This window comes from uncultured Roseibium sp., assembly GCF_963675095.2.
In the GTDB taxonomy this organism is placed as follows: domain Bacteria; phylum Pseudomonadota; class Alphaproteobacteria; order Rhizobiales; family Stappiaceae; genus Roseibium.
Window position 1 is genome coordinate 1 of sequence record NZ_CAXXSJ010000069.1, and the last position, 56,857, is coordinate 56,857.

The following is a 56,857-nucleotide window of genomic DNA, read 5'->3' on the forward strand; positions in this document are numbered from 1 at the left end:
TACGGCATATGGATCGGCGAAAAGCTGAGCCTCGGAATGCGTCTGGGTAAACTCACCCATAGTTTCGCCCGCACTCCGCTCTGATGCTTCCGGTGCGACCCCTTTGCGTATGTCCACACCATCCTTGCGGCCGTTGCCAGCATTCAGATCGCCTTCCGGCAGATTGGCGCCGTCTTCATTGGTCGTGCCGGCGACATTCGGGTCGTTAAGACCCTTTTTGTTCGGTGCGGTTGAAGCGAGTTTAACCGGATTGAAATACTGGGCCACCCCGCTCTTGACGCTGTCATCGGTGACATTGATGAGCCACATGACCAGGAAAAAAGCCATCATGGCGGTCATGAAATCGGCATAGGCGATCTTCCACACGCCATGGCCGTGCGCTTCCCCTTCCCAGTCCGGCCTGCGCCGGACAATGACGATTTCGTTGGGCAAGGTATCCTGCATGATCACTCCGCCTCCATTGCCAGACGCAACTGCGCCATCCATTCGGCAAACCGCGTGTTCAAGGTCGTTTCGCCGATCACGGCTGTCAGCTCGGCTGTATCGGCAGCTTGAAATTCAATCCGTCCGTCCAACGCCCCCGGCTCGGACCGGAGCAGATCCAGTAGGACGTCAGGGCCGCTGACACGCACCAGACTTCCCTGATCGCCATCCAGAAAGCGGGTAAGCGTGTCGCGGAACGACATGACGATCCGGTTTGCCATCTGTTCTTCGACCAGAGGCTGAAGGACCTGAGCGACACCGTTGGCGATCCGGCATTCAAGGGCGCCGAACGCGGAGTCCAGACCTTCCTCCAGAAGGCTGGCCTGTTCGGCACGTAGAGTTTCGCGAATGGCTGCGACCTCTTCGTCATGGGCCCTGCGCTCATCCTCGAGCCGGATTTCGTAATGCTCAGCCGCCGATGCTTCTCCGGCGGCGCGGCCCCGTTCGTATTCCGCGGCAAGTTTTTCTTCCAACGTGGGCTCCGCCGGTTCCTGAACATGGACCGGCATGACTTCCGCCATTATGGCGTCAGATGAATTCAGCGTCTGGAACGGCCCGCTGTTCAGCGTCGGGATATAGGCGGCGATGTTGCTGCGCATCCTTATGCCCTCTCGTTTTCATAGAGCCACTGGCGCAGGATCGCGGCCGACTGTTCTTCGTTGTAGTCCAGAAGAGATTCCAGCTTTTTCAATGGCGACTGATTGAGCTTGGAATTCAGGTCGCTCAGCATCGCCGTATGATCCGGGGACGTGAGATAGGCCTGACCGGAATATTCCCCGGCCATGTCTCCGTCTTCCGGCATCATCGCCATTTCGGCGATTTCCGCGGCTACCGGTTCGGGTTTGGGAACCAGTGCGGCAACCGCCGGGCGAAGACCGAACCAGATCACCATGCCGGCGACGATCAGGATAGCCGCGGCGTTGATCATATTGCCGGACTGCCGGAGCAGGTATTCCGAGACACTCAAGGGCGGGATCGGTTCCAGGTCGCGGCCGCCGTCGATGAAGTCGACCACCGATACCTTGACCATGTCACCACGGGCCGCATCGACACCGGCCGAAGATGCCGCAAGCTGGCGGATTTCATCCAGCTGCGCATCGATCGCGGTCTGATCCGGCTCGCCGCCGAGAGACGCATTCAGCCGGGCACGATCGACAAGGACGGCGATCGACAGGCGCTCGACCTTGAAGCCGTCCTGGGACGTCTCGATCCGTTTGGAGGAGATCTCGTAATTGACAGTCTCTTCCCGCCGCTGATTTTCTTCGCTCGAGCGCTCGCCGTTGTTCGCGGGAACATTCTGCTCCGGAATGTTCTGCTCAACAGTTGTCGGGGACTCGGTGCTGGCGTTTTGGGAGTTCTCGTTTTCACGGATGGTGCGAACGGAACGCTCCGTCCGGGATTCCGGATCATAGATCGTTTCGGCGATCTTTCTCCGGTCGGTGTTCAGATCCGCGGCGACACTGACCTGGAAATTGTCGATGCCCAGATATGGAGTCAGGGTTTTACGAATGTTTTCCTGGATCCGGCTGGACACGACCGCTTCAAGAGAAGCGAGTTGGCCGGCGGAGGCCTTTGACGGATCATCGCCTGCCGCAAGCAGTTCGCCGGACGTATCCAGCACGGTCACCTTGTCCGGTGTCATACCGGGTACACCGGCCGCAACCAGATGGCGGATTGCGTCGGCGGTGCGAATGTCGTCGGATTTTTCCGAACGGATCACCACAGAGGCCGAAGGCGGCTGCTGGTCGCGCCGGAACGAGCCTTTTTCCGGCATCACGATATGGACCCGGGCGGCCCTGACACCCTGCATCAGCTGAATGGTTCGTGCGAGTTCGCCTTCAAGTGCGCGAACCCGGGTCACCTCCTGCATGAAGGATGTCAGGCCGAGCGATCCCAGGTCATCAAAGAGTTCGTAACCTGAGTTTGCTCCCCGCGGCAGTCCCTTTTCGGCGAGCAGCATGCGCGCCTTCGCGGTTGCAGCGTGATTGACCATGACGGCGGTGCCGTCGGAACTGACATCATAGGGAATGCCGGCATCTTGAAGGGCGGAGCCGATACGGGTGACGTCTTCGCCGTCCAGGCCGGTATAGAGCACCGTCTGCTCCGGCCGGGAAAGATAATAGGCACCCAGACCAACCGTCATGATGGTTGCCAGCCCGATCAGAGCCAACGCAATCAAGCGCCTGGCACCGAGTTCCTGGAGATTTGCCCAAAGTTTTTCTGCTTGCTCGCGGCCAGGCATAGATCACCCCTGTTGCATCGCCCGTTATCATTTCCGCCACTATCGAAGTCTGAGCTTGCGCGAAGGTTGCGCCCGATTTCGAAGGACCAAACCGACGGATGCGGGACGCTTATGCGGATCATGAAAAGTGCTAAAGAAAAGGCCGCGCCCTTCAGAAAGAAGAGCGCGGCCCGAGCCTTCCGGAAAACCGGATGGATTAACGGAACAGCGAGAGGATGTTCTGGCTGTTCGAGTTGGCAATCGACAGCGCCTGGATACCAAGCTGCTGCTGCACCTGCAGAGCCTGGAGACGGGTCGATTCCTCGTTCATGTCCGCATCGACAAGCTGGCCGACGCCACGATCAATGGCGTCCGTCAGAGCCGTCACGAAGTCCTTCTGCAGGTCAACGCGCTTTTTCACGGAACCCAGAAGGGTTGCGGAGTCCGTGATTTCACCAAGGGCTTCGTCCACGTCAGAGATCATGTTTTCCAGGGTTGTCAGGTCGGCTGCCGAGTCGGTCAGGGCCGAGATGTCAATCGTGGAAACGATGTTACCGTTGGTCTTGGCACCATCCAGGATACCGTCGGCGCCGGTGGCGTCGAACAGTTCGGTCTGGGTGATGTCAATGGCAATGGTATCGATCGTGATCGCACCGCCGGAGCGGGTGAAGGAACCCACAATGGTTTTGGTCGCGTTGTAGTCTGCAGCACCGGAGTCGACCGAGAGCCAGTTTTCCCCGTTGAAGACAGAGGAGTCGGCAATCGTCTGCAGCTGGCCCTGGAGCTCGGTGATGTCGGACTGGATCTTGGTGCGGTCGACACCCGGCTGGCGGGCGGCAACGAGCTTTGCCTTGATCTCGTTTACAACATCAACGGTGCTTTCGGTGGCCGTGTACATGACATCGACCGTTGCTGCACCGAGACCCAGAGCATCCTCAACGGCAGACAGAGCCATGTTATCGGAGCGCATGGTGGTCGCAATCGACCAGTAGGCCGCGTTGTCCGAGGCGGTGGACACGCGATAACCGGTCGAAATGCGGTTCTGCACTTCGGACATCTGCTTGTTGGTGGAGTTCAAGGTCTGCAGCGCGGTCATTGCCGACGCATTTGTCATAAGGCTAGACATGATATGTCCCTTTCAAAGATTGAAGTTAGAGCGGGACATGCCGGATTCTCACCGGCACGGCAGGAGCTGCATCATGCACTTGAACCTTGATATTGGAGGTTCAACCTGCCGTGGATTTCAGACTAGACGGGCAAGCTTACGCGAAGCTTGCGTGCTCAGAATGAGGATCGGACAATTTTGAGAATTCTTAGCCCAGCCTGAGTGTAAGAGCGCTCTTGGGCATCTTACAGGTAGGTTTTCAAAGAACGGCTGCTGATATAATCCCGTCCAGTCCGGCAACCGATCGCCTGGGTTTCCGGCCTCGGACCAAACTCACCGACGTACCGGCTCGAAAAAGCCGAGGACCGAGCGCTACGCTTTCCATTTGTTCCAGGAGAACAAAAGTCAGAAGGGGCGCAGCCGTCCAGGCCGCACCCCTCCAGAACTTGGATTGCCAATCTTCCCGGCGCCTGCGACTTCTATCCTCCGAAGTCGTCCAGCATGATGTCATCGCGGTCAACGCCCAGATCGAGCAGCATGTTGATCACCGACGAATTCATGATTGGAGGTCCGCACATGTAGAACTCGCAGTCCTCCGGCGCGGGATGGTTCTTGAGATACTCGTTATAAAGAACGTTGTGAATGAAGCCGGTATAGCCGGTCCAGTCGTCCTCCGGCAGCGCGTCGGACAAGGCGACATGCCATTCGAAATTCGGGTTTTCCGCGGCGAGCTGGTCGAAATCTTCAACGAAGAACATTTCCCGCTTGGAGCGCGCACCGTACCAGAAACTGATCTTGCGCTTGGATTTCAACCGCTTGAGCTGGTCGAAGATATGACTGCGCATCGGAGCCATGCCCGCGCCGCCGCCGATGAACACCATTTCCTTTTCGGTGTCGCGCGCAAAGAATTCGCCGAAGGGACCGGAAATCGTGACCTTGTCGCCCGGTTTCAGGTTGAAGATATAGCTGGACATCTTGCCCGGCGGGATGCCTTCCGTGCCCGGAGGCGGCGAGGCCACGCGAACATTGAGCATGATGATGCCTTTTTCCTCCGGATAGTTCGCCATCGAATAGGCGCGTTCAACCGGCTCGTTCACGATCGACTCGTATTGCCAGAGATTGAACTTGTCCCAGTCGCCGCGATACTCCTCCTCGATGTCGAATTCGGTGTATTTGAGCTTGTGCGCGGGCGCCTCGATCTGAATGTAGCCGCCGGCGCGGAAGTTCACGTTCTCGCCCTCGGGCAGCTCAAGCACCAGCGCCTTGATGAAGGTGGCCACGTTCTCGTTGGAACGAACCGTGCATTCCCATTTCTTGACGCCGAAGACCTCTTCGGGAACTTCGATCTCCATGTCCTGCTTGACGGCCACTTGACAGGACAGACGGTCGCCACAGGCGGCTTCGCGCTTGGTGATGTGGCTTTCTTCCGTCGGAAGGATCGAGCCGCCACCGGAGAATATCTTGACCCGGCACTGGGCGCAGGTACCACCGCCGCCGCAGGCCGACGGCACGAACAGTTTCTGTTCGGCGAGCGTCTGCAGCAACTTGCCACCCGCGGGTACCGAAATCGTCTTCTCGCCGTTGATCGTGATATCGACATTGCCGACTGAGACGAGCTTGGAACGGGCCGCAAGAATGATCGTGACGAGGCCCAGCACGATCAGGGTAAAGAGAAGTATGCCTAGTCCAAATGTGGCCACAGGGCTCTCCCGTTACAGTTTGACGCCGCTGAAGGACATAAAGGCCATAGCCATCAGTCCCGCGGTGATAAAGGTGACGCCCAGGCCCTGCAGGCCTTCCGGGATGTCGGAATATTTCAGTTTCTCGCGGACCCCCGCCATGGCGGCGATCGCAAGAGCCCAGCCAAATCCGGATGACACGCCGTAGGTGAGTGCTTCCGGGAAATTGTAATCCCGCTCCACCATGAAGAGAGAACCGCCGAGGATCGCACAGTTCACGGTGATCAGCGGCAGGAACACGCCAAGGGCGTTGTAGAGCGGCGGGAAGTACTTATCGAGCACCATCTCGAGGATCTGCACCAGTGCCGCAATCACGCCGATATAGGAAATCAGTCCGAGAAAGGTCAGATCCACATCCCCGAAACCAGCCCAGGACAAGGCCCCCGGCGCCAGCAAATAGGTGAGGATCAGATTGTTTGCAGGGACCGTGATGGCCTGCACGACCATCACGGAAATGCCGAGGCCAATGGCCGTGGAGATCTTCTTGGAAACGGCGATAAACGTACACATGCCCAAAAAGAAGGACAGCGCGAGGTTCTCGACGAAGACCGCTTTGACTGCGAGGGAAATCAGCTGTTCCATCAGTGCGCTTCCACCGTCTGGATCTTGTATTCGCGCTCCTCGACCTGTTCAGGCTTCCAGCTCCGGAAGGCCCAGATAAGCAGTCCGATCACGAAGAATGCGGAAGGCGGCAGCAGCAGCAGGCCGTTGGGAACATACCAACCGCCGTTGTTCACGGTCGGCAGGATCGTGATGCCGAAGAGGCTGCCGGAGCCGAACAATTCGCGAATGACACCCACCAGCATTAGGATCAGGCCGTAACCGAGGCCGTTGCCGATGCCGTCGATGAAGGAGGCTATTGGCGGGTTCTTCATGGCGAAGGCTTCCGCGCGGCCCATGACGATGCAGTTGGTGATGATCAGCCCCACGAACACCGACAGGGTTTTCGAGATCTCGAAGGCATAGGCCTTGAGGATCTGGTCCACGATAATCACCAGCGAGGCGATGATCACCATCTGCACGATGATCCGGATTGCGCCCGGGATCTGATTGCGCAGGATGGAGATGAACATCGAGGAGAACGCGGTCACCAGCGTCACTGCCAGGGCCATCACGAAGGCCACCTTGAGGGACGACGTGACAGCCAGTGCCGAACAGATGCCCAGGACCTGCAGCGTGATCGGGTTGTTGTCGACCAGCGGATCGATAAGCAATTCTCTTTTGGTCTGTGCCATCAGATTTCTCCCGCCTTGAGATTTTTAAGGAACGGCCCGTAGCCTTCCTCACCCATCCAGAAACGCACCAGATTGTCGACGCCGCGCGAGGTCAGTGTGGCCCCGGCCAGAGCATCGACATGATACTCTTCGCCCTGGGGCGGCGCAGACTTGGCGACAGTGATCAGCAGGTCGCCGCTGTCGTCCGCAAGTTTCTTGCCCTTCCAGAGCGCTTTCCAGCGCGGATTGTCGACCTCGGCGCCGAGACCGGGCGTTTCCGCGTGGCTGTAGAACTGCAGCCCGTAAATGTCGTTGCCGTTCGCTTCCAGGGCAATAAAGCCGTAGAGCGTCGACCAGAGGCCGTAGCCGTGAATCGGCAGGATCACCTTGTCGATGCTGCCGTCCTCTTTGCGCAGAAGATAGACGGTGACAAATTTCGACTTCCGCCCGATCGAGGCCGGATCGTCTTCCAGAGCGACCGAAGTGGCCGGATCGTCTGCAGCGGCCCGGTCGTCGAAGGTCGCCGGGTCGAATTCATCCGTAAATTTTCCCGTTTCAAGCTCCAGAACATGGGGCTCGAAGACTGAGAAGGCCTCGGTGACGTTGACCGACGGATCATAGCGGCCCGCGACCTGCAGAATGTTGATCTGCTTGTCGCGGAGCTTGTTGATCTCCTGGACCGGCCTTAGCGAAACCGCGGTCGCCGACACGATCATCGAGGCCACCAGGCACAACAACACGGCGACGAACACGGTTTTAGGCACGGAGTCCGGCGGCAAGTCGAGAAAACGCCGGATAAAGCCCTTGTCGCGATTGTTTTCTTTCTGACCGCTGTCTTCAGGCATTTCGTTTGGCCCTACGCTTGATGTTTGCCTGCACCACGAAATAGTCGATCAGAGGTGCGAAAACGTTACCGAACAGGATCGCGAGCATCATTCCTTCCGGAAAGGCCGGATTGATGACACGGATCATCACGACCATGAAACCGATCAGGGCCCCATAGACGTAGCGGCCGACTTGTGTGTGTGAGGCCGAAACCGGCTCCGTCACCATGAACGCCAGGCCGAAGGCGTACCCGCCAACCACGAGATGCCAGTACCAGGGCATAGCGAACATCGGGTTGGTATCCGATCCGATGACGTTCAGAAGCGTCGAAAAGCCGATCATCCCGACTAGGCAGCCGACAACGAGCCGCCAGTTGGCAATCTTGGTGAGCAGAAGGAACGCAAGCCCGATCAGGCACGCAAGGGTCGATGTCTCCCCGATACTCCCCTGGATCGTACCGAGGAAGGCGTCCATCCAGCTCACGCCGTTGGCGGCCAGTTGCGCATAACCGTCGGACGCGGAGACGGACAGCGCCGTGGCGCCGGAAAATCCGTCCACTGGTGTCCAGATCGTATCGCCCGACATCTGTGCGGGGTAAGCGAAATAGAGGAAGGCGCGACCTGTCAGGGCCGGATTGAGGAAGTTCTTGCCGGTGCCGCCAAAGACTTCCTTGCCGATGACCACACCAAAGGAAATTCCCAGTGCCACCTGCCAAAGGGGCGCGGAGGCAGGCATGATCAGTGCGTAAAGCATGGAGGTAACAAGGAAGCCCTCGTTGACCTCATGACCGCGCACGGTCGCAAAGATCACTTCCCAGATGCCGCCCACCACGAGAGTGGTGATGTAGATCGGCAGGAAGTAAAGCAGCCCGTGCAGGAAATTGGCGAATGGATTGGCCGGATCGAAACCGATTCCCATAGCCTCGATCAACCAGGCGCGCCAACCGGAGGCGCCGTGAACCGAGATCGCGGAGTTCACCTGGAAGCCGACATTATAAAGCCCGACGAGAATACAAGGGATCGTGGCGATGACCACATAGGTCATGATCCGCTTCATATCGACGTAGGAGCGGGCATGAGGCGCGGCCGTGGTTACCGACTTGGGCGTGTAGATGAAACTCTCTACCATCTCGTAGATGGGAAACAGCTTCTCGTATCTACCGCCCTTGGTGAAATTAGGCTCGATGCGGTCGAAGAAGTTGCGAAGGCCCAAGTCTAGCCCTCCTTCTCAATTTTGGTGAGGCAGTCGCGCAGCGCCATGCCATATTCGTATTTGGCGGGACAGGCAAAACCTACCAACCCCAGGTCTTCTTCGTCCAGTTCGAGCGCTCCCAGCGCCTGGGCCTGGTCCGTATCCATCACCAGCAGCGCGCGCAGCAATTGTGTCGGCAGGAAGTCCTGCGGCATCAATTCCTCGAACGTGCCAAGCGGCACCATGGCACGACGGCCGCCATTCAGGTTCGATGTCAGAGCGTAGAGCTTTTTTGAAAACGCAGAACCGAGCACGGGCTGAAAGGCGAATTTGGACACCATGGGGCGAATCCATCCCAGCGGGATCTGCTTGTGGTCCTCTTCGATCAAAGTCACCTGGCGGGCATAGCGGCCCAGGTAGGCGCTCGCCCCCTCCCCCAACCGGCCGCTCAGGATCGAACCGGAAATCAGGCGGACAGGTTCATTTCCCGCGATCTCGTTCCGGCTGAGTTCCTCCATCGACGCGCCCGTGACCGTGCGGATCAGTCGTGGCTTTGCGCAACGCGGACCGGACAACGCGATCACCCTGCGCGGATCATGGTGACCGCTGCGAAGCAGCCTTCCGATGGCGATAACGTCCTGGTATCCGATGGTCCAGACCGTCTTTGCAGCTCCCGGCGCTTCCAGAAAGTGAATATGTGTGCCGGAAAGACCGGCGGGATGCGGCCCAGAAAAGCCGGCAGGCTCGATCCCGGCGACTTCGCTTCCTGGAATCGCAGCACCGGTTTCATGGCACAAATAAGTTTTGCCCTCGCTCAGTGACGCGACCGCTTCCAGGCCCTTGGCAAAGTCATCGGCGCTTTCGGCGAGAACCACCAAGGGGTCCGGAGAAAGCGGTTCCGTATCCATGGCGTTGACGAAAATCGCCGCAGGGCGCGTGGCCGGATCGGGCACCTTGGAATAGGGACGCGTGCGAAAGGACGTCCAGAGACCGGCGGCGCACAGGCGTTGGGCAAGCCCTTCAGCCGTCGCCGAATCACCGATGCTGGAGAAATCCACAGGCGTGGCGTCAATGTCGCCGACTTCGATCTCAACGCTGATCAGGACGCGGCGCGCTCCGCGATTAATCGCCTTGACCCGGCCGGCGGCCGGAGAGACGACCATCACATCGGGCGTGTCCTTGTGGAAAAACAGCGGAGAGCCGATGGCAACGGCATCGCCTTCCTGGACCAGGAGCCGGGGCTTCAAACCCACATAGTCCGCGGCCAGAACCGCCACCGTTTCCGTCTCTTTGGTCTCTTCGATCTCCTGAACCGGTGCCCCGAGCACCGGAAGATCGAGACCTTTTTTAAGCTTAAAGCTTTGCACGCATCTGGCCTCCAGATTTCGACAAAACGCGGTATCCTACGTTTTTACTCCGGCAAAAAGTGCCAATTTACTAATTTGGTACATTTTTTTGTTGAAACGGGCTCCCGAACCAATGAAAAGCGCATTGAACGAGCGGCGCAAGCCGCAGGCGATCGATCGGAGGCTGATATCGTGCCAACCAACATTCGTTTCTCCCGGCGGAGTTTTATCCTGATGTCGCTCACTCTGGCTGCCTGCAAAGGCGGCTCGGACGTTATCGAGCTTTCAGGATCGACGATGGGAACGCGTTATTCGGTCACGGCTTTAGACCATGATCGGTCCGTCAACAAGGCCGCACTGCACAAAGCGATCGAAAATAGCCTTTTGAACGTCAACGCCCAGATGTCCAATTGGGATCCTTCATCGGAAGTGTCGCGTTTCAACGCCTTTGCCTCGACTGAGCCGATGACCGTCTCCGAGGACCTTGCCAAAGTCATCAGCGCCGCCAAGGATGTCCATCAGGCAAGCGATGGCCAGTTCGACATCACCCTCGGCCCTGTGATCGAAGCCTGGGGCTTCGGTGCAAAAGACACCCACGGCCACAAACAACCGGCAGCCGACCGGCTGGCAGCTGCTCTCAGCGCCTCTGGCCAGACGGACGGCTTGCGTGTGAACGGCAATCGCATCAGCAAGAGCCACGCTAACACGCAAATCTACCTGCCATCGATCGGCAAAGGGTATGGTATCGACCAGATGGCCCAGGCGGTCAAAGGGTTCGGGCTGAAGGATTTCATGGTCGAAGTCGGCGGCGACCTTTACGTGTCCGGTCGCAATGCCGACGGGTTGGACTGGCAGATCGGCATCGAATCCCCGGACGCCCGCAACCGGCAGGCTTACCGGATCGCCGGCGTCTCGAACCTCGGCATGGCAACCTCCGGCGACTACCGGAACTATTTCGAACAGGACGGTCATCGCTATTCGCACATCATCAATCCGAAGACCGGGCGGCCGGTGACGCATCGCACCGCTTCCGTGACGGTGCTGGCCGAAAACGCCATGCTCGCCGACGCCTGGGCGACGGCGCTGCTGGTGCATGGTACCGAACGGGGACTGGAGATCGCAAATCAGCGTGATCTTGCCGCGCTCTTCATTGACCGGCACGCCGATTCCAGCGAAAAGGGCTTCGTGACGACCTCCAGCAGCAGGTTTGCTGCCCTGCAGGCCTGATCTAAAGGCGGATCATCTCAAGGCGGATCGAACACGTGCTGACTTTTGTTCTGGCTTTTGCGCTCCTGCTGACCGTCATCGTCGGCATGGCGGTCGGCGTGATCTTTTCCGGCCGAACCATCAAGGGCAGCTGCGGCGGACTCAATGCGATTGCCGATGCGGATCACTGTCTGGTCTGCAATAAGGAAATCGATCCCAACAGTCCGCTGCGGGAACGCTTGGCCTGTCCGCGCGCGCGCAAGATGCTCGCGGAGATGGAAGCTCAGGAGAGCGGCGCAAGCTGACGCGGCCTTTCGCGTCAGTTGCCCCTTTGCATCAGTTGATGGCCGATGCCGGTATAAAGGCGACCAAAGCCAGGCACACAGCTGCCACCAGCCCGAACAGCCACAGTTTCCAGCGCGGCCCATCCTTCACCCAGACACGACGATACTGGTAGCCTGCCAGGCAGGCCAGTACGAACAATAACGTGGCTGTCACGGGCGTTAGAAATAAGTCCGCCAATTTCGAGAGTTCCTTTGGGTAACCTAATTGGGTTAAGCTTTTGCTTGCCGCCCAAGACGGTCATTCAGCAGGGAGGAATTTTCATGCCAAGCTCTTATCAGGCCCCAAGCCGAAAAGACAAGATGTCGGCGACGACGCGTAGCCAGTCTTCTGAGACCAATCTTCAACACGATACAGCCATTGTCCGGAACCTGCTCCAGTCGAAAGGCGCGGACGTGTTTGGCCTACGCCCGCAAAACACGCTGCATGAAGCAGTTGAAATGCTCCGGGACAAAAAGGTTGGTGCGCTGATCGTAAAGGATTCCGAAGGTAAGCTGCGAGGCATCCTGTCAGAGCGGGACATCGTGCGTAAACTCGCCGAAACGCCGGGGCAGACTTTGGCGCAGCGCGTTGAAGACGTGATGACCACCAACGTGGAAACCTGTGAGCTTGATGACCCTCTGATATTGGTGCTCCGCAAAATGACGGACGGACGTTTCCGCCACATGCCTGTTATCGAAGACGGCAACCTTGTCGGGATCGTCAGCATCGGTGACGTCGTGAACTACCGATTAAACGAGCTTGAATATGAAGCGCTGCAACTCAAGCAACTGATCGTCGGCTAGATTTCATGAGCTGAGCCGGTGTTCCCGCACCGGCAGTCCGACTGCGCAAAAAATGCCCGTGGGACTTGGGAACGGCCAGGCCACAGGTCCAGACCTATGGCCTAAGAGAGGCAGCACTTGCCGAAGCTGGGAGGATATCCGCTTAGGCAGAGGCTGCCGTGTCCGATTCTCTATAAAAACGATCTGACAAGGCTGCCGACCAGCAGGTTCCAGCCGTCGATCAGGATAAAGAACAAGGCCTTGAACGGCAACGAGATCACCGTCGGCGGCAACATCATCATGCCCATGGACATGGTGATCGTGGCGACGATCATGTCGATGACGAGGAACGGCAGGGCGATCAGGAAGCCGATCTCGAAACCGCGGCGCAATTCGGAGATCATGAAAGCCGGGATCAGCACCCGCATTTCGACGTCCTCGGGCGCTTTGGCCTCTTCCTCGGTCACACGTCCGACCGCCAGGTCGTCAAAAAGGACCAGGTCTTGTTCGCGCACCTGGGAGAGCATGAAGGCACGGAACGGCGAGGTGATCCGCGTATAGGCCTCTTCCTCGTTGATCTCGTTTTTCATCAGCGGTTGAACGCCGTTCTTCCAGGCCTGATCGAATGTCGGCGCCATGACGTAGAAGGTCATGAACAGCGACAGGGAGATCAGGATCAGGTTGCCCGGTGTCGTTTGCAGTCCGATGCCGGACCTCAGAAAGGAAAAAGCCACCGCAAAGCGGGTGAAGCTGGTTACCATAATCAGGATACCCGGTGCGACGGACAAAACCGTCAGCAGTGCGATAATCTGGACAATCCGTCCACTGGCGCTCGCCTCTCCGGCAGGTAGCAGATCGGACAGACCGGGGACCTGGGCCGAGGCAGCTGTTACGCCGGCCAGAAGGAGGAAAGCTGCCAAAATGAGCCGCTTCATTGCACCACCAAAGATTCAAGGACGACTTCGCGAACCTGGCCCTTTGACCGCATGCGCGCGCGCTCGTTCAGATCCTCTCTCAGATGCTGCAGGCCGAGCGGTCCTTCGATCTGGGCGATCGTCAGGGTTCGCATATAGGCCAGCATGTCTTCCTCGATGTGGCTTACCAGGATGTCGATATCTTCCTTGGCGTCTTCGCTCAGGACGAGGGAAGCCTGCAGCCGTACCCAGGCATTCTTCGGGGCGGACAGGTTGGTCACCAGCGGTTTCAGGGTCTTGAGGCGTGCGTTGAGCACGTAATTCAGATTTGAAGCCGCCCCCTGACGGTGGTCCCGCTCAAGCTGAAGCACCTGGTTGCGAGTTTCGCTGACCAGGTGAGAGGCAAGCATGGCGCCGCAGCCGACGGACAGAGCCGTCAAAACCAGGAAACCGAGAACGAAGGACGCCGTAGAAGGTCGGTCCTGCGCATAGGCTGCGCGGCCGGACGGCAGCGAAACGAGATTGGGCATGGTGCAGTCTGCCTCTTTCCTTAGAACGGGGTAATCGCGTCGTAGATCTGTTGGCCCCAACCGGGCTGCTGGACTTCCGACAGGCGGCCCCGGCCTCCGTAGGAGACGCGAGCCTCTGCGATCTTGTCGTAGGGAATGGTGTTGTCGCTCTGGATGTCACGAGGACGAACGATGCCCGCGATCTGCAGAATGCGCATTTCGTAGTTCACACGTACTTCCTGGGAACCGGAAATCACGAGATTGCCGTTCGGCAGGCGATCGGTGACGACGGCCGCCACGGAAAGCACGATCTGCTCGGACCGGTCGATGGAGCCCTGCCCTTTCGACGACGATCCGGAATCCCCGTTCAGCGACGCATCGCCGGAAACACTGTTGCTGTCCCAGCTTGCGGACAGGTCACCACCGATCCCGATCGAGGAATCCCGGCTGCGATCTGTGGAATTGTCGAGAGACGCCTTGTCATTGATAAAGATCCTGACGGTCAGCACGTCGCCGATTTTGCGAGCGCGCGGATCGGCAAAGAAATTTTCCCGATTGGACACCCACAGCGAATTGTAATCCTTCACACCTCCAGGAGCGAAGGTGTTCAACGGATAGGAGGCTCGATTTGACTGGAGGCCGTAACCAACGGGTGTCATCGCCGGAGCGCGGCCGACATCTTCAAGCTGGCCGGCACATCCCGAAAGCAGGAGCAATCCGCCAAGACCAAGTGCTGTGCGCATCAAAAGCTCCGCTCTTTCAGAGGATCAGAGAACCCAACCATCAATTGGGTCAGTCGTGCAGCCTGTGCGGGCTCCATCTCGTCGAGGATCTCGCTTGCGATCCGAGGCTTGAGTTTCAAGAGCACGCCGGTCGCCGTTTGTTCGTCCGAAGTCGACAACTGGGCGGCAGCCATTTCAGGGCGCATCCGGGCAATGATCGAGACCACTTGCCCTTCCACATTCTCAAGGAGTTTTTCCCGACGCTTGACCCAGGCCTTGTATTCGGCCTCCTTGCGTTCGAGTTCGACAGCCCGCTCACGAAGCTTGGCTTCAAGCCCGACCAGTTGCCAGGTTTGCCAGGCAATGCGGGCGTCGGTGGCCTTGTCAGCAATGTTCTTGCAATAAAAACCGGCATCGCTTCCCGGAAGCTGTTCGACTTTGCCCGTTTCCGGTTCGGGTTTCGGCTTTGGCGCCTGGGCGGTCCCAGGGACAACGCCAAGAGCCGCAAAGACGCAGGTGAGTGTCAGAACTGAAACCGTCCGTCGTTTTGTTCGTTTCAACACCATCCCCGGTGTCCTTTCCTGATAGGCTTTGAATGGACATTGCAGGGCGTGGCTTGCCTCAAGCTTGAGGCGGAACGGGACCGACCAAATTACTGGATAATCAGGTCGGCCTGAAGCGCACCCGCGGTCTTGATCGCCTGCAGGATCGCGATGATCCCGGTCGGGGCGCAGCCCGATGCGGTTCAGGCCACGGACAAGGGTCTGAAGATCGGCGCCGCCGATAATCGCGAGCTGGCCGCCGGTTTCCTGCGCATCGACCTGGGTACGCGGCACAACGACCGTTTGCCCGCTGTCGGAGAATGGTGCCGGCTGGGACACCTGAGGCGTTTCCGTGATCCGAACCGTCAGGTTGCCGTGGGTAATGGCAACGGTTGAAATCTGGACTTCCGATCCGATGACAACCGTTCCCGTCCGTTCATCGACAACCACCTTGGCCGACTGATCCGGCTTCACCCGAAGGCCTTCGATTTCGGCGATGAAACGGGTCACGCTGATCTTTTTCGGAGGGTGCAGGTCAATCGTCCTCAAGTCCCGTTCCCTGGCGACTCTCGTGCCATAGCGCGCCATGCTGTGCTGGTTGATGGCATCGGTGATGCGCACAGCGGTCTTGAAGTCCGGATTGCTCAATTCCAGGACAAGCTTGGGAATATTTTTAAAACGTGCAGAGATATCTTTTTCGACCAAAGCGCCGTTCGGGATCCTCCCCACTGTCGGAGAGCCTTTTTTGACACTTGCCGCCTGTCCGCTTTCCGAAAAGCCGGAAACCGCCAAGGCACCCTGGGCGACCGCATAAATCTCGCCGTCCGCACCCAGGAGCGGCGTCGCGATCAGCGTGCCGCCGGCAAGAGATGTGGCATCACCCAGAGACGAAACGGAGACATCGATCTCGGAGCCCTTGCCGATAAAAGCCGGCATTTCGGCAGTAACCACAACGGCCGCCACGTTACGGGTTCTCAGGCGCGCATCGCGGACATTCACACCCAGGCTGTCGAGCATGGATTGCAGGGACTGCTCGGTAAAGGGCGAATTTCGCAGACTGTCGCCGGACCCGTCCAGACCGACGACGAGACCATAGCCGACCAGCTGGTTGTCACGCACGCCCTGAAGGGATGCGATGTCCTTGATGCGGACCAGGGCGGAGGCAGGTGCAACCCAGACAAGGGCCGCAAGAAACAGAGCTAACAGTCGCATCATCAATTTTCCGCCAGTATGGTTCCGTCCGTTTGCACCTTGCCGGTGACCACGACATCGCTGTCCACATTGCGCACGCGCACATAATCGCCAATACCGCCGGACTGCAGCACTTCCACCTGCATGACGATGAAGAGCCCCTGCTCCCGGAAGACGAGCCGGCCAGGCTGGCCGCGTTCGACCAGCGTCTGGATGCTGACCGCGTTGATCGGGACCGGCCTGCCCGGCAGCAGCGTGCGCCGGGCGACCATGCCAACAAGCTGGTTGCGGTCACTGATGACGGCAAACTGTTGGGTCGTCCGTTCCGGAAAGCGCCGGTCGACCAGATTTTGCCCGGTGATTTCATGTCCGGGATGAATGGTCGCGCGCGGGACCGGCAACTGAATGCTGCCCGCCAGTGGTGCTTCTAACGAGGCCAGGACCGCAACCCAGAAGGTCAGGCAAAAGCCGGCCGATCGGAAGATCATGGCCTCAACTCCCTTCAAGCGGACTAACGGATGCCGTTGGTCACGGTTCCGGCCATTTCATCGGCCGCCTTGATGACCTTGGAATTCATTTCATAGCCGCGCTGTGCGGAAATCAGCGCCGTGATTTCCTTCACCGGATCGACGTTGGAATCTTCCAGATATCCCTGGCGGATGATCCCGAAGCCGGGATCCCCGGCAACGCCATCCACCGGCACACCGGACGCCGGTGTTTCACGGAACAGATTGCCACCGGCCGGCTCCAGACCGACGTCGTTGGCAAAGTTGGACAGGTTGAGCTGGCCGAGTTCCCGTGGATCCTGCTCGCCATCGACCTGGGCATAGACCTGGCCGGATTCATTGACGATGACCTTGACCGTATTTTCCGGGAAGATGATGGCCGGCTCGACCGGATAGCCATCGATGGTCACGAGACGTCCATCGGCATTCTTGTTAAAGGAACCTGCCCGCGTGTAGAGGGTTTCATCGTCGGGTCCGGTAACCTCGAACCAGCCGCGGCCGTCGATCGCGATATCGAGATCGTTGCCGGTGTTGTTCAACGTGCCCTGCACATGAAGCTTGCGGATACCGGCCGTCTTCACACCCAGACCGAGCTGGGCGCCTTCCGGGACCGGATCCTCGCCACCTCGGTTCGGCACGCCCTGCAGCCGTTCGGCCTGATACAGAAGGTCGGAAAACTCCGCCTTGGCCCGCTTGAAGGCGGTCGTGTTCATGTTGGCGATGTTGTTTGCGATGACTTCGACATTGAGCTGCTGGGCGCTCATGCCGGTTGCTGCGATGGCCAGGGCCTTCATGTCATATTCCTTTCACGTCGCGGGATCGTCCGACCGGTCAGATCGTCATCCGGCTGATTTCCTGATAGGCACCCACGACCTTGTCGCGGATCGCAATTGCGGTTTGCAGGCTCTGTTCGGCGGCCATAACCGCCTCGACCACCTGTTGGACAGACGCCTGGCCGTCGACACCGGCGAGCGATGCGGCTTCGCCGTCCTTCAGCCGCTGGATCGCATCCTGAGACACCTGGGCGAGCGTATCGCCGAAACTCACCATCTCACCCGCTTGTCCGGTCGCGGCCGTTTCCTGGCCACCGCCCATGAAGCGGGTTTCGGAAACGGACTTCAGCAGGCTGTCGGTGCTGGATGTCAGGGCGGAAATCTGTTCGAGCATGTTCAATCCCTCAGCAAGGCGATGTCGCGCATGACCATCTCGCGGGCCTGCGTCATGACTTTGAGATTGGCCTCATAGGACCGGTTGGTTTCGCGCATGTCCGCAAGTTCCATGAGGACATTGACGTTCGGCATCTTCACGTAGCCGTCTTCGTCGGCTGCCGGGTGGCCCGGCTCGTATTCGACCGTGTACGGCGACTTGTCTGTGCCGATGCCCTTGACCTTGACCATCGATGCCTGATGGGCGCGGTCGAACTCGCTTTCGAACGTGATCGTCTTACGAGAATACGGATCGTCGCCGGCTGCCTTGCCGGTGGAACGCGCATTGGCGAGGTTTTCAGAAACAACCCGCAGGCGCTCCGACTGGGCGCGCAATCCGCTGGAGGAAATATGCATTGCGGCGCTGAGTGGATCGGACATTGGTCACCCCTTCGGTTCGGTTACTTCAGGCTTGCGAGGTACATGCGGTGGAACGACTTCGAGATGCTGGTGTTCAGCGCGTGATTGCGTGCCACCTCGCCTGCCTTCATCAGTTCCTGTTCGACGCTGACGGAGTTGCCGGAGTGGGTCACGAGCCAGCTTTCACCCTTCTTGACATCAGTGGGTTCGGCCACTTCCATGACCGTTCCAAGATGTCCGGAATTGGTCGCGGCCATGGCCAGCTGCGTCTTGCTGATGACGGAGGTGAAGGGCTCGACGTCCCTGGAACGGAACCCGGGTGTATTTGAATTGGCGATGTTCTCGGCAATAGTCGCCTGCCGCACGGACAGCCAGTCATTGTTGTGAGACATCAGTTTGGTCAAAAAGACCGGTTCCATCGGACAACTCCAAACGAATTTTGTTCGCTTAAAGGTCTAGGAGGCGAAGCTTGTCCGAGGCTGGCGCGCAAAGAAAAAGCGGCCGGCAGAACCGACCGCTTTTCTTAAGCAGGCTAGTGGAACGAACCCGATGATTTCAGATCGTCAGGACTTGGTCTTCCCGGTCACGCCGTTCAGACTTTCCTCAAGGGATATTCCCAGTTCCTCGCCGATCTTCTTGAGGGCCGGCAATTGGACGGCCATGTCGAGGATGGAATCGAGCGCCTGGTTGATGGGCGTTTTATTGGTTCCGCCCTCACCGGCCGATCCACCGCTGCCAGTCGGCAGACCGGTGATGTGATTGATGCGGATGGACTCGATCTTTTCCGCCGGCTTCACCATCTGCTCGATGATTTTCGGAAAGGCCTCCAGCCGGGCAATGTCGGCTTTCAGCGCGACGATTTCCTTGGTGAAGACGTTTTCCGCCTCGTTCAGGGCTTTCTGGCCTTCCGCCTTCGCCGTCATTTCCGCCTTCAAGGTGGCAATACGAAGTTTTGCGGCCTCAGCATCGGCCTTTGCGTTCTCCAAGGTTGCTTTTGCGCGGGCAACGGAGGCTTCCGCTTCCGCGTTCGCCTGAGCCACGAGCTTCTGACCCGAGACGTCCGCTTCCTGCTGGGCTGCCAGAACCGCGACGTCCTTGCGCCGTTGGGCTTCGGAAAGGGCTCTGGCCGTAGCGATGGCCTCGGCTGCCTTGACGGCTTCGGCCTTGGCAAGGTCGGCCGCGGTCACCGCCTTGCTTTCCTCCTCGGTCTTCATGGCGATCGCAATGGCGCGCTCCTGTTCGGCCATCTCAAGCGCCTGGGCCTGGGCAATCTCTGCTTCCCGGACAGCCTGTTCGCGGGCGATATCGGCAGCGCGTATCTCCTGCTCCATCCGGATACGAGCGGCATTCACCGCGGATTCGCTTTCCGCCTTGCGTTCGGCGATTTCGGCTAGCTGGGCGGCCCGAAGACGTTCCAACTCCTGGACCTGCGCAATCTTTGCCTGCTGTTCCTCCAGATCGATCTGCAGGCGGCGGCGAGAGGCTTCCATCGCGGACCGGTGAACGGCGACGTCGGAATCCGCATCAATTTCCGCCCGTTCCTTTTTCGACTTGGCTATCACTTCGGCCAGCTTGCGCATACCGACGGCATTAAAGGCATTGTTTTCATCGAGAGCGGAAAACGGGGTCTGGTCCATTGCCGCCAGCGATACGCTCTCAAGGGTCAAACCGTTGCGCGCCAGAGGCTCTTCCAGCATGGCGGACACTTCCCGAACGAATTCGGCCCGTTTTTCATGGAGTTCGTCCATGGTCATGCGCGCAGCCACGGCACGCAGGGTGTCGACCAGCTTGCCCTCAATGAGATCGCGGAGCTTGTCCGCGCTAAAAGTGCGGTTGCCAAGCGTCTGGGACGCCCGGGCAATCGCCTCTTCGCTCGGATCGACGGATACATAAAACGCGACACCGACATCCACACGCATGCGGTCATTGGTGATCAGCGCCGCGTCACCTGTGCGATGGATTTCCATACGCAGGGTCTGCATATTCACCCGGGCGATGTCGTGGAAATAAGGCAGCACGACCGTGCCACCGTCGATGATGACCTTCCGCCCGCCAACGCCGGTGCGGACCAGACTGATCTCGCGGGTGGAACGCTGATAAAAGCCCGCAATCACCACCACGACCGCAGCGATTATTATCGCGGCCAGGATGATGAGAGAGATAAATGTCGTCATGGCGCTCCTCCCTCAGAGCTGATGTCGTTGGGTCGGGAAATGCGACGCCATCCCGCCATCGACGGGAATGTTCGTGCCTCTGATCCAGTGTGTCATGTCGGACAATAAAAAGGCGACGACCGGCGCGATATCCTCCGGTCGTCCGGCTCTTTCTGTCAGCCGGATCCCTTCCGCCCCACGCGGTCCGAGCGTGGCGAGAAAGTCCTTCAGAATCGGGGTATCGACCGCAGCCGGCGAGACCGCATTCATGCGAATGCCGCGATCGCGCCAGGTCCAGCGGTTCTGCATCGTCCAGGCGACCACCGCTTCCTTGGAAAAGAAATAGCTGCGCCCGCCGTCATTGCCGACCTTGTGGGTCCTTATGAAATCCTCGACGTCTTCAAAGGCAAGGTTTTCGCTGGCTTTGATCGCCGGGATCGACGCCTCCCATCCAAACCCGGCAAGCGAGGCCAGGTTCACAATGGACGCTCCGTCGTTCAACCGGCCGATCATGGCACTGGTAAAGAACTTGAGGCCAACGAGGTTGACCTTGAGCACCTTGTCCGCGGGCGCGGTCGGCGGCAGGCCGGCGATATTCGCGATCCCGTCAATCCCCGACGGCAAGGCGCTGACCAGCGCCTTTATCGCCATCCGGTCGGACAGATCGGCAATATAGAGTTCATCAACATGGTCTTCGGTCTTGTTGATGTCGACGCCGATGACATCGCCGCCAAGTGCCTTGACCAGTTTCGCCGTTTCCCAACCGATCCCGGAAGAGCAGCCGGTCACGACTATGGTCTTGTCCTGAAGCAGGCGGCCTTCGATCCAGTCTTGATTTGCCATGGTTTCCTCCCAACCGCTCCGTCAGTCCTCAGAAGACCGGCGGGAGATGACGGTGGCCACGGTCGAGCGTGATCCAGCGCGTCTGGGTAAAGGCCTCCAGCGACCAGCGGCCGCCATGCGGACTGACCCCAGAACTCTTGGCGCCGCCGAAGGGCACATGCGGCTCGTCGTTCACAGACGAACAGTTCACGTGGCTCGACCCGGTCTCAAGCCTTGAGGCGATTTCCAGTCCTCTGTTTTCATCCGCAGTCATGATGCCCGAGGACAGGCCGTAATCCGTGTCGTTGGCAATCGCGACCGCCTCCTCGTCCGTGCGGAAGGGTATGACCGGGACCACCGGACCGAAGGTTTCAAACTGATAGATCAGCATGTCCGGCGTCACTCCGGTCAGGATCGTCGGTTCCACGTAACGCCCGTTGACGCCGCCGCCGAGCACCACCTTGGCGCCCTTGGCAATGGCATCCTCGAGCTGCGTTTTGACGATGCCGGCTTGCTTGTCGTTGATCAGCGGACCAATGACGTTGGAGCGGTCTGTGGTCGGGTCGCCCACCTTCAGCTTGCGGGCCCGCTCGATAAACATCGGCAGGAACTTGTCGTAGACCTTTTCGTGGACCAGGACCTTTTCGACGCTCATGCAGATCTGGCCCTGATGCATGAACGAGCCGAAGTTCGCCAACTGAGCGGACTTTTCCAGATCCGCATCGTCACAGATGATCAGCGCATCCTTACCGCCGAGTTCGACGCAGGTCTTTTTCAGGTGAGCGCCTGCCTTCGCGGCGATCATACGTCCCACTGCTGTGGAACCGGTAAAGGAAATGCCCTTGATGATCGGGTTCTCGATCAGTTCGTCGCCGATTTCGCCGATGTTGTCACGCGAACAGGTCACCACATTGAAGGCGCCCTTCGGAAGGCCGATCGCATCGAAAACCTCTGCAAAGAAGATACCGCCGGAGTAAGGGGTTTCCTCGGACGGTTTCAGAACGATGGAATTGCCGGCAACCATCGGAATGGAAAAGCCGCGTGAACTCAGGATGCCTGGAAAGTTCCAGGGTGAAATCACCGAAATGACGCCCATCGGGACGCGTACGGCCATGGACACCTTGCCATGTTCGGACGGCAGCACTTCACCAATCGACTGGTAGGCCATGGCGGCCGCGGTCCGGAACACGGTGGAAATGAAACCGGCTTCGAACATGCCCTTGCCCCACCAGCCGCCGCCTTCGGCCTGAAGGGCGGCACAAAGGTCGTCCTTGCGCCGGTCGCATTCGTCTGCGGCCTTGAGCATGAAATGGGCGCGCTCAGTAAAGGGCAACTGGGACCACTCGGAAAAGCCGTCCTGCGCGGCCTGGATGGTGCGGCGAACGTCATTGATATCCATGTCGGCGACATTGGCCCAGACCTGGTCGTTCCCCGGGTTCATGTCCGGGAATGTCCTGGCGGTCCTGTGCCAGCTACCGCCTGCGTAGTAACTGTCGAAAACCCGTGCCATGGTTATTTCTCCACCTTTTCCAAATTTCCTCCCGGCCCGCGCCGGTAAACCTCAACGGTGCTTTTCCGGTACACTTCGATTTCGGGAAGCGGCGCGCTTTCGGTGCGTGTGGTCTGACGTCTGGAAACATAGGACGAGCCGCCGGATCTGGCCGCCTGCGCGGACTCTTCCATGCTTGCCAGCAGTTTCGAGACCTCGGGATCATCGGCAATCCTGTAGGACGAACCGCCGCCGCGCGGGGTAAGTGACGGAGTTGCGGCCTGGTGCGCGGGTGCTGTGGGTCGTTGCGCCGGGGTGTTCACCTTCGTCTTGCCCGCTCCTGCCGCGCGGGCGACGAGCGCGGTAATTGACTCGCCTGCAAACGTGTCGGCGGAAGCAACGGTTCCCACCTTTCCGCGCGGACGGACAAAGGATTTCTCCGTTTCGGTTGTAGCCTGCGCCTGGGTGACACCCGCTTTCCCGCCACTCCGTGTCCCGGTTTCACCGGCGGCTCCTCCCAGATAGGCGGCCTGAACCGCCGGATCGTTCAACAGGGCCTCGGCGCCGTTCTGGCCCGTGATTTCGCCATTTTCTAAAAGAAAGCCGCGATCCGCAATCGCCAGGGACTGCTTGGCATTCTGCTCGACAAGCAGGACGCCCATGCCGCTCTCGGTAATGTGCTTCAGGCTCTGGAAGAGTTCCTTGCACAGGATTGGCGACAAGCCGAGGGACGGCTCATCCAGCATCAGGATCTTCGGATCCGCCATGATGGCGCGGCCGATGGCAACCATCTGCTGTTCACCGCCCGACATGGTCCGGGCAATCTGGCTGCGGCGTTCCTTCAACTTCGGGAACAGGTCATAGACCCGGGCGAGATTTTCCTGCTGTCGCAAACGAGCGTGCTTCGAATAGGCCCCAAGCTGCAGGTTCTCCCCGACCGTCAGGTCACCGAAGATCCCACGGCCTTCGGGGACGAAAGCGATGCCGCGCTCGACGATCTCGTCCGGCGTGACGCCCGCCAGGGGCTCGCCGTCGAGGAAGACATCTCCCTGGACCTGGCCCTCGCACATGCCGGCCACGGCGCGCAGTAGCGTGCTCTTACCCGCCCCGTTTGCTCCGAGAATGACGACGATTTCGCCTTCGTCGACATCGATGGACACACCGGCGAGAGCCCTGTGCATGCCGTAGGCGGCAGAGAGATTATGAATTTCCAGCATCATTCATCCCCCAGATAGGCCCGGATCACCTCCGGATCCGACAGGACGTCATGGGGCGTTCCTTCGGCGATCTTGGCGCCGGAATTCATCACCACACAGCGATCGCACAGGGACCGGATCGCATCCATCACATGTTCCACGAGAATGATGGTGCGTCCTTCCCGGCGCAGTTCCGAGATCAACTCGATGCCCTGCTGCAATTCGGTCGGATTGAGCCCAGCCAGCCATTCGTCAAGGAGCAGGACCTCCGGCTCTCCGGCAAGCGCACGGGCCAACTCCAGGCGCTTCTGGTCGATATAGGTCAGCGATCCGACCGGCAGGTGCATGTGTTCGCCGAGCCCGATCCGCTCCAGCAAACCCCGTGCGAACGTTTCCGCTTCCGCGCCCCAGCGTTTGCGATAGCCGAAAGCCGCACCCGCAACCACATTGTCGACGAGGCTCAAACCCGGAAGCACGCGGACGAGCTGGAAGGTGCGGGAAACGCCGAGCCGGGCGATCTGGTGGGCCGCCAGGCCGCTTAGCCGCTGGCCGTTCATGGTGATCGATCCGCCCGACGGCGGAAAGGCCCCGGAGATGAGGTTCATCGTCGTGGTCTTGCCCGAACCATTCGGCCCGATCAGCCCCAGAACCTCATGTTCGTGAACATCGAAGGTCATGTTATCGACGGCAACAAGACCGCCGAAGCGTTTGGTCAGGCCCTGAACCTTGAGAAGGGTACGTCCCGGCTTGGTCATCCGTGCCTCCTCTTAACGAGCTTTTCAATGAGACCGACGAAACCGTTCGGGATGAAATAGACGATCAGCAGGAACGACAGGCCGAGGTAAAAGGTCGTCGCGTTGGGAAACGATACGCTGATTGTTTCCCAGATAAGCGTAAAGGGAATGACGCCGACGATCGGGCCCCAAAGCCGCTGGGTTCCTCCGAGCAGCGCCATGATCACGACCAGGAAGCTGAGTTCGGGCGAAAACACCAGGTTGGGCTCGATGTAGGAATAACGCGGCGCGATCACCACGCCGACCAGCGCCGTGAAATAGCCGGTGACCATGAAGAGCGCGACTTTGGCTGCGGCCGTGTTGATGCCGAGGTGTTTGGCAACGCCCTCGTCATTGCCGATGATCTTCATGGCAAAGCCCAGGCGCGACCGCTCGATCAGCCAGCCAATCAGATAGACGACAGCCGCGATGGCGAGCAGCATCCAGTAGATGTGGGCTTCGGTGAAATCCGTCAGGACGTAGAGACCGCGCGAGCCGAGGAAATTGTTCTGAACCCAGGACACGAGGCCCCGGATCATTTCAGCAAGTCCAAGCGTGAAGATCACGAAGTAGATCCCCGACAAGCGCAACGTCGCGGCCCCGACCAAGGCGGCCAGGACGACGGCAACGAAAGGCGCGACCGCGGCCATGACCCAGAAGCTGATGTCATAGTCGCTCATGCCGGTGGCCACCAGATAACCCCCGATCCCGAAGAACGCACCTGTTGCCAGCGAGATATAGTGGGTCGGCCCGGAAAACAGGGTCCAGGCGGTGGCGAGCGCGATATACATCATCGCCGTCACCGCGATCGACAGCCAATATCCGTCGGTCGCCAGGGGAACGAGCGCCGCCAGGACCACAAGGCCGGCGGCCAGGCCGATTTCTTTCCAACCATTACCCGTCATGTCGTGCGCTTCCCGAACAGGCCCTGCGGGCGGAACAGAAGAATGCCGAGGAAGATCAGGTAAGCAGAAACGAGTGTCAGACCCGGATCGATCAAGGTGGCAACGGCGGTTTCGACAAGGCCGAGCAGCAAGGCGGCGATGATCGATCCGCGCATGTCGCCGACACCGCCCATGATGACGATGATCAGCGCCTTCATGGTGAAAATAACCCCGACGGATGCATCCAGAGTGATGAAGGTCGAAATCAGGGTGCCGCCGGCTGCCGTCACTGCCCCGCCGAGCGCAAAGGACAGGGCAGACATGCGGGGCACGTTGATGCCGACCAGCTTGGCAGCTTCCGTGTTGACCGATACAGCGCGGACCGCCGTTCCCGGACGGGTAAAGTTCAGCCACAGCACCAGCGCGACGCCGATGATCACGGCGACGACAAATGCAACGAACCTGTTCAGCGCGACCGTGGTGCCGAGAATTTCAAAGGGATTGGCGAGATAGGAGTAAGTGAAGTACTCCCCGTGGATCGCCACCATTATACCGACGAGCGCAAAGCTCATTCCGAACGTGGCCAGGATTGAATCGACCTCAAGCTGCCCCTGGTTCTTCGCGCGCCTGACGAGCGGGCGCAGCAGAAGCTGGTAGATCAGCCAGTTGCCGATGAAGGCGAGCGGCGCGACCATGATCATGGTCAGAACTGGACTGAGTTGAGCTGCGGTGAAGAGCCAGAAGGCGGCCAATGCGCCAAGTACCAGCATTTCACCGCTGGCCAGATTCATGATGCGGGCAACGCCATATTGCAAGTTGAGCCCCATCGCCACGAGCGCGTAGGTGCCGCCAAGCAACAGGCCGGAAACCAGAATATCCATCTTGGTCTGCTTGTTCGATCGAAGGGAGAACCCGGGCCTCGCATGGGCCCGGATTCAACAATGTTCGGATTCAGCGGAAGGTTAGTTCCAGCCTTCCTTCAGGCGAACCGGTGCTGCACCGTCGATATTGACAGCGTCGACACCACGGAAGACGCCGTCCTGCCACTGGCCGACGGTCCAGTACTTGCGGGAATTCTGGCCCTCGAACTTCAGCTCACCCATGACGGTGTCGAAGCTGTTGTCCTTGATGTACTGGGTGACCTTTTCGCGATCGGCTTCGCCAACGCCTTCGATCGCCTGTGCAAGTACTTCCAGAGCGGCGTAGGTGTTGGCGGATGCCCAGTAATCCGGCTCCTTGCCGGTGACTTCCTTGTGCCGTTTGCGGTAGTCGGCAATCTTCGGATCGTCCGGGTTGGTACCACCGGCGCCAAGGACGTTGTTGATCTTGGAACCGAACTTGCCGCCATAGGCCGGGAAGGCAGTGGCCACGGCCGTATAGAAGGCCTTGACCTGGAAGTCCTCGATAACCGCCTGCTCAGTCAGACCGAACGTATCAGGCGGGTAGGACCATGCAACGAAGGCATCCGGATTGGTTGCCTTGGCACCCTTGATGATCGGGGAAAGGTCGGGGGTACCGAGCGGATAAGACTTGTCGTAGACGATCTCGAACCCTGCTTCGGTGAAGAGCGGACGGGCCACTTCCGCCAGTTCGATACCAAAGGCATCCGCAACGTTGACCATGGCGACCTTGTTGCCGATGTCGCCCTTTTCACGAAGGCCGGAAAGCACGTTGACCACGCCCTGCACGAAATCGGTCGTCGACCCGAGCGTGAAGAACAGGCCGGGGTAGCGGCCGGTCAGCTCGCCGATCTGATCGCTGATCGATGTCACCGCGATTTGCGGATAGCCGTACTTGGCGTAGATCGGCGCGGCGGCGACATTGAAGCCGGTTCCATAAGGCGCGATGATGAAATCGACCTTGTCCTGGGTCGCCAGGCGCTGAGCGGCCTTGATGTGCTCGCCCGGGTTGGTCTTGTCATCATACTCGATGATCTCGACCATCTTCTGGCCGTCCTTGAGCTTCAGACCGCCACGGTCGTTCACTTCCTTGGCCCACAGTTCGATGTTCGGCCACTGCGATACGGTGGCGCCACCGGCTAGCGGACCGGTCTTCGGAGCGACCGCCCCGATCTTGATCGTATCAGCGGCAAGCGCGGAAAAAGAAAGCAGGCTGGCCGTCGTAATAGCCGCCAGGCCCGTCGACAAACGGGCAATCACTTCACGTCTGTTCATGTCACTCCTCCCTGAGCAGACCGGCGCCTCATGCATGTCTCCCGAAGCATGAACGCCAACCATCCGAATTTATGCATTCTGGATCCATATTGACAAGAGCTATTCGTGTTTAACGCAGTTTTTGACGGATTTTCCTTAATTCAACCGTATAAATGGATCCATATTGACAGTTCATGTATCCAAAAATTATAGTGCTTCAATGAAAAGTTATGCGGATAGCGAGCCGGTCCTCGAGGCGATCGAATCCCTCGAAGGGCCCGCGAATTCCACTGGAGGCCAGACAACATCCGACAAACGGGTGCTGACGGCGCTCCGCAGGCTGATCATGGATGGCAGCATACCTTCCGGCGCGAAGATCACCGAAGTCGGCCTGTCATCGCTGCTGAAAGTATCGCGCACCCCCATTCGCCTGGCGCTCAAGACCCTTGAAGTCGAAGGCCTGATCCAGAAACGGGACGGCCGTGGCTATACCGTCTGCGATCTCGATTTCGACGATCTGTCCAAAGCCTATGAAGTCCGAGGTGTCCTGGAGGGGCTCGCCGCCCGACGCCTGGCCATGAGCGGCCTCACCACGGATGCGGACATCAAAATCCGCCGGTCACTGCAAATGACGGGCGAAGCCGTCGGCCTGATCGGCGCCCATGACTTTCGCGGCGTAGACCTGTACCAGGAAGGCAATACGCTTTTTCACGAAACGATCCTGGACGCGTGCGACAACACCTTTGTCCCCTTTACGCTGACCCGGCTGGAAAACCTGCCTCTCGTCAAGCCGGGCACGCTGGTCTTCAATTCGGAAAATTTCGATATGGAATTCCAGCGCCTGACCATCGGTCACGGCCAGCACCTGATCGTCTTCGACGCCATTACAAAAAGAGATCCGGCACGAGCAGAAGCCATGATGCGGGAGCATTCCCACGCGACCGTCAATTATTCTATGCTGTTTTCGAAATAAGACCGCACCGATCCAGGTCGATTACAGCCGGTCGAATTCTTCTAAAATATCGAGCAGACGATCCACGGTCTCCTTGCCGAGCACGGTTTCGATATGTGCAGCAAGCCGTTGCGCCTCGTCCAGATTGTCGAGAATGATCTGTTGACCCGCCGGGGTTATGGCGACCGTCTGGCGGCGGCGGTCAGACGGATCGGCCTGCCGGGTCACCAGCCCCTTTTCGAGCAGCGTCTGAACAATTCGCGTCTGGCTCGGCAGGAGCAGGCTGGCGTTCTCAGACAACTTTGTCGAATCGAGTGGTCCCAACTCATCCAGGACGCGCAAAATGCGCCACTGCTGTTCGGTCAGGCCTGAGTTCGACAGCATTTCCCTGATCGGGCCCATGACCTTTTCACGCGCCCGGATCAACGCGATCGGCAAGGACCGCGCCGTCGATGGCAACTTGCGGTCGTTAAGGCTGTCTGATTCTCCGTCCATAATCTGATAAATATCGGCTTATTTCCAAGATTCATACCCATTGATTGACAAGCTTCAAAATATTATTTAACATATTAAATAATAACAAAACGGGAGGATGATGTGCCCCATATCATCATCGAATATTCAGCCAATCTGGAAGCCACGCTCGACATGGCGGCCTTTTGCGAACATCTGCGCAAGACGGCCGCGGGCATTGACGCCTTTCCAACGCCGGGTATCCGGGTCCGGGCGTTCAAAGCGGACTACTACGCTATCGCCGACGGCAATCCGGATCACGCCTTCCTCGACATTTCCCTGCGCCTGAGAGGCGGCCGCTCCGACGAGGTCAAGAAGGCCTCGACGGAAGAAATGTTCGCCGCCATCACGTCCTATCTCGCCCCTACGCTCGAAAGCCGGTCGCTCGCCGTCTCGTTTGAAATGCGCGACATCGATCCGGAACTTTCGCCCAAGACCGGAACAATCCGCAAGTACCTGAAGGATTCTTGAAACATGTCCGACCTCAACCAGAATATCGAAAAACTGGCCGGCTATCTGAAACGATTTCAGGACGTCGGTGTCCTCAACCAGATCGGCGGCAAAGCCGTTTCGGCCGCAAGCGGCGCAACCTTCGAAAACCGCTCGCCCGTTGATGACAGCCTGATCTGCCAGGTCGCCAAAGGCGGTGCTGCCGATATCGACGCCGCGGCCAAGGCGGCAAAGGATGCCTTCCCTGCCTGGCGCGATATGCCTGCGACTGAACGCAAGAAGATCCTGCACAAGATCGCCGACAAGATCGTGGAACGAGCCGAGGAAATCGCCTTCTGCGAATGTTGGGATACCGGACAGGCCCTGCGCTTCATGTCAAAGGCCGCCCTTCGCGGGGCCGAAAACTTCCGCTTCTTCGCCGATCGGGCTCCTGCGGCCCGCGACGGTCAGGCCCTGCCCTCCCCGACCCTATTGAACGTCACCACGCGACTTCCGATCGGCCCGGTCGGCGTAATCACGCCGTGGAATACGCCGTTCATGCTGTCGACCTGGAAGATTGCGCCTGCGCTCGCCGCAGGCTGCACGGTGGTTCATAAGCCCGCTGAGTTTTCCCCAGTGACGGCCCGTATTCTGATGGAAATCGCCGAAGACGCCGGCCTGCCGGCAGGCGTCTGGAACCTTGTCAACGGCTTCGGCGAAGACGCCGGCAAGGCGTTGACCGAACATCCGGACATCAAGGCAATCGCCTTTGTCGGTGAAAGCAAGACCGGCTCCATGATCATGAAACAGGGTGCGGACACCCTGAAGCGCGTGCACTTCGAGCTCGGTGGCAAGAACCCGGTCATCGTCTTCGACGATGCCGATCTCGACCGGGCGCTCGATGCGGCGATCTTCATGATCTACTCGCTCAACGGCGAACGCTGCACATCTTCCTCGCGGCTTCTGGTGCAGGATACGATCGCCGACGAATTCGAGGCAAAGCTGGTCGAACGGGTCAACAACATCAAGGTCGGCCACCCGCTCGACCCTAAGACCGAGATCGGTCCGTTGATCCACAAGACCCATTTCGACAAGGTCACCAGCTATTTCGACATTGCCCGCGAAGGCGGTGCGACGGTTGCCGCTGGCGGCGAACGCGCGGGCGACACCGGCTGGTTCGTCCGGCCAACCCTGTTCACCGGTGCGAGCAACGACATGCGCATTGCCCAGGAGGAGATCTTCGGGCCGGTGCTGACGTCGATCCGCTTCAAGACCGAAGAGGAAGCGCTGGAGATTGCCAATGCCGTCCAGTACGGGCTGACCGGTTACGTCTGGACCAACGACCTGAGCCGCGCCCTTCGTTTCACCGCGAAACTCGAGGCCGGGATGATCTGGGTGAATTCAGAAAACGTCCGTCACCTGCCGACTCCCTTCGGCGGCGTCAAGGCCAGCGGCATCGGCCGTGACGGCGGCGACTGGTCGTTCGAATTCTACATGGAACAGAAACACATCGGTTTTGCGACCGGCCAGCACGCCATCCCGCGGCTCGGCGCGTAACAAATAAAAAGGAAAACACCCATGCCGATACCGGCTCCGAACCTCTATCCGCCGTTCAACATCGTCCGCCTGAGCCATGTCGAATTCGGCGTCACGGACCTGGCCAAGAGCAAGGCCTTTTATGTCGACACACTCGGTCTGCAGATCACCGACCAGACCGACGATGCGATCTACCTGCGCGCCATGGAAGAACGCGGGCATCACTGCATTGTTTTGAGACAGGCAGAGGAAGCCCGCGCCTGTGAGCTCGGCTTTAAGGTCTTCGGCGAGGAAGACTTGGAAAAGGCCGCGCATTTCTTCAAGTCGAAGGATCTGCCGGTTGAATGGGTCGAACGCCCCTACCAGTCCCGCACGTTCCGGACCCGGGACAATTTCGGAACGCCGCTGGAGTTCTACGCGCGCATGGACCGGCTTGAGCCGATCCACCAGAAATATGCGCTCTACAAGGGCGTCAAGCCGCTGCGCATCGACCATTTCAACTGCTTCACGCCGGATGTCGATGCCTCGGTCGCCTTCTACAACGAACTCGGCTTCCGCGTGACCGAATATACCGAGGACGAAGTCAGCGGCCGCCTTTGGGCCGCCTGGACCCACCGCAAGGGCGGCGTGCATGACATTGCCTTCACCAACGGCCGTGGCCCCCGCCTGCATCACACGGCCTTCTGGGTGCCGACCCCGCTCAACATCATCGACCTGCTTGACCTGATGTCCACCACCGGCTGGGTCTCCAATATCGAGCGCGGCCCTGGACGCCATGGCATTTCCAATGCTTTCTTCCTCTATATCCGCGACCCGGACGGGCATCGAATCGAGATCTACTGTTCCGACTACCAGACCGTCGATCCGGATCTGGAGCCCATCAAATGGGACCTGAAGGATCCGCAACGCCAGACCCTGTGGGGAGCGCCTGCGCCTCGTAGCTGGTTCGAGGAAGGCTCGCTGTTTGCCGGTGCCGAGGTTCGGGAACCGACGCTGGCGGCCCAACCGATCATCGCGCCTTGAGGTAAGATTTATGAACTGGGAGGATTTCGCCCGCTGGGGGCGCCGGATAGCGGACTGGGGCGCGGCCTATCACAAGGGACTGCGCGACCGACCCGTCCGGGCACAGGTGAAGCCGGGCGACCTGCTCGCTCGGCTGCCCCAATCGCCACCCGAAACGGGCGAACCGATGGACGCGATTTTCGCGGACTTCGAGAACCTGGTGCTGCCGGGCATGACCCATTGGCAGCACCCGCGGTTTTTCGCCTACTTTCCGGCAAATGCCGCTCCGCCCTCGGTTCTGGCGGAATATATCGTCTCCACCATGGCCGCCCAGTGCATGCTCTGGCAGACGTCTCCTGCGGCAACGGAAATGGAAACCCGGATGCTCGACTGGCTTCGACAGGCCGTTGGGCTGCCGGACACCTTTGCCGGCGTCATCCAGGACAGCGCTTCTTCCGCAACCCTGGCGGCCGTGCTGACCATGCGCGAGAAGGCGCTCGGCTGGGATGGCAATAAAAAGGGCCTGTTCGATCAGCCGCGTCTGCGCATCTATGCCTCGGGAGAAGTCCACACCTCCGTCGACCGGGCCATGTGGGTGTCCGGCATCGGCCAGGACAATCTCATCCGGATCCCGGTCGAAGGCGATCGGCGCGGCATGCAGCCGGAGGCGTTGCGCAAGGCAATCAGAGCGGATTTGCAGGCAGGCTTCAAACCTGCCGGTATTATTCTGAGTACCGGCGGCACAAGCATCGGCGGCTCCGATGACATCGCCGCCTGTATCGGAGTGGCGAAAGAGTTCGATCTCTACACCCATCTCGACGCGGCCTGGGCCGGTGCGGCCATGATCGTTCCGGAGTTCCGCGACCTGTGGCAGGGCGTGGACGGGGTGGATTCCATGGTCTTCAACCCGCACAAATGGCTCGGCGCCCAGTTCGACTGTTCGGCGCATTTCCTGAAAAACCCGGACGACCTGGTGCGCACGCTGGCGATCCGGCCGGAGTTCCTGAAGACCCACGGCCATGACGGGATGATCAATTATTCCGAATGGTCGGTTCCCCTCGGCCGCCGCTTCCGGGCCCTGAAGTTGTGGTTCCTGATCCGCAGCTACGGTCTGGAGGATCTGCGCCAACGGATCCGCAATCATGTGAGCTGGTCAAAAGCACTTGCCGGACGGCTGCGCGCGGAGCCGGACTTCGAGATCATTACCGAACCGGTGCTGTCCCTGTTTTCGTTCCGATATGCGCCAAACGGTGCGGCCGATTTCGATGCTCTCAACCAGCACCTGGTCGATGCCATCAATGACGACGGCCGCATCTACATCACGCAAACCCTTTTCGAGGGCAAGAAAGTGATCCGCTTCCAGGTCGGCCAGTTCGACTGTACCGAAGCGGATGTCGCTGCCGCCTTCGACGTTATCACCGAAATTGCCCGCTCCCTGGAGACATAATGACCAAGTTCGCGACCTATACCGCCAACGGCGAAACCTTCTACGGCGCGGTGACAGATGCCGGCATGATCGCCCTGTCGCCCGAATTCCCCCAATGGCCCTCCCTGCGGGAAGTTATTGCTGCGAATGCGCTTTCTGAACTGGAAAAGGCTGCAGACGGTAAAGCCGTTACCCATCCGAACGGCAGTTTTGCCTACGAAATCCCCGTTCCCGCTCCGGAAAAGATCATTTGTGTCGGAGTCAATTTCCCGGACAGGAACGCTGAATACAAGGACGGCCAGGAAGCGCCGCCGAACATGTCGCTGTTCATCCGCTTCCCCGGCTCCTTCACCGGGCACGACCGGCCGCTGATCCGGCCGAAGGCTTCCGACAAGCTGGATTACGAAGGCGAAATCGCCATCGTCATCGGCAAGGGTGGCCGGCATATCTCCCAGGCTGACGCCTATGACCATATCGCCGCCGTCACGCTCTGCAACGAGGGTACGCTCCGGGACTGGGTGCGCCATGCCAAGTTCAACGTCACCCAGGGCAAGAATTTCGATCAATCCGGCGCGATGGGCCCTTGGCTCGTTCCCTTCACGTCGAAGGACCAGCTTGAGGACGTGCGGATCACCACGAAGGTCAACGGTGAGCTGCGCCAGGACGATCGCACCAGCCGGATGCTGTTTCCGATCCCGCGCCAGATCGAATACATTTCTACCTTTACCACGCTCAAGCCCGGCGACATCATCGTCACCGGCACACCGACCGGTGCCGGCGCGCGCTTCGATCCGCCGATCTTCCTGAAACCCGGAGATGTGGTTGAAATTGAGGTCGACGGCATCGGCATGCTGCGCAGCGGCGTGGAGGATGAAGCATGACGCTCTCGAAAGACGACGTTACGGCTGCGGCTCGGGACCTCTATGAGGCGGAAAAGTCCGGTAAGCAGATCGGACTTCTTTCTCTGCGCCATCCGGGCATGACCATGGACGATGCCTATGCGGTTCAGGATGCCTTGACGGCTCACAAGATTGCGGCTGGACGAACGGTGATCGGCTGGAAGATCGGCCTCACCTCAAAGGCCATGCAGCAGGCGCTCAACATCGATATTCCCGACAGCGGGATCCTGTTCGACGACATGCTGTTTGCAAATGGCGCGGCCGTTCCGAAAGGCCGGTTCATCCAGCCGCGCATGGAAGCCGAGATCGCCTTCGTCATGAAGGCAGATGTGCCGACCGAAAACGTTACCCGGGCTGATGTGCTGGCTGCGACTGACTATGTTACGCCCAGTATCGAAATCCTCGACACACGTATCCTGCGCAAGGATCCGGAGACAGGCGAAGCCCGCAAGATCTTCGACACCATCGCCGACAACGCAGCCAATGCCGGTCTCGTCCTTGGCAGCGAAAAACATACGGTCGACGCGGTCGACCTTCGCTGGGTCGGCGCCATCGTCACCAACAATGGCGAGGTGGAAGAAACCGGCCTCGGCGCCGGTGTGCTCAACGACCCCGTCGAGAGCGTGGTCTGGCTCGCCCGGCGCATGGCGCTTTACGGTCAGCAGATCAAGGCCGGGCAAATCATCCTCTCCGGTTCCTTCATCCGTCCGCTGGAATGCTCGCCGGGCTCGAAAATCGAGGCCGATTTTGGGGCCTTCGGCAAGGTTAGTTGCACGTTCGAATAGACCAGACCTGACGAGGAGCCGACTGCCCGGCTGTTACCGCCGTAGTCAACAGAGTTGTGAAATAAGGCCGGAACCTGCTATAGGCGAGGTTTCCCGATCGCGGGAATACAGTCAAAACGGCAAGGCGGTTCGTGTCTCTTTCTCAAGGTTCCGGTCAGTCCCGGCTCCCTCTTGCAGGGATCCTCTTCAAGTCCAAAGATCCGGTCAACAGCCTCCTGGAGGATGTCAGCCGGACACTTGCTGCGCGCGGCCTGAACCTTGCCGGCGTCCTGCAGCAATCAGCGATCCCTGAAGGGCGCAGCGAAAAAAATGTCTGCCTCGCGAGCCTGAGAGACAGCTGGCAGATGCCGGTTCTGCAAGACCGTGGTGCGCATGCCCAGGGCTGCCGCCTGGACCCGCATGCGATCACCGATGTCGCCGGCCGGCTTTCTGCCGACCTGATCGCGGGCGCCGACATGCTGATCGTCAATCGTTTCGGCCGAGCGGAATCGGAAGGCTATGGACTTCGTCAGGTTCTGGAGCAGGCGGTCTGTGCCGAGATCCCGGTCCTTCTTGCCGTGCGCGAGGACTATGTCTCCGCCTGGGAAGAGTTTCATGGCGGCATGGGTGAACTGCTGCCGTTGGATCGGGACGCGGTTCTGTCCTGGTGCGATGCTGTTTGCGAACCGGTGAAAAGCCCCGCCTGACGGTCTCAACCGAGTTCTTCGGTCGTCAGGATCGGCGCCACATCGAGCTTGTGCGCATTTAACATTTCCGCGATCTCCTCGATTGCATCGACGAGCACCTTTTGCTTTTCCGGCGAGCAGTTTGCGAACTTTTCCTGAAAATCCACATGAAGCAGGCTCGGGACCTCTGAAAGGATCGCGTGGCCCTGGTCGGTCAAACGCGTATGGACAATTCGGCGATCGGTATCCGAGCGATACCGCGTGATCAGTCCCTTCTCCTCCAGCTTGTCGAGGATCGTGACCACGGTCGCTGACGACAGGTCTGCCTGTTCGGACAAAGCTTTTGTCGTGACCTGTCCCAGGTCGCGGATGGCCTGAAGAACGACGATCTGCGGAATGGTCAGGCCAACGGCACGGGATACCTGCCGAGACCGCAAATCGATTGCCCTGACGATGCGCCTGATCGCCTTGAAGACCTTTGCTGTTTCCCCGCTTTCCATATTTATAGCTCTGATAATTTGACCTCTAATGATTTGATCCCTATGTATTGCGCCAACAGCAAACTGACAAGGAAAAAGCGATTCAATGTGTGGCATTTGCGGTGAAGTGGTATTTGGAGACGACCTGGCGAACACGGCCCGGGTCGACAGAATGGCGCGGGCCATGGCTGCCCGCGGCCCCGATGCCATGGGCGTTTCCATGCGCGGCCGCGTCGCCTTCGGCCATCGCCGCCTGAAAATCATCGACCTGTCCGACAAGGGCGCTCAACCGATGACCGACATGTCCCTCGGTCTGTCGCTGGTTTTCAACGGCTGCATCTACAATTACCAGGACCTGCGCCAGGAATTGCTGGAAAAAGGTCATTCCTTCGTGTCGACCAGCGATACGGAAGTCATCCTGAAAGCCTGGGCGGAATGGGGAGCGGACTGTTTTTCGCGGTTCCACGGCATGTTTGCCGTCGCGATCCATGAGCATGACAGCGGCCGGTTGCATCTCGCCCGCGACCGGTTCGGCATCAAGCCGCTGTATTATACCGAAGGCGGCGGACGCCTGGCCTTTGCATCGTCGCTCCCTGCCCTGCTCGCCGGCGGCGATGTCGATACGTCAATCGACCGGATTGCGCTCAATCACTACATGAATTGGCACGCGGTGGTCCCGGCGCCTCACACCATCCTGAAAGGTGTCCGCAAGCTGCCGGCCGCCACGGTGAGGACGATCGACAAGAACGGCGCTTTCAAGGACGTCACCTATTGGGAGCCGCGCTTTGAAAAATCGTCCGAAGACCTGAACCGCTCCGCGGAAGAATGGCGGGACATGGTTCTCGACGGCCTGCGCACGGCGGTCCGCCGTCGGATGGTAGCCGATGTGCCGGTCGGCGTGCTCCTGTCGGGCGGTGTCGATTCCAGCCTGATCGTCGGCCTGCTGGCGGAAGAAGGTCAGAAGGACCTGGCGACCTTTTCCATCGGGTTTGAGGAAGCCAATGGCGAAAAGGGCGATGAGTTCGTCTATTCCGACCTGATCGCCGATCACTACGGCACCGATCACAAGAAGATCTTCATCCCCTCGTCCGAGTTGCAGGGCAATCTGCCCGGTGCGATCAAGGCGATGTCGGAGCCGATGGTCTCCTACGACAATATCGGCTTCTATCTGCTGTCCCGGGAAGTCTCCAAATACATCAAGGTGGTCCAGTCGGGCCAGGGCGCGGACGAGGTCTTTGCCGGTTATCACTGGTATCCGGAAATGGTCGGCGCCAATACGCCTGCCGCCTCCTATCGAGATGCCTTCTTCGATCGCTCCTTCAAGGCGATGAACGAAGCGATCTCGCCGGAGTATCACTGCGACCGCGACGAGAGCCTTGCCTTCGTCGAACAGCATTTTGCCAAGCCGGGTGCGGACGATCCGGTCGACAAGGCGCTTCGCCTTGATACCAATGTCATGTTGGTGGACGACCCTGTCAAACGGGTCGACAACCATTCCATGGCGTGGGGCCTGGAGGCGCGCGTGCCGTTCCTCGATCATGAGCTTGTGGAACTCGCCGGGCGCATTCCGGCCGAACACAAACTCGCCCAGGGCGGCAAGGGCGTCTTGAAGGAAGCGGCCCGCCTCGTCGTTCCTTCCGAAGTCATCGACCGGCCCAAGGGATACTTCCCGGTCCCGGCCCTGAAATACATCCAGGGCAGCTATCTGGACATGGTCCGCGATACCCTGACTAACGATGCCGCCCGCAGCCGCGGGCTTTTCCAGGAGGCTTATCTGGACAAGCTGTTCAAGGATCCGACCAAATACATCACAAAGCTGCGCGGCTCCGAACTCTGGCAGGCTGCGCTTCTGGAAATGTGGTTGCAGACTCAGGAGGTCTGAAGGAATGGCAGAGCAAGAGGTTTCGCGGCCCAAGGGCGCCTATGACCATCGCCTGAAGCGCCTGCGTGACCACGGCATGAAGCCGGAGTACCGGGCGGACGGAATCGAAGCGCACAAGAACCGAGTCGCGGAATGCGGCTGGGGCCGATTGATCTTCGGCAACACCTTCACCAATCCGGAAGATCTGATCTCGGTCCTTCGTGACGAGCAGCCCGACCGGCGCGATATCGCGTTCTACGTCCGTGACCCCCACGTGCTTGTCGGCTCGGCGCCCCAGGAACTTTTCCTGGATCCGTCCCACACTTACCGCCTGGATCTTGCGACCTACCGGCCCGCCCGCAATCGGCGAAAAGGTTTTACGGTGCGCAGACTGGGCTCGCGCCGGGATGCCGAAGCCATCAATGTGCTGTACGGCAGCCGGAACATGGTTCCGGTCCCACTGGATTTCTTCTGGAACCAGATGGACCAGAGGGAATTGACCGTGCTTGTGGCGGAAGAAGACGAAACCGGCGAGATCGTCGGCACCGCCATGGGCATCAACCACGACGTGGCGACCAACGGCGCGGACAAGGGCTCTTCGCTGTGGTGTCTGGCCGTCTCGCCCAAGGCCCGCTTCCCGGGCATCGGCGAAGCATTGGTCCGCCGCCTTGCTGAGCAGTTCAAGGGTCGCGGCATTCCCTACATGGACCTCTCGGTGATGCACGACAACACCCAGGCCATAGCCCTTTACGAAAAGCTCGGCTTCAAGCGTGTCCCCTTCTTCACCGTGAAGATGAAGAACACGATCAACGAGGCGCTTTACGCCGGCCCCACGGTTGAGGAACAGCTCAACCCTTATGCGACCATCATTCTGAACGAGGCCCGACGGCGCGGGATCCGTGCGGAAATCCTGGATGCCGAAGGCGGCTTTTTCCGCCTCTCCTATGGAGGCCGTTCCGTTCGATGCAGGGAGTCCCTGACCGACTTTACCAGCGGCGTCGCCATGTCGATCTGCGACGACAAGTCGGTGACCCAGAGGGTCGTTTCCAGGGCGGGATTGACCATCCCGAAACAAATGCTTGCCGGAGACACCGCGGAAACCGAGGCTTTTCTTGAAACGCACGGATCGTTGGTCGTCAAGCCGGCGAGAGGCGAACAGGGAAAAGGCATCTCCATCGGCCTGACTGAACTCGACGAGGTTTTGTCGGCAGTGGACGCTGCAAAAACATTCTCCAATGACGTCCTGATCGAGGAATGCGTGACCGGCGACGACCTGCGCCTGGTGGTGATCGATTACAAGGTGGTGGCCGCGGCCATCCGCAGGCCGGCGGAAATTCTCGGCGATGGCCGGACCAGCGTCGGCGACCTGATCGAAGCGCAGTCGCGCCGCCGGGCGGCGGCGACCGACGGCGAATCCCGCATTCCCGTCGACGAGGAAACGATGCGCTGTCTCAGGGCTGCTGGCTACGATCTGGAAACCATTCTGCCCGAGGGCAAATCGGTCCAGGTCCGCAAGACGGCCAACCTGCACACCGGCGGGACGATCCACGACGTCACCGGCGAGACCAATTACGCGCTGATCGATGCGGCGATCCGCGCCGCCAGGGCGATCGAAATACCTGTGACCGGGATCGATCTGATGGTGCCATCCCACCGCGGACCGGACTATTGGTTTATCGAAGCCAACGAGCGTCCCGGTCTCGCCAATCATGAGCCGCAGCCGACCGCGGAACGTTTCGTCGACTTTCTCTTTCCTCTGTCCATGCCGCAATCCGTGCGGAATGCCTTGAACCGGACTGCTTTATGACCCTGCTTTCTATCGACGTCCCGTATCTGAGTAAAATTCTCGAAGGTCTCCTGAAGATCCCGAGCCCGACCGGGTATACCGACGAAATCGTCCGTCATGTCTGCAAGGAACTGGACCGGCTCGGTGTATTTTACGAACTGACCCGCCGGGGTGCGATCCGGGCGCGTCTGGATGGAAAAAAGCCCAAACCGGCAAGGGCTTTCGTTTCCCACCTCGATACGCTCGGGGCGCAGGTCAAGGCACTGAAAGACAACGGCCGTCTCGAAGTCGTGCCGATCGGCAGCTGGTCCGCGCGTTTCGCCGAGGGTGCACGCACCACCATCTTCACCGACAGCGGCGCGTATACCGGAACGATCCTGCCGCTCAAGGCATCTGGACACACGTTCAATACCGGCGTCGACGAACTGCCGGTCGGATGGGACTATGTCGAATTGCGGATCGATGCCTATGCACGCACGAAGGACGACCTGAAGAAACTCGGGGTCGACGTCGGCGATATCGTCTCGATTGATCCCCAATCAGAGTTTCTCGACAACGGCTTTGTCGTTTCACGGCATCTGGACAATAAGGCCGGGGTGGCCGTCATGCTGGCGGCCATTAAGGCCTTCATCGATTCCGGCGAGATACCGACAGTCGACCTCTACTGGCTGTTCACCATTGCCGAGGAAACCGGGCACGGCGCGTCAGCGATCCTGCCGCAGGAAGTCGCTTCGCTGGTCGCGATCGACAACGGCACGTCCGCCCCCGGCCAGAACTCGGAAGAATTCGGCGTGACCATTGCCATGGGCGATCAGACAGGGCCCTTCGACTATCACCTCACCCGAAAGATCGCCCAACTGTGCCAGGACAACGCGATCAAGTATCAGAAGGACGTGTTCCGGTATTACCGGTCCGATGCCGCTTCGGCCGTCGAGGCCGGCGCGGATGTCAGAACGGCGCTGATCACCTTCGGCATCGATGCCAGCCACGGCTACGAGCGCATTCACATGCATGCCTTGCGGTCGCTGGCCGAACTGGCAACCGTCTATGCCACCAGCCCGGTCCAGATCAAACGCGATGCCCGAGACTTTTCGGATCTCAGAGGCTTCACCTCCCAACCGACCGGCGACGCGGAGCAGGTTCTCAGTCCCGAGACCAGCAAACCGCAGTCCGAACCCCAACACGGGCCGGCGGAATAGACCGGTCCGCTCTACGCCGGCCCCGACCGCGGGCCGGCGACCCTGCCTTTTCATCCCCTATCCTGTCGTAGACGGTTTTTACGATCGTTCTGCCACACAGTGCTGATATGACATCGTCCAGCTGGCCCGCCGGAGGAAAACGTGAAGCAGGAAGAAACAGATAACTCCGGGCCGTCGGTCGGCCAGCTCATACCGGACATCGGTTCCGCCCGAACCCCGCAGCACCCGAAGAAACGACGTCTGTTCGACGCCGGGTTCCTCACCGTTTCGGCGATCATGTTTATCGCGGTCGGGGTGGTCTATTACCGGCGGGGAGCACAGCACGTTCTGGATATCCTTGCCAAGGACAGTGCCCTGGCTCTCGATATCGCCCCGAAGGTTCTGGCCGCCGTTCTGCTGGCCGCCTGGCTCCGCCGTCTTCTGCCGAAGGAAGTCATCGCCCGCCATTTCGGTCATCAGTCCGGCATCGGGGGCATGTCTCTTGCGGTTTTCGCCGGCGTCATCCTGCCCGGCGGACCGATGACCGCCTTCCCTCTGGCCATCGCCTTTTCGCAAGGCGGCGCGGCCTTGTCCGTCATTATCGCTTTCCTGACCAGCTGGCTTCTGCTCAGCGCCAACCGGACGATCGTTTGGGAGATGGCTTTCATCGATAATCAAATCGTCGGCTGGCGGCTTCTTCTGTGTCTGCCGATCCCGTTCCTGCTCGGATTTGCGGCCCAATATTTCTATCGCGGCACCAAGCTAATTTCGGACCGGACAACCTGATGGCGCTTGTGCTCTTCACCGTGTTTCTCTGGACTGCAACGGTGGCCATGGGTGTCCTGGCCTACCGCAAGAATGATGGCACTTTTTCCGCCGGTTTCAGGGACGCGGCCCGTGAGAGCCTGCATATCGCCCCCAGAATCTGCGTCGGCATTTTCGGATCCGGCTTCATCGCCGAACTTCTGCCCAGAGAGACGGTCAGTTCCCTGCTCGGCTCCGGATCGGCAAGTCTCGGAATTCTGATTGCTTCGGCCGTCGGCGCCATTGTTCCCGGCGGGCCGGTAGTTGCCTTTGCGATCGGAGCAGCAGCTTTGAAATCCGGAGCGGGCGTTCCCCAACTCATGGCCTTCATAGTGTCCTGGATGCTGTTTTCTTTCTACAGGACGTTGATCTGGGAACTGCCGGTCATGCGCGCACGCTTTACCGGTGCGCGGATCCTGCTGTCGGCACCCGTCCCGATCATCATCGGCCATCTGGCCTGGTTTGCGGTCAGATAGCCCTGTGGGATCAATAGGCCCATGGCGCCAAACGGAGAAGCCTTTGACAGGTTCTCCGCTCGGCCATTTGTGTTGAAACGCGGGGGGAACGCCCTTCGGTCAATCTTCCCCAGACGGAGAGGCAGATGCTTGTCAGCCGACAACCTTAGCCAGGAACGTTTCAGTCCGCTTATGGGCGAGTTCCGCCGCTTCCGCTACATAGGTTGCGGCGCGGGCTTCATTGGCGAAGGCATGTCCGGCTTCGTACATGTGCATTTCGAAGTCCGGCAGATAGGCCTTCACTTCTTCCAGAAGGTCAACCGGCGTGTGGTCGTCGGTCGTGCCGAAATGGCCCTGCATGGGCGCTTTCAGCGGACAGTCCAGAAACTGCTTCAGGCGTGTGCCGTAAAAGGAAACCCCGCCGGTAATATCCAGCTTCTGAGCCGCACGCACCGCAAGGCCGCCGCCCCAGCAGAAACCTATGACGGCGACCTTTCCGCCATTTTCCTTCAGCGCATTCACGGCAGCTGCCGTGTCGGCGATGCAGTCTGCGGTATCGATTGAAAGCATCAGGTCCCGGCCGCGCGTTGCCTGATCGAAGGGGATCACAGCCACTTTTTCCTTCCGGTCGAACAAGGCAGGAATGGCAACCTCATAGCCGAGCTTAGCGTAACGCGCTGCAACGCCTTTCAGCTGGTCGGTCACACCGAAGATTTCCTGGAGAATGACGAGACCGCCCCGGCGGGTTCCCTGCGCGGGCTCAATCCAGCAATCGAACGTATGTCCATCGGCCGCAGTCAGTTGCCTCATCATTTCAGTTCACTCCAATTTGCGTAAATTCGTTTGCGAAAAGGCGCCGCCCATCCGGGCGGCGCCGGAATGCGTCAGCCGCCGACCTTGATGCCGGCTTCCTCGAAGTAGCGCACGGCGCCCGGGTGGTAGGGAACCATGTTCGCCGGCGCCATCGTCGCCGCATCGGCGCGGGCAAACGCTCCGAATGCCGCTTTCAGGGCTTCTTTGTTTTCGGCGATCGCCTTGGTCATCTTATAGACGAGATCGTCACTGACATCGGCGTTGGTCAGCATCACCCACGGGATCCGCATGATGTTGGCACCACTGTCCTGAAGACCGTTGATCTTCTCGTTCTGCTTCAAGGACACAATATCCCCGGCCGGCAGAAATTTCTTGAACGCGGCGACACCCGCATCCGAATTATCCTGCGAGATGTAGCACAGACCACCGCGAGACTTCAGCTTGACAGCGGCCTGCTGGCCGGCGCCGGAATTCAGGCTGACCAGGGCGATATCCACCAGGCCATCACCGAGCGCGTTGATGCCGGCCACGAAGCTGGCGACCGGAACCTTCTTGAAATCGTCATAGGTCAGCCCCGCATTGGCCAGACCGCCTGCGATGTAAAACGGAATGATGGTCGACGACGTATATTCCGAAGCCAGCCGCAATTCGGCGGCTTTCGCCTTCACATCGGCAATCGTCTTCAGCCCGAGATCACAGGGTGCCATCAGGCCGGTCGTCAGCGGGAACATGACCCCGACCAGTCGCATGTTCGGGTTCTTGCGATCGTAGTTCCGGGTTCCGGAGAAGGCGTATTCGGCTTCAACACCGTTGGAGAACCCGAAGTCGACTTCTCCGGAATTGATCAGTGGCAGGTAGCCGACCAACGGCTGGGTGCGTGCCGTGATCCCGGCATCATTGGCGACCTTTGCAACAGCTTGGCCGGAATTATAGGCCAGAGACCCTTGTGCGCCTGTCGCGATCGTGACCACCTGCGCATAGGCGCCGGAAATGGACAGAGCGGATGCCAGCAGGCCCGCGCCGATCAATTTCATACTGGTTTTCATGTAGTCCTCCCTTTCATTGTATTTGTGATTTCAGCCAATTCAGACCGACGCCTCGCGCCGGACTTTTCGTTTGTCGACTATGAGAAGCCCTGCCGTCAGAATGACGGCGCCGGCCGCTGCGGGAATGTGCAGGAAATTGCCTTCGGGAAGGAAACCCAACGGCAGCGCCAAGGCTCCAAGAGCGCCAAGCAACAGGCGAACCGGTACTGAGAGCTTTGACTTTATGAAGCCGACCATTCCAGCACAGATTGCTGCGACCCCGATCCCGGCCAGGCTGGTCGCCAGAGCGATCTCGCCCCAGGTTCCTTCAAAAAGCAGTGCCGGCGTCGCCACAAAGACGAACGGAATGATGTAGGCCGCCCATCCGATCCGCATGGCGGTCAATCCGGTCATAAGGGGACCTTCCTTGGTGATGGTCGCAGCCGCAAAAGCGGCCAGCGCAACCGGAGGCGTGATCATCGACATCATGCCGAAGTAGAGGATGAACATGTGGGCGGCAATCGGCTGAATGCCGGCTTCCACCAACGAAGGTGCGACGAGTGCCGCCAGCAGCAGATAGACCCCCGATGTTGGCATCCCCATGCCCAAAACCGTGCAGATGACGCCGGAGACCAGCAACAACAAGATGACATTCGCGCCGATCGAGTTGACCAGGAGAAGCGTGAGCGCAAAGCCGAGCCCGGTGATGTTCAGGATGCCGATCACGAAGCCGGCGGACGCGACAACCAGGATCAGATCGACCATGGATGTCCCCGTCTCCGTAAAGACATTGCCGAGACTTTTTAAAGTCAGTCGTTCGCCCCGGTATCCGCGCAGGAAGCCGACCAGGACGATGGCGATGGAAGCCAGAAGAGCCGAATCCTCCGGATCGAACCGCCACCAGAACAAGGCACAAAGCAAAACGCCGAAAGGCAGGCAGAAATGCCAGCCTTCGCGGAAGACCTCCTTGACCGATAGAGCCTCTTCGTCGCTTTGGCTGATATGATCTCGGCCGGCGATCAAGTCCACCTGAATGAAGACGCTGACGTAATAGAGAATTGCCGGAATAAGGGCCGCTGCCGCAACTGTCAGATAGGATATGTCCAGAAGCTCGGCCATCAGGAAGGCCGCCGCCCCCATGATTGGCGGGGTGAGCTGACCGCCTGTCGAGGCGACGGCCTCAATGGCTCCGGCATCGCGGCCGGAATATCCACCGCGTTTCATCAAGGGAATCGTGACGACACCTGTGGTCACCACATTGGACACCGCGCTTCCGGAAATCGAGCCGAAAAGGGCCGATCCAACCACCGAAATCTTGGCGCTGCCGCCGCGTGCGCGCCCTGTTGCAGCCATGGCGAGGTCGGTGAAGAACGTGCCCCCTCCGGCCGCGAACAGCAACTGGCCGAAGAATACGAACAACAACACGATGATCGTACCCACGGCCAAGGGCGTCGAGAACACCGCACTTGGATCAAAGCCGACATACTGGACAAGCCGGACTGGAGAAAGCGCCTTGCCGATCAGGTCGCCCGGCACCTTGTCCGCGAACAGCGCGTAAATCAAAAACACGCCGACAATGCCGAACAGCATCCACCCTGCCCGACGGCGCACGCCCTCCATGACCGCAATCGTCACCACTGCTCCAACAACGGTGATCTGCCATGGCCGGTAGGCCTGCTCCTTCAGAAGCCAACTGAAGTCATAGGCCGCATACATCAGAACGGCGAAGGCAATAAGCGCGATTGCGCCGTCCAGCCATCCGACATGGTCCTTTTCTTCACCGCGGGCGTTATAGCGCAGATAGGCAATGGTCAGGGCAAGGCCCAATTGAAAGGCCATATACTGCTGCTTCAGGATCGCAAATCCGAGGCGGGTCGGCGCTTCGATATTCCAGAGTATGCAGGCGACACACATGAGCGTGGCGAAAAAAGCGATCAACCAGTCACGGTAAGACCCGGATTTCGATACATCGCTCATTGTCCGGCCTCACCGGGAAGTCCATTCTTTTCTATTTGTTTTTCGCAAGGTCCAGACATTTGCGCATTGTCATCCAATGCGGCGTCTTTCACGGCCATGCCGCCACCCTCCCAGGATGTTTTTTATGATGCATTCGGTTTCCGTGAGGGCATCTAACACCGGCAATTCGTCAAATGCACATAAGAAATTCCTATTGGATATAAACAAAAGACAATACCCACGCGTCTCCGGACTTGACCACCGCGATATCGATGACACCGTTGTATTCCGCGTTTTCCGGTAAATTCCTGACGATTACAATCCGCCGAACTCAATCAAATCTCAGGCGGTGCGCCAATACAGATCATACTGTTTCCATTGCCTATAATCAGGCCAACGTCTTTACGGCCGCCATCCCCGAACCGGACGACAGTTCTTCCCGGGCCGCTCAATTTCCTCCCCTTTTGTTCAGTTCCGATTGCTGCAGGGCCATCAGATAGGCAACCACATCTTCCCTTTCGCTGTCGAAAAGGCGGTAGGTCGTCATCGGAAAATGATCTTCTTTCAGGAATTGCATGAAATAGGCCCGCGTATGATCGGGGCGTAGAACGATCTGCTCATAGGGCGGCGCCATATCCGGATTTGGAGTGTCTCCCGCCTGTTGGTGGCAGGTTCGGCACCATTGTTCGATTACGGCCTTGCCCCGTTCCACACTGCCGCCGGCCAGCACCGGCGGAACATAGGAAACGCAGGACAAGGCAATCAGTGTTGCAGCTATCAGTGGCAGGTTGGTTCGCATATCCGTTGCCGGTTTCTTGGGTTCCGAGTTTCTAGTCACAATCACCCTGGCGAATGGTGCTTTCAAGCCGAATGACGAAGGCCGATTAGCACGTCTATCCATCCGTGTCCGGCTCGCTTGGCAGCAGCAGCACCGGTGCCTGGCGCTCGCCGATCAGGTCAAGCCACTGGGAAAACAGCGTGTTGTTTGCCGGATCACGGGTCGCAATGACAAGCCGCTCCCGTTCCGAAGGTTTTAGTGCCGAATGGCTTTTATGCTGTGGGTTGCGCAGATCCTCGACCCCCGCCAGACCGTGGACACGGTCCGCAATAGTCCGGGCGACGTCAATGGATTTGTCCTGCGGTGTTCTGGCCAAAGCCAATATCCGGCTACCGCCTGGCCGCGATCGGCGCGGCAACAAAAGAACGGCAGACTTCGACTGGCTAACCGCCTGCAGATACTGGCGGTACGGTTCGCTCGATCGCTCCAGAGCGCTGTCCGGTTGGGAGAGTACCACGATATCGGATGCTTTCGCAGCCGCTTGAATCGCCTCACCAACCGCAGATGTCAGCACTTCGAAACGACTGCGAACCTTCTTATGCGCGGCTTCCGCCTCGACGAGCTCCTGGGCCCGCCTGGCGGCCGCCTCGATCGAGTCGCCAAGGGAACCGATATCAATTGCTTCCACCCGGTTTCCCAAAAGGCGGTATTCACGCAATCCGCTCAGGCGGGCCGCGCCCATCAGTTCCGGATCGCGGACATAAATGCCGTGTAATTCGAGATCCAGAAGACCGGCAGCCTCGACCGTCTGGCGAACGATTGCCGTATTGAACGCAGCCTGATGAAATCCGAAAACGAGACGCGAATAGGTGATCATGGCTCAGTTCCCCGGCTTGTTCCCCTTGCCATCTTCAGCGAGGCTTTTTCTGACCTGGGTAAAGGCTTTAAGCCGGTCCTCGATCATCCGGTAGACGGAGCCTTCGGTGAATTGCCCGTCGTCCTCCCGCCTTCCCACCGGCCGCCCGGTAACCAGTTCCAGCCCCTCATCAATGGTCGAGACGGGATAGATGGCAAACTTTCCTTCCTCGCAAGCGGCAATCACATCCGCGCGCAACATCAGGTGCTGCACGTTGGAAGCGGGGATCAGCACGGCCTGAGATCCGGTCAGGCCACGCGCCTTGCAGATGTCGAAAAAGCCCTCGATCTTTTCATTGGCGCCGCCGATCGCCTGAACGTCACCATGCTGGTTGACCGAGCCGGTCACGGCGAGATCCTGACGGATCGGCACATCGGCGAGCGCCGACAGCAGCGTGTAGAGTTCGGCTGACGAGGCACTGTCGCCTTCCACACCGCCATAGGACTGCTCGAACACCAGGCTTGCCTGCACGGACATCGGCGCATCGAGGGCAAAACGCCCGGCGAGGAAGCCGGAGAGGATCAGGACACCCTTGGAATGGATAGGACCACCCATTTCGACTTCCCGCTCGATATCGACCACCTTGCCGGACCCCGGCCGCACCCGGCAGGTGATCCGCGTCGGATGGCCGAAGGATTCGCCGGCGGTCTTCATGACGCTCAGCCCGTTGATCTGGCCGACCCGGCTGCCTTCGGTATCGATCAGGGCAACTTTTTTAAGGACCTGTTCCTGAAGCAGTTCGCGTACCCGTGAAGCCCGGTCGATCCGCTGATCGAGCGCCTTCTGGACGTCGTCCCTCGAAATGACCTCCCGCTCCGCCGCTTTCGCATAGTGGCTCGCCTCCACAAGCAGGTCTCGGACCTGATCCGGAGACAGGCCCAATTTGCCGGAATGCTCGATCAAACGAGCAGAGTTTTCCACGACCAGTTCCACACCGGCGCGATCCATGGGCAGAAGCTGTTCGCGTTCGATGATGGAGGCGACCGCCCGCGCCATCAGCGCTTCGCTCTCCGGCGTACGCTCCATGCTGTCTTCGAAATCGGCCAGAACCTTGAAATGCTCGTGCAATTCCGGATCGAAAAGGGATAGCAGATAGTAAGTGTAACGGTCGCCGAAGAGGACCACTTTCAGATCGAGCGGGATCGGTTCCGGCTCCAGGGATATGGTGCTGGTGAGACCGATCAGCTGATTGATGTCCTCGATCTTGATCGTCCGGCTCCGGAGCGCCCGTTTAAGAGCTGTCCAACTGAACGCCTCCGTCAGGAGCCCGCGCGCGTCCAGGAGCAGAAAACCGCCGTTGGCCCGATGAAGCGAACCTGCCTTGATCAGCCTGAAGTTGGTCGCAAGGACTCCCTGTGCGGCAATGTGCTCGATCCGCCCGGTCAGGTTGCTCAATGTCGGATGCAATTCCTCTATAACCGGCGCCCCTTCTTCATGGTCTGCCCTGGTCACCAGCAGGTTCACCTTGTACCGGTCGAAGGCATTGCCGGTCGGATAGCTATCTTCTCCGGTCTGCGAAGCTTCCTCATCCCGCAGGATGAAAATCGCAACATTCTTGACGAGATCCTCCCGGACTGCCTCCAGATATTCCACGACCCGAGGCAGATCCGAATAGTCCGCCAGGATTTCGTCGATCTCCGGATCGACTGCCGCCTGAGTCGTTTCGCTGTTCAGGTGCTTGGTTTCTTCACGGCGCTGCTTTTCCCACCTCGGGATCTGGCGAATGATGTGTTCGAGTTCCGTTTCCAGTTCCCTGATGACGGCCTGTATCTGTTTGCGCTCGTCCTCGCCCAGATTGTTGAACTCCTCCGGCGGCACCACCTTGCCGTCCCTGGACGGCACGAGGGCGAACCCCATCGGCGTGCGCAGCAGCGCGATCTGCTTTTCGCTGGCCTTTTTCTGAAGCTCCGCGAAGGCGTCCCCCTGGAGCTTCTGGAACTTTTCGTCAACCGCGCTTCTTTGCGCCTGGTACTCATCGCTTTGAAAGACAGCAGGCAGTGCAGCCATCAGATCATCGACCAGGCTTTCCATAGCGTCCTTGAATTTCCCGCCCCTGCCTGCCGGAAACGCAATGGCAGTCGGTTTGTGCTGCTCCCTGAAATTGTTGACATAGATCCAGTCCGGCGGGGTGGGCCGGGCCTGCGCGGACCCTTTCAAGGTCACGGTGACCGATTCCCGGGCAAGGCGTTCCGAAGCCCCGAGAACGAACAGATTGAAACCAACGTTTTCGATGCCGGTCGCCACATCGATTGCATCGATGGCACGGCGTTGTCCCATCAGGCCCTTGAGTGGTGTCAGATCCTTCGTGGTCTTGAAATCCAGTGCGGACAGATCCGCTCTCCGCAAAAGCTGTTCGGGAGTTAGCGGTTTTACCGGCCCGATCTCCGAATTGGTCTTTGATGCGGATTTCTCGGATTTCGAAGCCAAAGCGGTCCCCTGTCGATACGAAGTTTGTGAGGGTCAAACGGGCTGCGGTCCCCAAGTCCTTCCCGGGAACCGCAGACCAAGTCACCGATACCGATTATCGGTTGTGGCGCCACTAATACCAAGTCCCAATGGAGCCCTCGGCTTCAGGACGAAACGGAAACATTCATCGCATACGGCCCCTTGTCGCCCATGCCTTCGCGGAATTTCACTTTCATGTCGACGCGAAGCTTCTTCCAGTCGCCGTTGGTGAGGTTGTCCATCTCGAAATAGACTTCGTCGCCGTTTTCGGCCTTGATGAAGCCGTAGCCTTCGCCTTCGAAAAGACGGTCGATCGTACCGTGCATGATCTCCGCGTGATGTTTGACTTCACGTCCTCCCATCACACGTGTGCGTTCCCGCAACTGCCGGTCTGCAGCTTCAAAGACCCTGTTGATGAGCAGGCTGAGATCGGGCGTCGCTTCGCTCCGTCCGAGCTTGTCGGAAACGGTAATGTTCTGACCCGGCACCTGCACCATCACCTGGACGTGGAACTCCTGTCCGGTCTCGTGCTTCTGCGAAGGTCCACTCACGACGACGTTGCAGCTGATGACGTGATGGTGGAATTTCTCAAGGTCGGCGATCCGGCTTTCGATATCATCGCGCACGGCCTGTGTAGGTTCCATGTGGCGGTAAGTGATGTTTGCCGGTGAATCCATTTTTCTACTCCCATCCGGCCCGGTTGTTTCGCGGCACGAGATGCGCCGCAAGGGCCTTTAGCCATTTGACGTTTCAAATCTGTTCCCGCTGCGGCGGCCGGGCATTGACCGTAATCAATCGTGCAGTTGTTCAGCCGGCAAGGTCCGTCAGATAATCCAGCATGGCATCAAAGGATCCCATCTGACCGTAGTCGGCTTCCGGCATCGGGATGCCGAGCCGTTTGGACAGGGCCCCGACCAGGTTCTGGAAGTCCATGGAATCGATATCGAATTCGTCCCTGAGATCTTCCTGGCGGTCGATGTCGTCGATCTCGATATCCGGCGCGATCTTATGCATTTCCGCGCGCAGCACGGCCTCGATTTCTTCGCGGGTCATAGGTCCTCCGGTTTGTGCAGATGCTTTTCGATGGCATTCAGAAACCGGGCGCCGCTGTGGCCGTCGCTGACCCGGTGGTCGGCGGCAAGGGTCACGGTGACGACCCGCTTGAGAGTCACCTCGCCGTCCTGTTCCCATGGCCGCATGACCGGCGTTCCGAACCCGATGATGGCGACCTGAGGCGGATAAATGACCCCGTAGAGGGAGTCCACGCCCCGATCGCCCAGGCTTGAAACCGTGATCGTCGGGTCGGCGAGCTCAGTTGCCCGGAACCGCCCTGCCCGAACGCGAGCCACCAGATCGCGCATCTTGTCCATCAAGGTGTCAAGGTCGAGGGTTTCGGCGTTATGGATTGCCGGGGCGACCAGACCGCCACCGCGGATATTGATCGCCATACCGGCATGGACAGCTGCGGAAGCATGAAACGCCTCGTCCTCGAAGTGGCCGTTGAATTCGGGGAACTTCCGGCAGGCCAGCGCGACGGCCTTGACGAACAATGTACCCAACAGCAGCCGGTTTTCCGGCGGCCGGCCGGCATTCACTTTGGCGACGAACTGTTCCGCATCGGTCAGATCGACGGTCTGGCTGAGATAGTAGTGGGGAATTTCCCGCTTGGAATGCGCCATGGCAGCGGCGATGGCCGCGCGCATGCCGGTCAGCTGCTCCCCGCCTTCCCGGACTGCCTTTGTTGCCGGAAGCGCCGGGCCACGCTTCTGTTCCAGCCGGGCCATGACATCGGCAAGGACAATCGAGCCTTGCGGCCCTGTTCCGGTCAGTGTCGACGGATCAATGCCCGAGGTCTGCGCGAGCCGCCCGGCCGCCGGCGAGATTTTCAGTCGTGCTCCGGCCGAGGGAGGCGCTTTCTCGATTTCTTTATTGGCGGCGACGACCGGTGTTTGGGCCGGAGCCGAAGGCATTACGGCGATGGGAGCCACGCCCGCCATCAAAGCCTCGTCGTCCGGATCGTCCTTGCCTTCCTCCTTGATGACCGCGAGCGGCGTTCCGACCGGAACCTTCTTGCCGAGATCAGTCAGATAACCGGTGAGGATTCCTTCCTGGAAGGATTCGATTTCGATCGCGCCTTTCTGGGTTTCGACGACGGCGACAATGTCGCCGCGATGCACCTTGTCGCCTGGCTTCTTGAGCCATTCGACCAGGGTACCCGCATCCATATCGGAGCCCAGGGAGGGCATGACGAAGGCGGCCATCGTTCACACGCCTCCAAAGAGGGTCCGTGCCGAAGCAACGATCTTGTCGACCTGCGGGATTGCGGCCTGTTCCAGGTGATGGGCGTAAGGGATCGGAACTTCCGCACTGCAGACACGGGCGAGCGGCGCATCGAGGTCGTAGAAGGCTTTCTCGGCGATCTGCATGCCGATCTCGGCGGAAAGGCTGCCGGTCTGCCAGCCCTCGTCGACGATCAATGCGCGATGGGTCTTGCCGACCGAGGCCAGGATCGTCTCCATGTCGAGCGGGCGCAGGGATCTGAGATCGATCACCTCGGCGTCGATACCGGCCTTCGCCAATTCCTCCGCGGCTTCCAGGGTCTTGAACAGCGAGCCGCCATAGGTGATGAGCGTGACGTCGCCCCCTTCCCTGCGCACCGCCGCCTTATCGATATCGACCGGCCCGGCATTGGCAGCAAGCTCGCCTTCCCTATTGTAGAGCATGACGTTTTCGAAGATCAGCACCGGGTCCGGATCTTCCAGCGCGGTCCAGAGCATGCCGCGGGCGTCTTCCAGCGTCGCCGGCGCCAGGACGCGGATTCCCGGGATATGGGCGTACCAGCCTTCCAATGAATGGGAATGCTGGGCGGCGAGCTGTTTGCCGGCCCCTGTTGCCATGCGGATGACGACCGGCACGCCAAACTGGTTGTCGGACATGTGGCGGAAGGTCGCCGCCGTGTTCAGGATCTGATCGATGGCAAGCAGCGAGAAATTGACCGTCATCACCTCGACGATCGGACGCATGCCGGCAATCGCCGCCCCGATCCCCGCGCCCGTAAACCCGGATTCCGACAAGGGCGTGTCGCGAATCCGCTCCGGTCCGTACTCGTCGAATAATCCCTTACTGACCGCATAGCAGCCGCCGTATGCGCCGACATCCTCGCCCATCAGGAACACCCGGTCGTCCCGCTTCAAGGCTTCCGAAATCGACGCTTTCACCGCCTCGCGATAAGTGATGGTGATGGTCTCGCCCGATGGCTCAGCCACCGTTGGCGGCTCGGGTCGTTCCGGCGCCATGACATATCTGGTCAGATCCTCGACCGGCTCCAATGTTCCGGCCTCCGAAAAGGCCACCGCCGCGTCGATTTCGGCGGCAACCTCCGCCTCGATCTGCTCCAGATCGGACGCATGCAGCATGCCCGTCTGTTCCAGCCAGCTCTGGAACCGGAGGATCGGCCCCTTCTTGCGCCAGTCCTCGACCTCACTTTTTTCGCGGTAAAGCTGGGCATCGAACATGGAATGGGCACGGAAACGGTAGGTCCGGCATTCCAGGAAAAACGGTTTTCCCGTTTCGCGTATCGCCGCCAAGGCGCGACGGGCCGCCGCCTCGACGGCGACGATATCCATGCCGTCGACGACTTCACTTTGGACCGCGTAGCTTGCGGCCTTGGCATGAATGTCGGTTTCGGATTCTGTCCGGGGCAGTGCGGAGCCCATGGCATAGCCGTTGTTTTCGCAGACGAACAGAACCGGCAGCTTCCACAGGGAGGCAAGGTTCATGCTTTCATGGAACTCGCCCTCGGCAACCGCGCCCTCACCGAAGAAACAGGCGGTCACCCGGTCCTCGTTCCGCATCCTGTCGGCAAGGCCCAGGCCAACGGCGAGCGGCAGACCGCCGCCGACAATGGCATTGCCACCGTAGAAATTGGCTGCAGAGCTGAAGAGATGCATCGAGCCGCCCCGCCCCCCGGAACAGCCTTCGGCCTTGCCGTACATCTCGGCCAGGACCTCTTTCATCGACAGACCGCGCACGAGAGCGTGCCCGTGCTCGCGGTAGGTGGCAACCAGCCGGTCCTTCTCCGTCAGCACAGGAATGACGCCGGCCGCAATTGCTTCCTCGCCGTCGTAAAGATGCAGGAAGCCGCGGATCTTTTCGCGGGTATAGAGTTCGGCGCATTTGTCCTCGAAACGCCGGATGCGGATCATGGCCTTGAGCAGATCGAGGGCGTGCTCGCGAGTCAGGTGCGGTTTCAGGTCTTTTTTCAGACCTGATGTCGGGCCGGAATCAATCATTTTTCATCGCTCTCCAATGTGGAGATATCGCCTTCGGGAAGGCCTAGCTCGCGGGCCTTCAAAAGCCTGCGCATGATCTTGCCGCTGCGGGTCTTGGGCAGATTGGCGCGGAAAGCGATTTCCTTTGGCGCGACAGCCGGACCGAGCCGTTTGCGCGCATGGCCGATCAGGTCCAGACGCAGGTCATCGCTTTCTTCAAACCCCGGTTTCAGGGCCACATAGGCCTTGACGATTTCGCCCGCGGTTTCATCCGGAATGCCGATCACGCCGACCTCGGCGACGGCTTCATGTTCCATCAGCGCGCTCTCGACCTCGAACGGGCCGATCAGATGGCCGGAGCTCTTGATGACATCATCGGCGCGGCCGACGAACCAGAAATAGCCGTCCGTATCGCGCATGGCGAGGTCGCCGGTCAGGTACCAGCCGCCGACAAAGCATTTGTCGTAACGGGCCTGCTCATGGAGATAGGCGCGCATCATTGACGGCCAGCCGGGTTTCAGTGCCAGTTCGCCGATCACCATCGTATCGTCGACCGCCTTCACTCCACCGTCCTGCCGGGCGACAATGCCGGCATCGATCCCGGGCAAAGGCTTGCCCATTGAGCCCGGCTTGACGTCCATGGACGCGTAATTGGCGATCATGATGCCACCGGTCTCCGTCTGCCACCAGTTGTCGTGAAACGGCATGCCGAAGACCTCGTTGCTCCAAACGACGGCTTCCGGATTGAGTGGCTCGCCGACACTCGCCATGAAGCGGATCTGGGAGAGATCGCGCACCTGCGCCATCTCCGCGCCCGCCTTCATCAGCATGCGGATCGCGGTCGGCGCCGTGTACCAGACCGTGACCTTCTCCTCTTCCAGGATCCGGTACCAGCGTTCAACGTCGAATTCCGCCTGATCGACGATCATGGTGGCGCCGATCGTCAAAGGCGCGATGATGCCGTAGGAGGCGCCTGTCACCCAGCCGGGGTCGGCGGTGCACCAGAAGGTGTCTTCCGGCCGAAGGTCCAGGGCGATCCGGCCGGTCGTCTTGTGGGCTACGACCGCGCCGTGGACATGGACGGCGCCCTTGGGCTTTCCGGTGGTGCCGCTGGTGAAATGGAGGAGCGCCATGTCCTCCGGATCCATCGGTTCGACCGGAAAATCCGGCGACGCATCCTTCATCAGGTCAGCTAAATTGCGGGTGCCTTCGATGCTGCCGTCGCCATCGATCAGCAGCACGTGCTTCAGTTCCGGCAGGCGGTCGCGGATACCGGCGACCTTGCGCCGATAAAGCGCCTTGGTGGTGACCAGGACCTTGCCGCCGCCGATCTCCATGCGCGAATGGATCGGCTCCGGGCCAAAGGCGGAAAACATCGGGCAGAACACACTGCCGGCTTTAAGCGTTCCAAGAGCCGTGATGTAGAGTTCGGGTACACGGCCCAGCAGCGAGTAAACCCGTTCGCCCTTTTCCACGCCAATGGTTCTCAGAACATTGGCGAAGCGGGCAGTCTGCCCGATCAGGTCCCGATAGCTGAAATCGGTCGGTTCGCCATCCTTGGAAATCCAGCGCAAGGCGGTTTTGTCCGCATTGCCGTTCGTGAGATGCCGGTCGAGCGCTTCATGGGCGATATTAAGCTTGCCGCCCGGCAGTCCGTCGAGCGTCGCGCGTACAGCCTCCCAACTGAAGGATGCCCGTTCCTTGTCGTAATCCGGCATATTCGCCCTGGCGGCATATGCGGAATCCTTGCGGATAATCTCGCGAGCCATTTCCTCCCGGCCCTTTCCTGCAAGTTGCAGATTGTTATCCGGAAAGCGTAACGGGAGAAATTGTCTGCCGAAATGACGTGGATCAATGGTTTGCCGGGCCATCTTTCCGGCGCCTACCTTATCTCATCCGGCAGAAAGCCCTACAACGTGTATTGGCGGGCGTGGCTTTTAAGCCGGGTGAACCCCATAGACAGATGCGCCCTGCGGATATGACCGGCAGCTTCCGTATCACCAAGCCGCACGGCATCGGTGATCGCGT

At 59.6% G+C, this 56,857-nt stretch carries 58 protein-coding genes and 1 pseudogene (1 of these 59 cut by a window edge); 16 read left to right on the forward strand and 43 right to left on the reverse strand.

Translation table 11 applies throughout. The annotated features are described in order from the left end of the window. From ABIN98_RS26390 to ABIN98_RS26435, 10 genes are all read right to left on the reverse strand, one after another. The coding region (locus tag ABIN98_RS26390; protein WP_346914797.1) for a flagellar motor protein MotB at window positions 1-444 on the reverse strand (444 nt) is incomplete at its 3' end. Window positions 445-446: 2 nt separating this feature from the next. Beyond that, complete coding sequence (locus ABIN98_RS26395; RefSeq protein ID WP_346914799.1) at window positions 447-1,082, reverse strand: hypothetical protein; 636 nt, start codon at window positions 1,080-1,082, stop codon at window positions 447-449. 2 nt (window positions 1,083-1,084) lie between these two features. Further along, complete coding sequence (fliF, locus tag ABIN98_RS26400) at window positions 1,085-2,725, reverse strand: flagellar basal-body MS-ring/collar protein FliF (protein ID WP_346914801.1); 1,641 nt, start codon at window positions 2,723-2,725, stop codon at window positions 1,085-1,087. 196 nt (window positions 2,726-2,921) lie between these two features. Continuing rightward, on the reverse strand, window positions 2,922-3,830 hold the full coding sequence (locus ABIN98_RS26405; protein WP_346914803.1) for a flagellin: 909 nt from the start codon (window positions 3,828-3,830) through the stop codon (window positions 2,922-2,924). A 458-nt stretch (window positions 3,831-4,288) separates the two neighbouring features. Further along, window positions 4,289-5,509 (reverse strand): NADH:ubiquinone reductase (Na(+)-transporting) subunit F, encoded by a 1,221-nt coding sequence (nqrF, locus tag ABIN98_RS26410; protein ID WP_346914805.1) that lies wholly within the window; start codon window positions 5,507-5,509, stop codon window positions 4,289-4,291. Between the two features lie 12 nt (window positions 5,510-5,521). Then, on the reverse strand, window positions 5,522-6,130 hold the full coding sequence (nqrE, locus tag ABIN98_RS26415) for an NADH:ubiquinone reductase (Na(+)-transporting) subunit E (protein ID WP_346914807.1): 609 nt from the start codon (window positions 6,128-6,130) through the stop codon (window positions 5,522-5,524). Continuing rightward, a complete protein-coding gene (locus tag ABIN98_RS26420) occupies window positions 6,130-6,783 on the reverse strand; it encodes an NADH:ubiquinone reductase (Na(+)-transporting) subunit D (RefSeq protein WP_346914809.1) in 654 nt (217 codons plus the stop codon). The genes nqrE and ABIN98_RS26420 overlap by 1 nt, the downstream gene beginning before the upstream one ends. Then, complete coding sequence (locus tag ABIN98_RS26425; RefSeq protein WP_346914811.1) at window positions 6,783-7,607, reverse strand: Na(+)-translocating NADH-quinone reductase subunit C; 825 nt, start codon at window positions 7,605-7,607, stop codon at window positions 6,783-6,785. The genes ABIN98_RS26420 and ABIN98_RS26425 overlap by 1 nt, the downstream gene beginning before the upstream one ends. Continuing rightward, entirely contained in the window at window positions 7,600-8,799 is a 1,200-nt protein-coding gene (locus ABIN98_RS26430) for an NADH:ubiquinone reductase (Na(+)-transporting) subunit B (protein WP_346914813.1), read from the reverse strand. The genes ABIN98_RS26425 and ABIN98_RS26430 overlap by 8 nt, the downstream gene beginning before the upstream one ends. Window positions 8,800-8,801: 2 nt before the next feature. Then, the gene (locus ABIN98_RS26435) at window positions 8,802-10,145 is read right to left on the reverse strand and encodes a Na(+)-translocating NADH-quinone reductase subunit A (RefSeq protein WP_346914815.1); all 1,344 of its coding nucleotides are present in this window, start codon (window positions 10,143-10,145) and stop codon (window positions 8,802-8,804) included. Between ABIN98_RS26435 and ABIN98_RS26440 the strand changes: the two genes are divergently transcribed. Together ABIN98_RS26440 and nqrM are read left to right on the forward strand one after the other, a co-directional pair. Then, entirely contained in the window at window positions 10,140-11,351 is a 1,212-nt protein-coding gene (locus ABIN98_RS26440) for an FAD:protein FMN transferase (RefSeq protein WP_346914817.1), read from the forward strand. The two genes, ABIN98_RS26435 and ABIN98_RS26440, sit on opposite strands and share 6 nt — an antisense overlap. A gap of 35 nt (window positions 11,352-11,386) precedes the next feature. After that, window positions 11,387-11,635, forward strand: coding sequence for a (Na+)-NQR maturation NqrM (gene nqrM, locus ABIN98_RS26445; protein WP_346914819.1), 249 nt, complete (start codon window positions 11,387-11,389; stop codon window positions 11,633-11,635). Window positions 11,636-11,666: 31 nt separating this feature from the next. Here nqrM and ABIN98_RS26450 read toward each other — a convergent pair whose 3' ends face one another. Then, a complete protein-coding gene (locus ABIN98_RS26450) occupies window positions 11,667-11,828 on the reverse strand; it encodes a hypothetical protein (RefSeq protein ID WP_346914821.1) in 162 nt (53 codons plus the stop codon). Window positions 11,829-11,974: 146 nt separating this feature from the next. Between ABIN98_RS26450 and ABIN98_RS26455 the strand changes: the two genes are divergently transcribed. Continuing rightward, on the forward strand, window positions 11,975-12,457 hold the full coding sequence (locus tag ABIN98_RS26455) for a CBS domain-containing protein (RefSeq protein WP_346914823.1): 483 nt from the start codon (window positions 11,975-11,977) through the stop codon (window positions 12,455-12,457). 170 nt (window positions 12,458-12,627) lie between these two features. Here the strand turns inward: ABIN98_RS26455 and fliP are convergent, their stop codons facing one another. From fliP to ABIN98_RS26545, 18 genes and pseudogenes are all read right to left on the reverse strand, one after another. Then, window positions 12,628-13,371 carry a flagellar type III secretion system pore protein FliP gene (fliP, locus tag ABIN98_RS26460; protein WP_346914825.1) on the reverse strand — a complete coding sequence of 248 codons (744 nt, stop codon included), beginning with the start codon at window positions 13,369-13,371 and terminating at the stop codon, window positions 12,628-12,630. Next, window positions 13,368-13,880 carry a flagellar basal body-associated FliL family protein gene (locus ABIN98_RS26465; RefSeq protein WP_346914827.1) on the reverse strand — a complete coding sequence of 171 codons (513 nt, stop codon included), beginning with the start codon at window positions 13,878-13,880 and terminating at the stop codon, window positions 13,368-13,370. Before ABIN98_RS26465 ends, fliP begins: the two co-directional genes overlap by 4 nt. Window positions 13,881-13,900: 20 nt before the next feature. Beyond that, window positions 13,901-14,602: a flagellar basal body L-ring protein FlgH gene (gene flgH / locus ABIN98_RS26470; protein WP_346914829.1), complete on the reverse strand. Its 702-nt coding sequence runs from the start codon at window positions 14,600-14,602 to the stop codon at window positions 13,901-13,903. After that, window positions 14,602-15,147 (reverse strand): MotE family protein, encoded by a 546-nt coding sequence (locus tag ABIN98_RS26475; protein WP_346914831.1) that lies wholly within the window; start codon window positions 15,145-15,147, stop codon window positions 14,602-14,604. The genes flgH and ABIN98_RS26475 overlap by 1 nt, the downstream gene beginning before the upstream one ends. An 86-nt stretch (window positions 15,148-15,233) precedes the next feature. Further along, window positions 15,234-16,335, reverse strand: a pseudogene (gene flgI, locus ABIN98_RS26480) (flagellar basal body P-ring protein FlgI). A 2-nt stretch (window positions 16,336-16,337) separates the two neighbouring features. Next, window positions 16,338-16,802, reverse strand: coding sequence for a flagellar basal body P-ring formation chaperone FlgA (flgA, locus tag ABIN98_RS26485; protein WP_346914833.1), 465 nt, complete (start codon window positions 16,800-16,802; stop codon window positions 16,338-16,340). Between the two features lie 23 nt (window positions 16,803-16,825). Next, window positions 16,826-17,614: a flagellar basal-body rod protein FlgG gene (gene flgG, locus ABIN98_RS26490; protein WP_346897010.1), complete on the reverse strand. Its 789-nt coding sequence runs from the start codon at window positions 17,612-17,614 to the stop codon at window positions 16,826-16,828. Window positions 17,615-17,651: 37 nt separating this feature from the next. Beyond that, window positions 17,652-17,987, reverse strand: a complete 336-nt coding sequence (locus ABIN98_RS26495; protein ID WP_346914835.1) for a flagellar hook-basal body complex protein FliE — start codon at window positions 17,985-17,987, stop codon at window positions 17,652-17,654. Window positions 17,988-17,989: 2 nt separating this feature from the next. Further along, the gene (gene flgC / locus ABIN98_RS26500) at window positions 17,990-18,406 is read right to left on the reverse strand and encodes a flagellar basal body rod protein FlgC (protein WP_346914837.1); all 417 of its coding nucleotides are present in this window, start codon (window positions 18,404-18,406) and stop codon (window positions 17,990-17,992) included. Between the two features lie 20 nt (window positions 18,407-18,426). Then, the gene (gene flgB, locus ABIN98_RS26505) at window positions 18,427-18,804 is read right to left on the reverse strand and encodes a flagellar basal body rod protein FlgB (protein ID WP_346914839.1); all 378 of its coding nucleotides are present in this window, start codon (window positions 18,802-18,804) and stop codon (window positions 18,427-18,429) included. Between the two features lie 144 nt (window positions 18,805-18,948). Further along, complete coding sequence (locus tag ABIN98_RS26510; protein ID WP_346914841.1) at window positions 18,949-20,559, reverse strand: flotillin domain-containing protein; 1,611 nt, start codon at window positions 20,557-20,559, stop codon at window positions 18,949-18,951. A 12-nt stretch (window positions 20,560-20,571) separates the two neighbouring features. Further along, complete coding sequence (locus tag ABIN98_RS26515) at window positions 20,572-21,381, reverse strand: coniferyl-alcohol dehydrogenase (RefSeq protein WP_346914843.1); 810 nt, start codon at window positions 21,379-21,381, stop codon at window positions 20,572-20,574. 28 nt (window positions 21,382-21,409) lie between these two features. After that, the gene (locus tag ABIN98_RS26520; protein WP_346914845.1) at window positions 21,410-22,870 is read right to left on the reverse strand and encodes an aldehyde dehydrogenase family protein; all 1,461 of its coding nucleotides are present in this window, start codon (window positions 22,868-22,870) and stop codon (window positions 21,410-21,412) included. A gap of 2 nt (window positions 22,871-22,872) precedes the next feature. Then, window positions 22,873-24,069, reverse strand: coding sequence for an ABC transporter ATP-binding protein (locus tag ABIN98_RS26525; RefSeq protein ID WP_346914847.1), 1,197 nt, complete (start codon window positions 24,067-24,069; stop codon window positions 22,873-22,875). Beyond that, entirely contained in the window at window positions 24,066-24,800 is a 735-nt protein-coding gene (locus ABIN98_RS26530; RefSeq protein WP_346914849.1) for an ABC transporter ATP-binding protein, read from the reverse strand. Before ABIN98_RS26530 ends, ABIN98_RS26525 begins: the two co-directional genes overlap by 4 nt. Next, window positions 24,797-25,723, reverse strand: coding sequence for a branched-chain amino acid ABC transporter permease (locus ABIN98_RS26535; protein ID WP_346914851.1), 927 nt, complete (start codon window positions 25,721-25,723; stop codon window positions 24,797-24,799). Before ABIN98_RS26535 ends, ABIN98_RS26530 begins: the two co-directional genes overlap by 4 nt. Further along, complete coding sequence (locus ABIN98_RS26540) at window positions 25,720-26,583, reverse strand: branched-chain amino acid ABC transporter permease (protein ID WP_346914853.1); 864 nt, start codon at window positions 26,581-26,583, stop codon at window positions 25,720-25,722. The genes ABIN98_RS26535 and ABIN98_RS26540 overlap by 4 nt, the downstream gene beginning before the upstream one ends. Window positions 26,584-26,664: 81 nt before the next feature. Then, window positions 26,665-27,876, reverse strand: coding sequence for an amino acid ABC transporter substrate-binding protein (locus ABIN98_RS26545; protein ID WP_346914855.1), 1,212 nt, complete (start codon window positions 27,874-27,876; stop codon window positions 26,665-26,667). 199 nt (window positions 27,877-28,075) lie between these two features. Here ABIN98_RS26545 and ABIN98_RS26550 point away from each other — a divergent pair, with 199 nt between their 5' ends. Next, a complete protein-coding gene (locus ABIN98_RS26550) occupies window positions 28,076-28,828 on the forward strand; it encodes a GntR family transcriptional regulator (RefSeq protein WP_346914857.1) in 753 nt (250 codons plus the stop codon). A 21-nt stretch (window positions 28,829-28,849) separates the two neighbouring features. On the opposite strand, the gene ABIN98_RS26555 is transcribed toward ABIN98_RS26550, so the two are convergent. Then, window positions 28,850-29,209 (reverse strand): MarR family transcriptional regulator, encoded by a 360-nt coding sequence (locus ABIN98_RS26555; protein ID WP_346914859.1) that lies wholly within the window; start codon window positions 29,207-29,209, stop codon window positions 28,850-28,852. Between the two features lie 195 nt (window positions 29,210-29,404). On the opposite strand from ABIN98_RS26555, the gene ABIN98_RS26560 reads away from it, so the two are divergent. The 7 genes from ABIN98_RS26560 to ABIN98_RS26590 all read left to right on the forward strand — a co-directional run bounded on the left by ABIN98_RS26560 (window position 29,405) and on the right by ABIN98_RS26590 (window position 36,083). After that, entirely contained in the window at window positions 29,405-29,791 is a 387-nt protein-coding gene (locus ABIN98_RS26560) for a 5-carboxymethyl-2-hydroxymuconate Delta-isomerase (protein ID WP_346914861.1), read from the forward strand. 3 nt (window positions 29,792-29,794) lie between these two features. After that, window positions 29,795-31,306: a 5-carboxymethyl-2-hydroxymuconate semialdehyde dehydrogenase gene (gene hpaE / locus ABIN98_RS26565; protein WP_346914863.1), complete on the forward strand. Its 1,512-nt coding sequence runs from the start codon at window positions 29,795-29,797 to the stop codon at window positions 31,304-31,306. Window positions 31,307-31,327: 21 nt separating this feature from the next. Beyond that, complete coding sequence (gene hpaD, locus ABIN98_RS26570; RefSeq protein WP_346914865.1) at window positions 31,328-32,308, forward strand: 3,4-dihydroxyphenylacetate 2,3-dioxygenase; 981 nt, start codon at window positions 31,328-31,330, stop codon at window positions 32,306-32,308. Window positions 32,309-32,318: 10 nt separating this feature from the next. Beyond that, window positions 32,319-33,734: a pyridoxal-dependent decarboxylase gene (locus tag ABIN98_RS26575; protein WP_346914867.1), complete on the forward strand. Its 1,416-nt coding sequence runs from the start codon at window positions 32,319-32,321 to the stop codon at window positions 33,732-33,734. Then, window positions 33,734-34,594 (forward strand): fumarylacetoacetate hydrolase family protein, encoded by an 861-nt coding sequence (locus ABIN98_RS26580; protein WP_346914868.1) that lies wholly within the window; start codon window positions 33,734-33,736, stop codon window positions 34,592-34,594. Before ABIN98_RS26575 ends, ABIN98_RS26580 begins: the two co-directional genes overlap by 1 nt. Beyond that, window positions 34,591-35,397: a 2-oxo-hept-4-ene-1,7-dioate hydratase gene (gene hpaH, locus ABIN98_RS26585; protein ID WP_346914870.1), complete on the forward strand. Its 807-nt coding sequence runs from the start codon at window positions 34,591-34,593 to the stop codon at window positions 35,395-35,397. The genes ABIN98_RS26580 and hpaH overlap by 4 nt, the downstream gene beginning before the upstream one ends. 131 nt (window positions 35,398-35,528) lie before the next feature. Next, entirely contained in the window at window positions 35,529-36,083 is a 555-nt protein-coding gene (locus ABIN98_RS26590; RefSeq protein WP_346914872.1) for a DUF2478 domain-containing protein, read from the forward strand. A 5-nt stretch (window positions 36,084-36,088) separates the two neighbouring features. Here the strand turns inward: ABIN98_RS26590 and ABIN98_RS26595 are convergent, their stop codons facing one another. Next, on the reverse strand, window positions 36,089-36,562 hold the full coding sequence (locus ABIN98_RS26595; RefSeq protein ID WP_346914874.1) for a MarR family transcriptional regulator: 474 nt from the start codon (window positions 36,560-36,562) through the stop codon (window positions 36,089-36,091). An 85-nt stretch (window positions 36,563-36,647) separates the two neighbouring features. Here ABIN98_RS26595 and ABIN98_RS26600 point away from each other — a divergent pair, with 85 nt between their 5' ends. From ABIN98_RS26600 to ABIN98_RS26620, 5 genes are all read left to right on the forward strand, one after another. After that, a complete protein-coding gene (locus ABIN98_RS26600; protein WP_346914876.1) occupies window positions 36,648-38,423 on the forward strand; it encodes an N-acetylglutaminylglutamine amidotransferase in 1,776 nt (591 codons plus the stop codon). A gap of 4 nt (window positions 38,424-38,427) precedes the next feature. Then, window positions 38,428-40,209 carry an N-acetylglutaminylglutamine synthetase gene (ngg, locus tag ABIN98_RS26605; RefSeq protein ID WP_346914878.1) on the forward strand — a complete coding sequence of 594 codons (1,782 nt, stop codon included), beginning with the start codon at window positions 38,428-38,430 and terminating at the stop codon, window positions 40,207-40,209. Then, on the forward strand, window positions 40,206-41,387 hold the full coding sequence (locus ABIN98_RS26610) for an osmoprotectant NAGGN system M42 family peptidase (protein WP_346914880.1): 1,182 nt from the start codon (window positions 40,206-40,208) through the stop codon (window positions 41,385-41,387). The genes ngg and ABIN98_RS26610 overlap by 4 nt, the downstream gene beginning before the upstream one ends. A 141-nt stretch (window positions 41,388-41,528) precedes the next feature. Next, on the forward strand, window positions 41,529-42,152 hold the full coding sequence (locus ABIN98_RS26615) for a hypothetical protein (protein WP_346914882.1): 624 nt from the start codon (window positions 41,529-41,531) through the stop codon (window positions 42,150-42,152). Next, on the forward strand, window positions 42,152-42,646 hold the full coding sequence (locus ABIN98_RS26620; protein WP_346914884.1) for a permease: 495 nt from the start codon (window positions 42,152-42,154) through the stop codon (window positions 42,644-42,646). Before ABIN98_RS26615 ends, ABIN98_RS26620 begins: the two co-directional genes overlap by 1 nt. 132 nt (window positions 42,647-42,778) lie before the next feature. Here the strand turns inward: ABIN98_RS26620 and ABIN98_RS26625 are convergent, their stop codons facing one another. From ABIN98_RS26625 to ABIN98_RS26680, 12 genes are all read right to left on the reverse strand, one after another. Beyond that, a complete protein-coding gene (locus ABIN98_RS26625) occupies window positions 42,779-43,438 on the reverse strand; it encodes a dienelactone hydrolase family protein (RefSeq protein ID WP_346914886.1) in 660 nt (219 codons plus the stop codon). A 71-nt stretch (window positions 43,439-43,509) separates the two neighbouring features. After that, complete coding sequence (locus ABIN98_RS26630) at window positions 43,510-44,484, reverse strand: TAXI family TRAP transporter solute-binding subunit (RefSeq protein WP_346914888.1); 975 nt, start codon at window positions 44,482-44,484, stop codon at window positions 43,510-43,512. A 39-nt stretch (window positions 44,485-44,523) separates the two neighbouring features. Then, window positions 44,524-46,440, reverse strand: coding sequence for a TRAP transporter fused permease subunit (locus ABIN98_RS26635; RefSeq protein ID WP_346914890.1), 1,917 nt, complete (start codon window positions 46,438-46,440; stop codon window positions 44,524-44,526). 427 nt (window positions 46,441-46,867) lie between these two features. Next, entirely contained in the window at window positions 46,868-47,218 is a 351-nt protein-coding gene (locus tag ABIN98_RS26640) for a c-type cytochrome (protein WP_346914892.1), read from the reverse strand. A 94-nt stretch (window positions 47,219-47,312) separates the two neighbouring features. Next, window positions 47,313-48,074, reverse strand: a complete 762-nt coding sequence (locus ABIN98_RS26645; RefSeq protein ID WP_346914894.1) for a hypothetical protein — start codon at window positions 48,072-48,074, stop codon at window positions 47,313-47,315. Window positions 48,075-48,077: 3 nt separating this feature from the next. Then, entirely contained in the window at window positions 48,078-50,540 is a 2,463-nt protein-coding gene (locus ABIN98_RS26650) for an AAA family ATPase (RefSeq protein WP_346914896.1), read from the reverse strand. A gap of 143 nt (window positions 50,541-50,683) precedes the next feature. Further along, entirely contained in the window at window positions 50,684-51,235 is a 552-nt protein-coding gene (locus ABIN98_RS26655) for an HPF/RaiA family ribosome-associated protein (protein ID WP_346914898.1), read from the reverse strand. A 130-nt stretch (window positions 51,236-51,365) separates the two neighbouring features. Next, window positions 51,366-51,611: a phosphopantetheine-binding protein gene (locus tag ABIN98_RS26660; protein ID WP_346914900.1), complete on the reverse strand. Its 246-nt coding sequence runs from the start codon at window positions 51,609-51,611 to the stop codon at window positions 51,366-51,368. After that, window positions 51,608-52,819 carry a dihydrolipoamide acetyltransferase family protein gene (locus ABIN98_RS26665; RefSeq protein ID WP_346914902.1) on the reverse strand — a complete coding sequence of 404 codons (1,212 nt, stop codon included), beginning with the start codon at window positions 52,817-52,819 and terminating at the stop codon, window positions 51,608-51,610. The genes ABIN98_RS26660 and ABIN98_RS26665 overlap by 4 nt, the downstream gene beginning before the upstream one ends. 3 nt (window positions 52,820-52,822) lie before the next feature. Further along, complete coding sequence (gene pdhA, locus ABIN98_RS26670) at window positions 52,823-54,850, reverse strand: pyruvate dehydrogenase (acetyl-transferring) E1 component subunit alpha (RefSeq protein ID WP_346914904.1); 2,028 nt, start codon at window positions 54,848-54,850, stop codon at window positions 52,823-52,825. Beyond that, entirely contained in the window at window positions 54,847-56,598 is a 1,752-nt protein-coding gene (acsA, locus tag ABIN98_RS26675) for an acetate--CoA ligase (RefSeq protein WP_346914906.1), read from the reverse strand. Before acsA ends, pdhA begins: the two co-directional genes overlap by 4 nt. A gap of 140 nt (window positions 56,599-56,738) precedes the next feature. Then, a protein-coding gene (locus tag ABIN98_RS26680) for a GntR family transcriptional regulator (RefSeq protein ID WP_346914908.1) crosses the window boundary here: on the reverse strand, window positions 56,739-56,857 show its 3' portion. The gene runs 583 nt beyond the window's last position; only the last 119 of its 702 coding nucleotides appear in the window; its start codon lies beyond the right edge, outside the window — the gene reads right to left on this strand; the stop codon is at window positions 56,739-56,741.

Coding starts and splice junctions, on each gene's coding strand:
- ABIN98_RS26535 (WP_346914851.1), bottom strand. CDS start 25,723: ATGACGGGTAATGGTTGGAAAGAAATCGGCCTGGCCGCCGGCCTTGTG.
- ABIN98_RS26465 (WP_346914827.1), bottom strand. CDS start 13,880: ATGCCCAATCTCGTTTCGCTGCCGTCCGGCCGCGCAGCCTATGCGCAG.
- ABIN98_RS26475 (WP_346914831.1), bottom strand. CDS start 15,147: ATGGTGTTGAAACGAACAAAACGACGGACGGTTTCAGTTCTGACACTC.
- ABIN98_RS26575 (WP_346914867.1), top strand. CDS start 32,319: ATGAACTGGGAGGATTTCGCCCGCTGGGGGCGCCGGATAGCGGACTGG.
- ABIN98_RS26550 (WP_346914857.1), top strand. CDS start 28,076: ATGAAAAGTTATGCGGATAGCGAGCCGGTCCTCGAGGCGATCGAATCC.
- hpaE (WP_346914863.1), top strand. CDS start 29,795: ATGTCCGACCTCAACCAGAATATCGAAAAACTGGCCGGCTATCTGAAA.
- acsA (WP_346914906.1), bottom strand. CDS start 56,598: ATGGCTCGCGAGATTATCCGCAAGGATTCCGCATATGCCGCCAGGGCG.
- ABIN98_RS26635 (WP_346914890.1), bottom strand. CDS start 46,440: ATGAGCGATGTATCGAAATCCGGGTCTTACCGTGACTGGTTGATCGCT.
- ABIN98_RS26600 (WP_346914876.1), top strand. CDS start 36,648: ATGTGTGGCATTTGCGGTGAAGTGGTATTTGGAGACGACCTGGCGAAC.
- ABIN98_RS26580 (WP_346914868.1), top strand. CDS start 33,734: ATGACCAAGTTCGCGACCTATACCGCCAACGGCGAAACCTTCTACGGC.
- flgC (WP_346914837.1), bottom strand. CDS start 18,406: ATGTCCGATCCACTCAGCGCCGCAATGCATATTTCCTCCAGCGGATTG.
- ABIN98_RS26665 (WP_346914902.1), bottom strand. CDS start 52,819: ATGGCCGCCTTCGTCATGCCCTCCCTGGGCTCCGATATGGATGCGGGT.
- ABIN98_RS26530 (WP_346914849.1), bottom strand. CDS start 24,800: ATGACCAAGCCGGGACGTACCCTTCTCAAGGTTCAGGGCCTGACCAAA.
- ABIN98_RS26495 (WP_346914835.1), bottom strand. CDS start 17,987: ATGCTCGAACAGATTTCCGCCCTGACATCCAGCACCGACAGCCTGCTG.
- ABIN98_RS26425 (WP_346914811.1), bottom strand. CDS start 7,607: ATGCCTGAAGACAGCGGTCAGAAAGAAAACAATCGCGACAAGGGCTTT.
- ABIN98_RS26515 (WP_346914843.1), bottom strand. CDS start 21,381: ATGGCAAATCAAGACTGGATCGAAGGCCGCCTGCTTCAGGACAAGACC.
- ABIN98_RS26645 (WP_346914894.1), bottom strand. CDS start 48,074: ATGATCACCTATTCGCGTCTCGTTTTCGGATTTCATCAGGCTGCGTTC.
- flgG (WP_346897010.1), bottom strand. CDS start 17,614: ATGAAGGCCCTGGCCATCGCAGCAACCGGCATGAGCGCCCAGCAGCTC.
- ABIN98_RS26610 (WP_346914880.1), top strand. CDS start 40,206: ATGACCCTGCTTTCTATCGACGTCCCGTATCTGAGTAAAATTCTCGAA.
- ABIN98_RS26595 (WP_346914874.1), bottom strand. CDS start 36,562: ATGGAAAGCGGGGAAACAGCAAAGGTCTTCAAGGCGATCAGGCGCATC.
- ABIN98_RS26420 (WP_346914809.1), bottom strand. CDS start 6,783: ATGGCACAGACCAAAAGAGAATTGCTTATCGATCCGCTGGTCGACAAC.
- ABIN98_RS26405 (WP_346914803.1), bottom strand. CDS start 3,830: ATGTCTAGCCTTATGACAAATGCGTCGGCAATGACCGCGCTGCAGACC.
- ABIN98_RS26655 (WP_346914898.1), bottom strand. CDS start 51,235: ATGGATTCACCGGCAAACATCACTTACCGCCACATGGAACCTACACAG.
- ABIN98_RS26525 (WP_346914847.1), bottom strand. CDS start 24,069: ATGATGCTGGAAATTCATAATCTCTCTGCCGCCTACGGCATGCACAGG.
- ABIN98_RS26545 (WP_346914855.1), bottom strand. CDS start 27,876: ATGAACAGACGTGAAGTGATTGCCCGTTTGTCGACGGGCCTGGCGGCT.
- hpaH (WP_346914870.1), top strand. CDS start 34,591: ATGACGCTCTCGAAAGACGACGTTACGGCTGCGGCTCGGGACCTCTAT.
- flgH (WP_346914829.1), bottom strand. CDS start 14,602: ATGCGCACAGCACTTGGTCTTGGCGGATTGCTCCTGCTTTCGGGATGT.
- fliP (WP_346914825.1), bottom strand. CDS start 13,371: ATGAAGCGGCTCATTTTGGCAGCTTTCCTCCTTCTGGCCGGCGTAACA.
- flgA (WP_346914833.1), bottom strand. CDS start 16,802: ATGATCTTCCGATCGGCCGGCTTTTGCCTGACCTTCTGGGTTGCGGTC.
- ABIN98_RS26620 (WP_346914884.1), top strand. CDS start 42,152: ATGGCGCTTGTGCTCTTCACCGTGTTTCTCTGGACTGCAACGGTGGCC.
- ABIN98_RS26640 (WP_346914892.1), bottom strand. CDS start 47,218: ATGCGAACCAACCTGCCACTGATAGCTGCAACACTGATTGCCTTGTCC.
- ABIN98_RS26555 (WP_346914859.1), bottom strand. CDS start 29,209: ATGGGCCCGATCAGGGAAATGCTGTCGAACTCAGGCCTGACCGAACAG.
- ABIN98_RS26660 (WP_346914900.1), bottom strand. CDS start 51,611: ATGACCCGCGAAGAAATCGAGGCCGTGCTGCGCGCGGAAATGCATAAG.
- ngg (WP_346914878.1), top strand. CDS start 38,428: ATGGCAGAGCAAGAGGTTTCGCGGCCCAAGGGCGCCTATGACCATCGC.
- pdhA (WP_346914904.1), bottom strand. CDS start 54,850: ATGATTGATTCCGGCCCGACATCAGGTCTGAAAAAAGACCTGAAACCG.
- ABIN98_RS26625 (WP_346914886.1), bottom strand. CDS start 43,438: ATGATGAGGCAACTGACTGCGGCCGATGGACATACGTTCGATTGCTGG.
- ABIN98_RS26520 (WP_346914845.1), bottom strand. CDS start 22,870: ATGGCACGGGTTTTCGACAGTTACTACGCAGGCGGTAGCTGGCACAGG.
- ABIN98_RS26455 (WP_346914823.1), top strand. CDS start 11,975: ATGTCGGCGACGACGCGTAGCCAGTCTTCTGAGACCAATCTTCAACAC.
- nqrE (WP_346914807.1), bottom strand. CDS start 6,130: ATGGAACAGCTGATTTCCCTCGCAGTCAAAGCGGTCTTCGTCGAGAAC.
- flgB (WP_346914839.1), bottom strand. CDS start 18,804: ATGGAACCGGTCTTTTTGACCAAACTGATGTCTCACAACAATGACTGG.
- ABIN98_RS26630 (WP_346914888.1), bottom strand. CDS start 44,484: ATGAAAACCAGTATGAAATTGATCGGCGCGGGCCTGCTGGCATCCGCT.
- ABIN98_RS26510 (WP_346914841.1), bottom strand. CDS start 20,559: ATGACGACATTTATCTCTCTCATCATCCTGGCCGCGATAATAATCGCT.
- ABIN98_RS26540 (WP_346914853.1), bottom strand. CDS start 26,583: ATGGATATTCTGGTTTCCGGCCTGTTGCTTGGCGGCACCTACGCGCTC.
- ABIN98_RS26395 (WP_346914799.1), bottom strand. CDS start 1,082: ATGCGCAGCAACATCGCCGCCTATATCCCGACGCTGAACAGCGGGCCG.
- hpaD (WP_346914865.1), top strand. CDS start 31,328: ATGCCGATACCGGCTCCGAACCTCTATCCGCCGTTCAACATCGTCCGC.
- fliF (WP_346914801.1), bottom strand. CDS start 2,725: ATGCCTGGCCGCGAGCAAGCAGAAAAACTTTGGGCAAATCTCCAGGAA.